At 67.4% G+C, this 57,671-nt stretch carries 50 protein-coding genes and 1 pseudogene (1 of these 51 only partly in view); 41 read left to right on the top strand and 10 right to left on the bottom strand.

Annotated features, from left to right (window positions below; genetic code table 11):
- On the top strand, positions 1-184 hold the 3' end of the coding sequence (locus ACFWPH_RS24575; RefSeq protein ID WP_378754458.1) for an alpha/beta hydrolase. It extends 1,349 nt beyond the left edge of the window; only the last 184 of its 1,533 coding nucleotides appear in the window; the start codon falls outside the window, past its left edge; it ends in the stop codon at positions 182-184.
- Positions 185-511: 327 nt separating this feature from the next.
- Here the strand turns inward: ACFWPH_RS24575 and ACFWPH_RS24570 are convergent, their stop codons facing one another.
- Both ACFWPH_RS24570 and ACFWPH_RS24565 read right to left on the bottom strand, forming a co-directional pair.
- A complete protein-coding gene (locus ACFWPH_RS24570) occupies positions 512-1,525 on the bottom strand; it encodes a pseudouridine synthase (protein WP_378754457.1) in 1,014 nt (337 codons plus the stop codon).
- Positions 1,526-1,576: 51 nt separating this feature from the next.
- The gene (locus ACFWPH_RS24565) at positions 1,577-2,278 is read right to left on the bottom strand and encodes a siderophore-interacting protein (RefSeq protein ID WP_378754456.1); all 702 of its coding nucleotides are present in this window, start codon (positions 2,276-2,278) and stop codon (positions 1,577-1,579) included.
- A gap of 321 nt (positions 2,279-2,599) precedes the next feature.
- Between ACFWPH_RS24565 and ACFWPH_RS24560 the strand changes: the two genes are divergently transcribed.
- From ACFWPH_RS24560 to ACFWPH_RS24540, 5 genes are all read left to right on the top strand, one after another.
- Entirely contained in the window at positions 2,600-3,652 is a 1,053-nt protein-coding gene (locus ACFWPH_RS24560; protein ID WP_378754455.1) for an AMP-binding protein, read from the top strand.
- 516 nt (positions 3,653-4,168) lie between these two features.
- Complete coding sequence (locus ACFWPH_RS24555; protein ID WP_378754454.1) at positions 4,169-5,461, top strand: SidA/IucD/PvdA family monooxygenase; 1,293 nt, start codon at positions 4,169-4,171, stop codon at positions 5,459-5,461.
- A 63-nt stretch (positions 5,462-5,524) separates the two neighbouring features.
- Positions 5,525-6,466, top strand: a complete 942-nt coding sequence (locus ACFWPH_RS24550) for a methionyl-tRNA formyltransferase (RefSeq protein WP_378754453.1) — start codon at positions 5,525-5,527, stop codon at positions 6,464-6,466.
- Positions 6,467-6,536: 70 nt separating this feature from the next.
- Entirely contained in the window at positions 6,537-11,069 is a 4,533-nt protein-coding gene (locus ACFWPH_RS24545; RefSeq protein WP_378754452.1) for an amino acid adenylation domain-containing protein, read from the top strand.
- Positions 11,070-11,211: 142 nt separating this feature from the next.
- On the top strand, positions 11,212-11,511 hold the full coding sequence (locus ACFWPH_RS24540; protein ID WP_378754451.1) for a hypothetical protein: 300 nt from the start codon (positions 11,212-11,214) through the stop codon (positions 11,509-11,511).
- A 31-nt stretch (positions 11,512-11,542) separates the two neighbouring features.
- Here ACFWPH_RS24540 and ACFWPH_RS24535 read toward each other — a convergent pair whose 3' ends face one another.
- Positions 11,543-13,561 carry a M13 family metallopeptidase gene (locus tag ACFWPH_RS24535; RefSeq protein WP_378754450.1) on the bottom strand — a complete coding sequence of 673 codons (2,019 nt, stop codon included), beginning with the start codon at positions 13,559-13,561 and terminating at the stop codon, positions 11,543-11,545.
- Positions 13,562-13,909: 348 nt separating this feature from the next.
- Here ACFWPH_RS24535 and rplN point away from each other — a divergent pair, with 348 nt between their 5' ends.
- Genes rplN through ACFWPH_RS24515 form a run of 4 tightly spaced genes read left to right on the top strand, consistent with a single transcriptional unit; the run spans position 13,910 to position 15,351 of the window.
- On the top strand, positions 13,910-14,278 hold the full coding sequence (rplN, locus tag ACFWPH_RS24530; protein WP_033244618.1) for a 50S ribosomal protein L14: 369 nt from the start codon (positions 13,910-13,912) through the stop codon (positions 14,276-14,278).
- Between the two features lies 1 nt (position 14,279).
- Positions 14,280-14,597 (top strand): 50S ribosomal protein L24, encoded by a 318-nt coding sequence (gene rplX, locus ACFWPH_RS24525; protein ID WP_033244256.1) that lies wholly within the window; start codon positions 14,280-14,282, stop codon positions 14,595-14,597.
- A 1-nt stretch (position 14,598) separates the two neighbouring features.
- Positions 14,599-15,162: a 50S ribosomal protein L5 gene (gene rplE / locus ACFWPH_RS24520; RefSeq protein ID WP_062977126.1), complete on the top strand. Its 564-nt coding sequence runs from the start codon at positions 14,599-14,601 to the stop codon at positions 15,160-15,162.
- Positions 15,163-15,165: 3 nt separating this feature from the next.
- Positions 15,166-15,351, top strand: coding sequence for a type Z 30S ribosomal protein S14 (locus tag ACFWPH_RS24515; protein ID WP_014349101.1), 186 nt, complete (start codon positions 15,166-15,168; stop codon positions 15,349-15,351).
- Positions 15,352-15,701: 350 nt separating this feature from the next.
- Here ACFWPH_RS24515 and ACFWPH_RS24510 read toward each other — a convergent pair whose 3' ends face one another.
- Both ACFWPH_RS24510 and ACFWPH_RS24505 read right to left on the bottom strand, forming a co-directional pair.
- The gene (locus ACFWPH_RS24510) at positions 15,702-16,298 is read right to left on the bottom strand and encodes a TetR/AcrR family transcriptional regulator (protein ID WP_378754449.1); all 597 of its coding nucleotides are present in this window, start codon (positions 16,296-16,298) and stop codon (positions 15,702-15,704) included.
- Positions 16,285-17,151, bottom strand: coding sequence for an alpha/beta fold hydrolase (locus tag ACFWPH_RS24505; protein ID WP_378754448.1), 867 nt, complete (start codon positions 17,149-17,151; stop codon positions 16,285-16,287). Before ACFWPH_RS24505 ends, ACFWPH_RS24510 begins: the two co-directional genes overlap by 14 nt.
- A 232-nt stretch (positions 17,152-17,383) precedes the next feature.
- Between ACFWPH_RS24505 and ACFWPH_RS24500 the strand changes: the two genes are divergently transcribed.
- Positions 17,384-17,794, top strand: coding sequence for a hypothetical protein (locus ACFWPH_RS24500; protein ID WP_378754447.1), 411 nt, complete (start codon positions 17,384-17,386; stop codon positions 17,792-17,794).
- Between the two features lie 184 nt (positions 17,795-17,978).
- Positions 17,979-18,314, top strand: coding sequence for a hypothetical protein (locus ACFWPH_RS24495; protein ID WP_378754446.1), 336 nt, complete (start codon positions 17,979-17,981; stop codon positions 18,312-18,314).
- A gap of 63 nt (positions 18,315-18,377) precedes the next feature.
- Here the strand turns inward: ACFWPH_RS24495 and ACFWPH_RS24490 are convergent, their stop codons facing one another.
- Both ACFWPH_RS24490 and ACFWPH_RS24485 read right to left on the bottom strand, forming a co-directional pair.
- Complete coding sequence (locus tag ACFWPH_RS24490) at positions 18,378-19,013, bottom strand: MBL fold metallo-hydrolase (protein WP_378754497.1); 636 nt, start codon at positions 19,011-19,013, stop codon at positions 18,378-18,380.
- Between the two features lie 111 nt (positions 19,014-19,124).
- Complete coding sequence (locus ACFWPH_RS24485; RefSeq protein ID WP_378754445.1) at positions 19,125-20,255, bottom strand: alkaline phosphatase family protein; 1,131 nt, start codon at positions 20,253-20,255, stop codon at positions 19,125-19,127.
- 138 nt (positions 20,256-20,393) lie between these two features.
- Between ACFWPH_RS24485 and ACFWPH_RS24480 the strand changes: the two are divergent.
- Both ACFWPH_RS24480 and ACFWPH_RS24475 read left to right on the top strand, forming a co-directional pair.
- Positions 20,394-21,800: pseudogene (locus tag ACFWPH_RS24480) on the top strand (MFS transporter); the annotation flags it as partial.
- Positions 21,801-21,842: 42 nt separating this feature from the next.
- Positions 21,843-22,919: a collagen binding domain-containing protein gene (locus ACFWPH_RS24475; protein WP_378754496.1), complete on the top strand. Its 1,077-nt coding sequence runs from the start codon at positions 21,843-21,845 to the stop codon at positions 22,917-22,919.
- A gap of 73 nt (positions 22,920-22,992) precedes the next feature.
- On the opposite strand, the gene ACFWPH_RS24470 is transcribed toward ACFWPH_RS24475, so the two are convergent.
- Complete coding sequence (locus ACFWPH_RS24470) at positions 22,993-23,379, bottom strand: hypothetical protein (RefSeq protein ID WP_378754444.1); 387 nt, start codon at positions 23,377-23,379, stop codon at positions 22,993-22,995.
- A gap of 255 nt (positions 23,380-23,634) precedes the next feature.
- On the opposite strand from ACFWPH_RS24470, the gene rpsH reads away from it, so the two are divergent.
- The 10 genes from rpsH (at position 23,635) to ACFWPH_RS24420 (ending at position 30,113) form a co-directional block, all read left to right on the top strand.
- The gene (gene rpsH / locus ACFWPH_RS24465; protein WP_062977139.1) at positions 23,635-24,033 is read left to right on the top strand and encodes a 30S ribosomal protein S8; all 399 of its coding nucleotides are present in this window, start codon (positions 23,635-23,637) and stop codon (positions 24,031-24,033) included.
- A 13-nt stretch (positions 24,034-24,046) separates the two neighbouring features.
- Positions 24,047-24,583: a 50S ribosomal protein L6 gene (gene rplF / locus ACFWPH_RS24460; protein ID WP_378754443.1), complete on the top strand. Its 537-nt coding sequence runs from the start codon at positions 24,047-24,049 to the stop codon at positions 24,581-24,583.
- Positions 24,584-24,585: 2 nt separating this feature from the next.
- Entirely contained in the window at positions 24,586-24,993 is a 408-nt protein-coding gene (rplR, locus tag ACFWPH_RS24455; RefSeq protein ID WP_280422192.1) for a 50S ribosomal protein L18, read from the top strand.
- A gap of 46 nt (positions 24,994-25,039) precedes the next feature.
- A complete protein-coding gene (gene rpsE, locus ACFWPH_RS24450) occupies positions 25,040-25,681 on the top strand; it encodes a 30S ribosomal protein S5 (protein ID WP_280414579.1) in 642 nt (213 codons plus the stop codon).
- Between the two features lies 1 nt (position 25,682).
- A complete protein-coding gene (gene rpmD / locus ACFWPH_RS24445) occupies positions 25,683-25,862 on the top strand; it encodes a 50S ribosomal protein L30 (RefSeq protein ID WP_378754442.1) in 180 nt (59 codons plus the stop codon).
- Position 25,863: 1 nt separating this feature from the next.
- Complete coding sequence (gene rplO / locus ACFWPH_RS24440) at positions 25,864-26,307, top strand: 50S ribosomal protein L15 (RefSeq protein ID WP_378754441.1); 444 nt, start codon at positions 25,864-25,866, stop codon at positions 26,305-26,307.
- Positions 26,308-26,542: 235 nt separating this feature from the next.
- The gene (gene secY / locus ACFWPH_RS24435; protein ID WP_378754440.1) at positions 26,543-27,868 is read left to right on the top strand and encodes a preprotein translocase subunit SecY; all 1,326 of its coding nucleotides are present in this window, start codon (positions 26,543-26,545) and stop codon (positions 27,866-27,868) included.
- Positions 27,865-28,425 (top strand): adenylate kinase, encoded by a 561-nt coding sequence (locus ACFWPH_RS24430; RefSeq protein ID WP_062977151.1) that lies wholly within the window; start codon positions 27,865-27,867, stop codon positions 28,423-28,425. The genes secY and ACFWPH_RS24430 overlap by 4 nt, the downstream gene beginning before the upstream one ends.
- A 44-nt stretch (positions 28,426-28,469) precedes the next feature.
- Entirely contained in the window at positions 28,470-29,279 is an 810-nt protein-coding gene (map, locus tag ACFWPH_RS24425) for a type I methionyl aminopeptidase (RefSeq protein WP_378754439.1), read from the top strand.
- A 342-nt stretch (positions 29,280-29,621) separates the two neighbouring features.
- Positions 29,622-30,113: a hypothetical protein gene (locus ACFWPH_RS24420; protein WP_378754438.1), complete on the top strand. Its 492-nt coding sequence runs from the start codon at positions 29,622-29,624 to the stop codon at positions 30,111-30,113.
- A gap of 83 nt (positions 30,114-30,196) precedes the next feature.
- Here ACFWPH_RS24420 and dtd read toward each other — a convergent pair whose 3' ends face one another.
- Positions 30,197-30,640, bottom strand: a complete 444-nt coding sequence (gene dtd / locus ACFWPH_RS24415; RefSeq protein ID WP_378754437.1) for a D-aminoacyl-tRNA deacylase — start codon at positions 30,638-30,640, stop codon at positions 30,197-30,199.
- A gap of 134 nt (positions 30,641-30,774) precedes the next feature.
- On the opposite strand from dtd, the gene ACFWPH_RS24410 reads away from it, so the two are divergent.
- The 8 genes from ACFWPH_RS24410 to ACFWPH_RS24375 all read left to right on the top strand — a co-directional run bounded on the left by ACFWPH_RS24410 (position 30,775) and on the right by ACFWPH_RS24375 (position 51,020).
- On the top strand, positions 30,775-31,104 hold the full coding sequence (locus tag ACFWPH_RS24410; RefSeq protein ID WP_378754436.1) for a hypothetical protein: 330 nt from the start codon (positions 30,775-30,777) through the stop codon (positions 31,102-31,104).
- A gap of 30 nt (positions 31,105-31,134) precedes the next feature.
- The gene (locus ACFWPH_RS24405; protein WP_378754435.1) at positions 31,135-31,632 is read left to right on the top strand and encodes a YbaB/EbfC family nucleoid-associated protein; all 498 of its coding nucleotides are present in this window, start codon (positions 31,135-31,137) and stop codon (positions 31,630-31,632) included.
- A 15-nt stretch (positions 31,633-31,647) separates the two neighbouring features.
- On the top strand, positions 31,648-45,513 hold the full coding sequence (locus tag ACFWPH_RS24400) for a hypothetical protein (RefSeq protein ID WP_378754434.1): 13,866 nt from the start codon (positions 31,648-31,650) through the stop codon (positions 45,511-45,513).
- Between the two features lie 133 nt (positions 45,514-45,646).
- Entirely contained in the window at positions 45,647-46,138 is a 492-nt protein-coding gene (locus ACFWPH_RS24395; protein ID WP_378754433.1) for a DUF6301 family protein, read from the top strand.
- Positions 46,135-46,575 carry a hypothetical protein gene (locus ACFWPH_RS24390; protein ID WP_378754432.1) on the top strand — a complete coding sequence of 147 codons (441 nt, stop codon included), beginning with the start codon at positions 46,135-46,137 and terminating at the stop codon, positions 46,573-46,575. The genes ACFWPH_RS24395 and ACFWPH_RS24390 overlap by 4 nt, the downstream gene beginning before the upstream one ends.
- Positions 46,576-46,585: 10 nt before the next feature.
- Positions 46,586-48,148 (top strand): hypothetical protein, encoded by a 1,563-nt coding sequence (locus ACFWPH_RS24385; RefSeq protein ID WP_378754431.1) that lies wholly within the window; start codon positions 46,586-46,588, stop codon positions 48,146-48,148.
- A gap of 278 nt (positions 48,149-48,426) precedes the next feature.
- Complete coding sequence (locus tag ACFWPH_RS24380) at positions 48,427-50,229, top strand: hypothetical protein (protein WP_378754430.1); 1,803 nt, start codon at positions 48,427-48,429, stop codon at positions 50,227-50,229.
- Positions 50,226-51,020 carry an ESX secretion-associated protein EspG gene (locus tag ACFWPH_RS24375; protein WP_378754429.1) on the top strand — a complete coding sequence of 265 codons (795 nt, stop codon included), beginning with the start codon at positions 50,226-50,228 and terminating at the stop codon, positions 51,018-51,020. The genes ACFWPH_RS24380 and ACFWPH_RS24375 overlap by 4 nt, the downstream gene beginning before the upstream one ends.
- Before the next feature lie 9 nt (positions 51,021-51,029).
- Here ACFWPH_RS24375 and ACFWPH_RS24370 read toward each other — a convergent pair whose 3' ends face one another.
- Positions 51,030-51,377 (bottom strand): toxin-antitoxin system YwqK family antitoxin, encoded by a 348-nt coding sequence (locus ACFWPH_RS24370; RefSeq protein WP_378754428.1) that lies wholly within the window; start codon positions 51,375-51,377, stop codon positions 51,030-51,032.
- Between the two features lie 693 nt (positions 51,378-52,070).
- Between ACFWPH_RS24370 and ACFWPH_RS24365 the strand changes: the two genes are divergently transcribed.
- The 9 genes from ACFWPH_RS24365 (at position 52,071) to ACFWPH_RS24325 (ending at position 57,528) form a co-directional block, all read left to right on the top strand.
- A complete protein-coding gene (locus ACFWPH_RS24365; protein ID WP_378754427.1) occupies positions 52,071-52,424 on the top strand; it encodes a hypothetical protein in 354 nt (117 codons plus the stop codon).
- Positions 52,425-52,451: 27 nt separating this feature from the next.
- Positions 52,452-52,751: a YbaB/EbfC family nucleoid-associated protein gene (locus tag ACFWPH_RS24360; RefSeq protein ID WP_378754426.1), complete on the top strand. Its 300-nt coding sequence runs from the start codon at positions 52,452-52,454 to the stop codon at positions 52,749-52,751.
- Between the two features lie 99 nt (positions 52,752-52,850).
- On the top strand, positions 52,851-53,168 hold the full coding sequence (locus ACFWPH_RS24355) for a type VII secretion target (protein ID WP_280414564.1): 318 nt from the start codon (positions 52,851-52,853) through the stop codon (positions 53,166-53,168).
- The gene (locus ACFWPH_RS24350) at positions 53,165-54,595 is read left to right on the top strand and encodes a hypothetical protein (protein WP_378754425.1); all 1,431 of its coding nucleotides are present in this window, start codon (positions 53,165-53,167) and stop codon (positions 54,593-54,595) included. The genes ACFWPH_RS24355 and ACFWPH_RS24350 overlap by 4 nt, the downstream gene beginning before the upstream one ends.
- A gap of 35 nt (positions 54,596-54,630) precedes the next feature.
- The gene (locus ACFWPH_RS24345) at positions 54,631-54,963 is read left to right on the top strand and encodes a PE domain-containing protein (protein ID WP_280414562.1); all 333 of its coding nucleotides are present in this window, start codon (positions 54,631-54,633) and stop codon (positions 54,961-54,963) included.
- Between the two features lie 41 nt (positions 54,964-55,004).
- Positions 55,005-56,003, top strand: coding sequence for a PPE domain-containing protein (locus ACFWPH_RS24340; RefSeq protein ID WP_378754424.1), 999 nt, complete (start codon positions 55,005-55,007; stop codon positions 56,001-56,003).
- Positions 56,000-56,791: an ESX secretion-associated protein EspG gene (locus ACFWPH_RS24335; protein WP_378754423.1), complete on the top strand. Its 792-nt coding sequence runs from the start codon at positions 56,000-56,002 to the stop codon at positions 56,789-56,791. The genes ACFWPH_RS24340 and ACFWPH_RS24335 overlap by 4 nt, the downstream gene beginning before the upstream one ends.
- A gap of 76 nt (positions 56,792-56,867) precedes the next feature.
- Positions 56,868-57,176: a WXG100 family type VII secretion target gene (locus ACFWPH_RS24330; protein ID WP_062977187.1), complete on the top strand. Its 309-nt coding sequence runs from the start codon at positions 56,868-56,870 to the stop codon at positions 57,174-57,176.
- Between the two features lie 52 nt (positions 57,177-57,228).
- A complete protein-coding gene (locus tag ACFWPH_RS24325; RefSeq protein ID WP_280463517.1) occupies positions 57,229-57,528 on the top strand; it encodes a type VII secretion protein EsxR in 300 nt (99 codons plus the stop codon).
- The last annotated feature ends 143 nt before the right edge of the window (positions 57,529-57,671 follow it).

The raw sequence follows: 57,671 nt of genomic DNA, 5'->3' as shown, positions 1-57,671 counted from the left end.
GGCGGTGCAGCTGCACCGCCATCTCAGCGGGTCACGGCTGGTAACGCTGCGCGATGTCCGCATCCACCTCACGTTCCGGCCCGGGCTCAGCAGCTGTGTGAACAATGCGATCAACGGCTATCTGGGTACCGGGGGGCTGCCGGCCACGGATATCACCTGCACCCCGAATCAGCCGGTTCGATGACCTGAGACCGGATCACCGGGGCGGCCCGAGTCGACCTGCGGCGTGGCCCGAACCCGGAGTGACGCCGGATCGGCCCACGCCGCGACGTAGACCCCATGGCGCGAGCAGGCGAGCCTCCGAAGTGACAGCCAACCTTTGGAAAATTCCACGGGTCCGCAGCGATCGCGGACTCCCGCCGCCGGACAGCACGACGGCAGAGACAACCCGGCAGTGGCCGGTCGACGCGGCTATCGGGAGGATGCCCGCTGTTCATCCGACCGCGGGCGATACACCTGCCGTTCGTTTTGCCGCCGCCGGCCCTGGAGTGGCCTCGGGGCCGCAGCGACTTCAGGTCCGTCGACCGAAGTGGCCCGGTGCCGGCCCACCGGGAGGCCGATGGGCCGGTTCGGCGGACTCGGCAAGGGCGGGCGGTCCGGTGGCCCACCCGTCGGGGTCGGTCCACGCCTGTAGTGATCGCGTGGTTTCGAATCGCCGGGGCTCACCGGTGCGTGGATCGGTGAACTCCAGGGTCGCGGCCAGTAGCTGGAGGGGGCGGCGGTAGTCATCGAGCTGTTTATCGGTGATCACCGGGTAGAAATCGTCGCCGAGAATGGGGATACCCAGCGAATTCATATGCAGGCGCAGCTGATGGGTACGCCCGGTCGCTGGATGCAGCCGGTAGCGGCCGAGCTCACCGCGAGATTCGACGAGTTCGATTCGGGTGCGCGCATTCGGTGGGCCCGGGACCTCCTGGGCCGCCAGGATGTGTTTCTCCTTGATGATCCGGCTCGTCAACTCGACCGGGAAGTCCAGTCCGGGCCGGATTCCGGCCACCGCCTCGTATTCCTTGCGGACGTGTTGCCGCTGGAACATCGTCTGGTAGGCGCCGCGGGCTGCCGGATCGATCACGAACAGCACCAGCCCGGCGGTCGCGCGGTCGAGCCGGTGCGCGGGAATCAGGTCGGGCAGGTCGAGTTCGCGGCGCAGCTTGACCAGGGCGGTCTGCAGGATATGGCTGCCGCGGGGGATGGTGGCCAGGAAATGGGGTTTATCGGCGACCAGGATGGTGTCGTCGCGGTAGACGATCGGGATATCGAACGGGACCGGGTGTTCGGCAGGGAGGTCGCGATGGAACCAGACCGCACCGCCGGGGACATACGGGGAGTCGAGGCCGAGCGGGCCGTCCAGGTCGACGATTTCGCCGGCCCGCAACATTTCGTCGATCCGTGCCGGTTCGACGCGGGGCAATCGGTGGATCAGATGTTCGCGCAGGCTCGGCCAGTCACCGTCTTCGGGGAGCCGTAGCCGGGCCGGGTCCAGTCCATACCGCTTCGGCAGCGGGGGCTGCTGCCTTCGTCGCATCGTCGCAGCATAGTCGGCGCGACCTGGGTGGCTGCGACGCGGACCGGTGGGCTACTTCCAGTAGCCCTGCGCTTTGATCTGGCTTTTCGGCAGCGTGGCGCGCAAGGTTTTCACCACGGCGCGGGTGGTGGCGGTATCGCAGGCGACCCAGGCGAACGCATCCTGGCCGACGGTGAGTCCCTCGGCCGCCTCGCGGATGGCGCGGCCGTCGTCGATGCGCTGGAGCCAGGTCACGGTGTGGTGCGGTTTGTTGCGCACGGGCAGGGTGGGGTCCGTGTCGTACTGCCATTCCAGCCACACCCGCGCCGGGGTGTCGCCGATGGCTTCGAGCAGGGTGTTCACCGCGGGTAGTGAGGCGCTGTCACCGAAGATCACGTATTCGCCCGGGGCGACGGCGGGCAGCTCGAAGTTCGAGCCCAGTACGGAAGTTTCGATGACCTCGCCGACCTGCGCTCGCTCGGCCCAGGCGCCGGCCGGGCCGTTGTGGACGGCGAATTCGATGTAGAAGTGGTCGGTCTCGGGATCCTGGTCGATCAGGGTGTAGCCGCGGTGGTGGAGTTTGTCGGTTTCGGCGTCCGGGATCCACAACCGGATGAACTGGGTGGGGTGGACCGGATGGTCGTTCAGCAGACCGCCGGCGGTGAAGCCGATGCGGATGTATTTGTCGGTGATCCGCTCGGTGGAGGTGACCGTCAGCCGGTAGTCGTCGGCCCGCCACACCTTCATGATTACGCCATTACTGCCTCTGCCCATGCAGGTTAGCTTAACCTAACTTCTTGGGTGCGTCGGGCTTGTCGAGGCTCCTTGCCGGCTTGTGGGTACGTCCACCCGCGTGAATCCGAGGGATCCTGTTCGCGTGACATGGGCCGGGCTGTTAGCTTAGCCTAAGCGAATTGTGAGATGAAAATGCGGAATGTCAGTATGGAGAATGCCGCTCTCGCAATGTAAGGTAAGCCTAAGTGCAATATGGTGTCAGGGTTCGGTGGTGACCGTGCCGAGCAGTGAAGCGGGAGCGGTGGTGAACGATCCGGTGGCGATCGGTACCCGGGCGCTGTCCGCGTCAGGAGGTGACTGATGACCGTCGTCGACGATATTCGGGGAATCGATTCGCTCGTTGCCGCGAGCCCGACAGCCGGTGAACGGGAACGCATCCTCGGTGAATGGGCCACCGGTGTCGAACCGTATGACCTGTCGCCGCTGGTCACCGTGATCCGGCACGGACATATGGTGCCCGGTACGCGGGTTGCGGCCCGCTACGACGGCGAGGTGGTGAGTTACGGCGAACTGTTCGGCCGGCTCGACGGGATCGACGCAGTACGCGGTTCGTCCGCGCTGCCCTCTCCCACCGGACTCGCCGCGCTGCTCGCCGAATTCGTCACCGCCTCCCGGGTCGGTGCCGGCCGTTTCGGTTGCGCCGGACTGCTGCTCGGCGCCGATGCGCTGGCGGTGGCCGTTGCCGACCGTCGCGGTGTCGCCGCCGACCGCCGTCTGCGCCGAGTGGATCCCGCGATGCGGCCCGCCGACGTCCGGCTGCTGGCGCTGCCGTGGGGCGATCCGCAGAACACTGCCGACCTGCTGGCGGCCTGGTCCTCGGGTGCGACTGTCGTGGTGCCGACCGAAACCCAGCGCCGCGACCCGGCCGCGCTGGCCGCGCTGGTCGAGACCCACGCGGTATCGCAGATAGTCGCCGAGGCCGAACTCCCGATCCGTCTCGCCGAGTCCGGGGTGGACCGGTTGCCGACCGTGGCGCGCTGGGATCTGGTCGGCACCGGGGGTGGTTCGGCGCTGCCGGAAGCTGTGCGCCGGTTGTCGCCGGATGCGGTGGCAACTGTCGCGTATCACGCCTCCGCCTACCTGGGTGCGGTCGCACGCGGACCGCTGGCGGCGACCGCCTGGACCCGTCCGGTACCCGGCGCGAAAGTGCTGCTGCTGGACGAAGGCCGGTTGGTCCCGCCGGGTGTTGTCGGTGATGTTCACATCGGCGGCCGCGCGCTGGGCGCCGAATTCGCCGGCGGTCTCGAACGCGAGCGGTTCGTCGGCGATCCCTATGAACCCGGTGCGCGCCTTTTCCGGACGGGTCACCGGGGTTGGTGGACCTCCGAGGGTCGGTTGATCATCGAATCCTGAGTGCCGCGGACCGTGCTGAACGGTGTGAGCGCGGTTGTCTGTGATCGGGGGGTGGCTGTATGTCGTCGGATGCCGCCGCCTGAGTGGTGTGTGGGCGCCCGGACGGTCTGTGATGGTTGCGTTGCGTGGCCGCGCTGATGGCTGCAGGTGGCATGTGCACTACCTGGAACCGGTTGTCTGCCGGGGTGAACCGCTCGCAGTCTCGGCTGGGTGGGGCGAGCCGCGCGCTCCGGGGTCGCGTCCGTGCGGAGCTGCGGATCCGGGTCGTCTCCGTGGCCGGCCGGGTCCAATGGGCCGGGTCTGGAATCGTGCCGATCTGTTCGGTATTTGCGCTGTTCACAGGCTATTCGGCTGAGGAACCGCGTTGTTTTCCGATCGGGCCGAAGGTTTCACGACCCGACCTGATGTAAGGTAAGCCTATGCGAACTCGGGTGGTTCGGACTGTCTCGTGCGGCAGGCGCCACCGCGTACAACGAGGCGCGACGCCATCGGGCTGTCGGGAAAGTGGGAGAACCAGTGGACAGACTTCTGGTGGTCGGTGCGGGTCCCAAGGCCATGGCGGTCGCCGCCAAGGCGTATGTGCTGCGCGAACTGGGTCTGCCGGCACCGCAGGTCACCGTGGTGGAACCCGATGCGGTGGGTGGGAATTGGCTGGCGACCGGCGGGTGGACCGACGGCCGGCACCGGTTGGGGACCAGCCCGGAAAAAGATATCGGCTTCCCGTATCACTCGACCTGGGCGCGCGGCCACAATCACGCCGTCAATCAGGCGATGATGGCCTTCGGGTGGACGGCCTTCCTGGTCGATCGCGGCACCTACGCGGAATGGGTGGATCGCGGGCGGCCGAGTCCGGAACACTCTCTGTGGGCGAAATACCTGCAGTGGGTGGCACGTAAGTCCGGTGTGGAAGTCGTGCGCGGCCGGGTGCGCACCATTCGTGCCGAGGGGGCCGGCTGGCGAGTCACCGTCGAAGCGGTGGACGGGGAAACCGCCGAGATCGACGCGCAGCGGTTGATGGTCACCGGTCCGGGCGACAGTAGGCGAGCGCTGGCCGAGCATCCGAAGCTGTTGAGTATCGCCGACTTCTGGGATCTGGCCGGTCGGCGAAAACTGCCGCCGTCCTCCCGGGCCGCGGTGATCGGTGGCGGCGAGACGGCAGGCTCGGCCATGGACGAACTGGTCCGCCACGATGTGCTGACGGTGTCGGTGATATCGCCCGCGGCCACCATCTACACCCGGGGTGAAAGTTATTTCGAGAACTCGCTGTTCAGTGATCCCGCCAAATGGCGGGCACTGAGCGTCGCCGAACGCCGGGATGTGGTGCGGCGGACCGACCGGGGTGTGTTCTCGGTGCGGGTGCAGGAAACGCTGCTCGCGGACAACCGAGTGCATCATCTGCAGGGCCGGGTGGTCCGGGTGGGCGATCAGGGCGACGGGGTGGCGCTGACCTTGCGTAACGAATCCCGGCCCGATCAGACGCATGCTTTCGATCTGGTGGTCGACGCGATCGGCGGTCAGCCGCTGTGGTTCCTGGACCTGTTCGACGACGAGGTCGCGGATCTGTTCGAACTGGCGGTGGGTGGCCCGGTCACGCAGGCCCGGATCGAGGCCGTGATGGGGTTCGATCTGGCGGTCGAGGGTTTACCGGCGAAGTTGTACCTGCCGAATATGGCCGGTCTCGCGCAGGGGCCGGGGTTCCCGAATCTCAGTTGCCTGGGCGAACTTTCCGACCGGATCTTGGCGAGTGTGCCGGCATCCGCGGGCGCGGCGGTGCGCTCGGAGCTGCCGGAACACGTCCCGGCACACTGACGGCCCAGCCCTAGGCTAGGCTTGCCTTACTTTTGCCCAGCAACATATAGATGAGGTTCGTTGATGCGTATCGTGTCGTTCGGGTTCCAGACCTGGGGCCGAAAGACTCTGCAGGCGCTGATCGATTCCGAGCACGAGGTGGTGCTCGCGGTCACCCACCCCGCCAGCGAGGATTCCTACAAGGGGATCTGGTCGGATTCGGTGGAGGAACTGGCCCGCGAACACGGTATCCCGGTCCATCTCACCGAACGGGCCGATACCGAGACGATCGACCTGGTCAAACGTGCCGAACCCGATGTGATCGTGGTGAACAGCTGGTACACCTGGATGCCGCCGGAGCTGTACACCATGCCCACCCACGGCACCCTCAACCTGCACGATTCGCTGCTGCCGAAATTCACCGGTTTCTCCCCGGTGCTGTGGGCCCTGATCAGCGGAGCCGACGAATTCGGCCTCACCGTGCACCGCATGGACGAACAGCTCGACACCGGCGATATCCTCGTGCAGCATTCGCTGCCCATCGGTCCTGATGCCACCGGCACCGAGCTGGTCCTCGCCGGAATGGAACTCATCCCCGGCGCGGTGCGCGAAGCACTGGAAGCCCTCGCCTCCGGTACGGCGCAGTGGCGCCCGCAGGACAAAGCTGCCCGCACCTATTTCCACAAGCGTTCCGACCGGGACAGCCGGATGGACTGGAATTGGCAGGCCGCGGACCTGGAACGTTTCGTGCGGGCCCTGTCGGCGCCCTACCCCCGCGCGTTCAGTCACTATCGCGGCGAGCGGATCGAGATCCTGGAATCCAGTGTGTCGGCGGCCCGCTATGGCGGCACCCCGGGCCGGGTCATCGTGCAGGAGGACGGCGGAGTCGTGGTGTGCGGTCCGGACGCCTACCGCGGTGACAACCACGGCCTGCTGATCACTCGAGTCCGTACGAGCGACGGAACCGAGTACAGCGGTGCCGAATTCTTCCGTCGCGGCGGATATCTGACCGATACGCCGGAATAGTGCCCGCCCGGCCGGTGCCTGCGCACCGGCCGGAGCAGCCGTTCGAACGAGTACAGGGCCGGAGAGAATCATGTCGATCATCGCCAATGACGCGAACCGTGCGGCCCGGCCGGACGAAGGCGACCGGACCCCGCCGAACCGGTACCCGCTCTCGTCCGGCCAGCGGCGCGCCTGGTTCCTGCAGACCCGCGACCCCGGCGACACCGCGCTCAACCTGCCCGTCGTCTACCGGTTGCACGGATCACTGGACAGCGAACGGCTTCGCGCGGCCGTCCGGACCGTCACCGACCGGCACGAGATCCTGCGCACCACTTACGGACTGGACTCGAACGGCGAACCGTATCAACAGGTACGCACCGACCTGTCCGTGCAATGGCAGGAACACGATCTATCCGATCTGGCAGCCGAACCCGCGCGCCGCCGGGCCGAGGTGTTCACCCGGCGGGCGCTGGCCCGGCCCTTCGACCCGGTCGCGGAGACACCACTACGGGTGACGCTGATCCGGCTTGCCGCGAGCGAATACCTGCTGTTGCTGGTGGTGCATACGATCGCGTGGGACGACGAATCGGCCTCCGTATTCGCTGCCGACCTGTCTGCCGTGTACAACGGCACAGCCCTTGCGGCACAACCGGTACGGTTCGTCGAACAGTCCGTCGAGGCGGCCGGGGACGCCGCGGAAATCCTGTCGGCCCGTGTGCCCACCGCAGAACGCCCCGCAGGCGATACCGCGCCGCCGGACGGTCCGGAGTACTGGCGACAGGCCCTGACTCCGCTGCCCGAGGCACTGGAACTGCCCGGTCGGCCGGCGCCGCGCGAGGCCGGGACGGCAACGGTCGAAACTACGTCGCGACCGCTGCCGGCTACCCTGCTCGACTTGGTTCGAAAGGCCGCCGCCGGGTCGGGGACCGGCGAAACCACAGTGCTACTCGCGGCTTTCGCCGCACTCGTCCACCGCTATACCGGCGCCGGTGATTTCCTGGTGGCCATGCCGGCCGATACCCGCGGACCGCAAGCGGCCGGGGCGATCGGCTATTTCGGCAACACTGTGCTGATCCGCGCGACCCCCGGGCCCGAACAGAGCTTCGCCGAATTCCACACCGGCCTCGCCGCCACGGTGGCCGATGGCCACGCGCACAGCCATATCGGTATCGACGAGGTGGTCCACGCGATCAACCCGGACCGCACGGGCGCGCGGGACGGGCTGGAACAGCTGGCGCGGATCGGATTCGGTGTCCGCGAGCCGATCGCCGTACCGGAACTGGCGGGAGTGCGCGCGACGCTGGAGACGTCCGGTTCACCGGATGCGCGGGTGCCGCTGCGGATCACCGTGGTACTCGACCGGGACCGGCCGCGGCTGGTTGCGGATCATCGGTCCGGGCAACTGGACAGGGCACTCGTCGAGCAACTACTCGGTCACTATGTTCAGCTGCTGGACAGCGCGCTGCACGATCCGGCCGCCCGGCTCGGTGAACTCGATCTGTTCGGTGACCGCGACCGGGCCGCGCTGCTCGCGCGATCGCACGGTGTGCTGGTGCCCGAGGCTCCGGCAACGCTGGTCGCGCTGGTGGAAGAGCGTGTTGCCGGCGCGGGGGACTCCACCGCCGTGGTGGCGCCCGGGGCGGCGGGCGGCGCCGATCTGGAACTGAGCTACCGCGACCTCAACAGCCGGGCAAACCGGCTGGCCCGCGGACTGGTCACACAGGGCGTCGGCCCCGACGATCTCGTCGCCCTGCGGATCGCGAATTCCGCCGAGTTCGTGGTCGCGGTGCTGGGGGTGCTGAAGGCAGGCGCCGCGTACCTGCCGATCGATCCGTCCTACCCCGATCAGCGGATCGACTTCCTGGACCGGGATGCGCGGCCACGGCTGGTACTCGGCCGCGCCGAACTGGCGGCCGCCGAGGAGAGCGCGGCCGGTCTGCCCGGACACGACCTCTCCGATTCCGAACGGGTGCGGCCACTGCGACCCGGCAACCTCGCCTACGTCATCTACACCTCCGGTTCCACGGGAACACCGAAGGGTGTCGGTGTCGCACACGCGGCGATCGCCGACCACCTGCGTGGTTTCGGCGCCGAATGGGATATGACGGCACAGGATCGGCTGCTGCAATCGTCGTCGGTCAGTTTCGACGCCTCCCTGCTCGATATCTTCGTCACGCTCTCGCTCGGCGCCTGCCTCGTGATCCCGAAACCCGACGCACTGCGCGATATTCCGTATATATCGGAAATCATCGGCCGTTACGGGGTGACCGTGCTGCATATGGTGCCCTCGCTGCTCAGTACCTTCCTTATGCTGCCGGAGGTGACCGAATGGCGTGCGCTGCGCCGGGTCCCGGTGGGTGGCGAGGCGCTGCTCGGTGAGGTGGCCGATCGCTTCGCCGGGGTTTTCGACGCGGAACTGCGCAACCACTACGGCCCGACCGAGGCCGTCGTATCGGCCACCCATCTGACCGTGCGCGGGCCGCAGGGTACCGGGATGGTCCCTGTCGGTGTGCCCAACCGGAATGTGTACGTCTACTTGCTGGACAGCCGTTTACAGCTGGTTCCCGACGGGGTCCTCGGCGAAATCTACCTCGGTGGTGCCCAGCTGGCCCGCGGCTATCTACACCGCCCCGGCCTGACCGCCGAACGGTTCGTCGCCGACCCTTTCCTGGCCGGGCAGCGGCTGTACCGGACCGGTGATCTGGCGCGGCGCAACAGTCGCGGTGAGATCGAATTCGCCGGACGCGCCGACGAACAGGTCAAGGTTCGCGGGCACCGGATCGAATCCGGTGAGGTGCAGGCGGCGCTGGCCGCGCATCCCGGGGTCGGGGCCTGTGCGGTGGTCGCGTTCCAGGAGCAGGTCACCGGAACGGCGCTGGCCGCCTACCTGGTGCCCGCCGCGGGAACCCTGGATGTTGCCGAAGTCCGTGCGTTCGCCGCGAAATCGCTACCGGACTATATGCTGCCCACCGCATGGGCGGTGCTCGCGGAAATTCCCCTCACCGAACACGGCAAGCTCGACAAGCGGGCCCTGCCCGAGCCGCGCCGGTTCGAAACCGGACAGCGACGTCCGCCGAGTACCCCCACCGAGGTCCGGCTGGCCGGGTTGTTCGCCACACTCTTCGGTTACGCGGATCTCGGCGCCGACGATTCGTTCTTCGAACTCGGTGGGCATTCGCTGCTGGCGAACCGGCTGATGCTGCTGATCCGGGAGGAATTCGGCGTCGAGATCGATGTGCGCGCGCCGTTCGACACCCCGACGGTCGCGGGGCTGGCGGCGCTCGTCGACGCGACACCGGTCACCGCGACGGGCCGGCCCGAACTGGATCGCCGGCCGCGGCCCGAACTAATCCCGCCGTCCTACAACCAGAAGGCCGTTCTCGGCGGTGGCGATATCGGACCGGTCGAGCTGATGGCCCATTTGGACGGTCCGCTGGACCGGGATGCGCTCACGGCCGCCGTGCACGATGTATTCGAACGGTACGAGATCCTGCGGACGGTCCCCGCCGTCGTGGACGACGAGTGGTATCAAGCGGTTCGCCCCGATCCGTATCCCGATACCGCGGTGCTCGAGATCGCCGGGGAAGGGCGGTCTGCGGTCCGGCTCGATCGCGCGGCGGGGCCACTGCTGCACTTCCGGCTCTGCGTTATGGGTACGGACCGGTATGTGCTGGAGCTGACGGCCGACCGGTTCGTGGCCGACGAATGGTCGCTGCGGATCGTGCTCGACGATCTGGCCACGGCATACCGGAGCCGCGCCGCAAAAGGTACGGCGCCACGATGGCCGGGGCCGGCCGTCGATTACGCCGACTACGCCCTGTGGCAGTCGAATGTCGTCGAATCGGCGGGGCCGCAACTGGAGCAGTTGCGGGCGGGGCTGCGCGGATTACCCGAACCGTCGGCCGGGACGGAGAGCGGGCAGGCCGGCGAGCCCGCACGGTCGGCAGAATTCACGGTGCCCAGTGCACTGCGCCGCCGGTTGCGTGCCCACGCAGAGACGGTCGGTGCCTCCGAGTACATGCTCTATCAGGCGGTGGTCGCCGCTCTGCTGCACGCGCTCGGGGCGGGGGCCGATATCGCACTCGGGGCGCCGCTGTCCGGGCGGGCCGACCGCGTCGTATCCGAAGTGGTCGGGCCGCTGTCCGCGGCCGTGGTGCTACGCCACGACCTGTCGGGCGACCCGACTCTGCGAACCGTTCTGGACCGCGCCCGCGGTGCCGCGTTCGGGGTGTACGGCGGCCACGACATGCTGATCGACGCAATCGCACCGGCTGTATGCCCGGGACGCTCACCGTACGACTTGTGCCGGGCCGTCGTGGATTTCGGCGAACGCTGCTCGCCACAGCAGATCTGGCTGGGTGACGCGGTAGCCGCCCGGATCACCGCCGCCGCGCCCGGCATCGCGCACCCGCTTGTCTTCTTGTTCGGCTCCGCGGGCGACGGAGGACTGCATGTCACGCTGCGCGCCGAAGTCGCGCGGCACGACCAGCAGACCACCGAACTGCTCGCGCAGTACCTCGAAGACCTGCTCACGACCTTCGTCGAATCGCCCGATATCCCGGTATCCGAGGCAGTCGCGCTCGACGCGGCGCGGGACCTGTGGGCGGCAGACGGCGCGGCATGACTCTCGAACCTTCCGGATCCTGAGATGGCACTGCCATCGGCGTGATCCCGGCCCCCGGCAACCGGCGCCGGCGAACGCGGAATCGGTGCAAGCCACACCGCTGCGAACTCTGACCAGCGGACTATGCGTCGGAGAACTGGCGGTGACCGCCCACTCCGGTAGCGAACCGGGGGTTATGGGCGTCTCGATGCCGCCGGTGTCGAGCTCGATCGGGGTGGCGCCTTTCTCGGGGGCGTGCTCGTTCGAGCTGATCGTGCGCTGGCGCAACCTCGATACCGGGGCCACCGGTGAAGAGCGGTCCGACGAGGTCGTCGGCTGGATCGGTTGCGATGTCTTCGACTGCCGGGCGTGGAATATCTCCACCGGGCGAGGCCGGGTCGCTGTCGAGGTTGCCTCGAACCTGCCGCATTCGGCCGGTCACGCGGAGATCTTCGTCCCCTGAGCGGGGAGCGCGATTGCTCCCCGCGTAGAGCTCACAGTTCGACGCGCTGATCCTCCGGTAGGAACAGGGCGTCGGTTTCGACCACACCGAACGTGCGGTAGAACTCGGCGATATTGCGCACCACCTGATTCACCCGGAACTCGTCGGGGGCATGCGTATCACCGTGGAGCAACCGCTCGGTGTACTCCGGTGTCGACTTCGAACGCCAGATCCGGGCATACGACAGGAACATGGTGTGGTAGTCGGGCGGCGATATACCCGCCCGCTCCTCGGCCAGCCGGAAGGCGGTCAGTGCGATCTGCAGACCGCGCAGATCGGCGAGGTTTTCACCGACGGTCAGTTCACCGTTGACATGCTGGTCCGGTGCGAGTCCCTCCGGCACCAGTGCGTTGTACTGGTCGACGAGTTGTTTCGACTTGGCGTCGAAGGCAGTGCGATCGGCCGGGGTCCACCAATCCCGCTGGTTACCGTCGCCGTCGAACTTCGAACCCTGATCATCGAAACCGTGCCCGATCTCGTGCCCGATCACCGCGCCCACTCCGCCGTAGTTGACCGCGGGCACAGCATCCTTGTCGAAGAACGGCGGCTGCAGGAATGCGGCGGGGAAGACGATTTCGTTCGCGGTGGGGGAGTAGTAGGCGTTCACCGTCTGCGGTGAGGCACTCCATTCGGATTTGTCCACCGGTTCCCCGAGCCGATCGAACGCCCGCTTCACCTCGAAATCATTGATGGCACGCAGGGATTCGATCAACTTCCCGCGAGTGACCGTCAACTTCGAATAGTCCACCCATTTGTCCGGGTACCCGAGCTTGAGGCCGATCTTCTCCAGTTTCTCGATCGACGCCTGCCGGGTCTCCGGTGACATCCAGGTCGAATTCGTGAAGTTGTCCCGATAGGCGGCCATCAGGTCATCGACCATGACCTGCACCCGCTCCTTGGCCTCCGGCGGGAAGTACTGCTCCACATACAGCTTGCCGAGCTGTTCGCCGAGGTTGCTGTCCACCGTGCCGACCGCGGACTTCCACAACTCGGGCCGCTGCTGCAGACCGGACATGAGCCGGCCGTTGAAATCGAAGTTGGCGTCCGACAGTTCCTTGGGCAGGAACCGCGCGTAGGTCTGCAGAACCGACAGTTTGAGGTATTCGCGCCACACCGCGATATCGGTGGCGGCCCAGATCTTGCCGGCCTCGGTGACGAACGACGGCTGATTCACCACCAGCTTCGCGAACAGGTCGCGGGGGCGGTCGGTGATCCCGGCCAGCCAGGGCTCCCAGTCGTACTCGGGCGCCAGCCCGGTGGCTTCCGCCCAGGTCATCAGGTTGTAGGTGGCCTCGGTATCGCGATTGCGCACGTTGTCCCAGTGGGCGGCGGCGATCCGGGTCTCCAGGTCGATCTGCCGGGCGGCGATCGCCCCGGGATCGGGGAGTCCCGCGCCCTTGGCGAGGCGTTCCAGGTACGTGCGGTAACCGGCGAGTTCCTCGGCGAACTGGGGATCGCGATAGTACTGCTCGTCCAGGCCGATCCCGGACTGGCCGATCGAGGCGATATAGGCCGAGGAGTTCTTCCGGTCGATACTCACCCCGATACCGATCAGCCCGCCGATCGGCAGCCGCCCCATCACTTCCGCGAGAGCGGGTTTGTCCTTCGCGGCATCGATCTCGGCGAACATCGAATCCAGCGGCGTCAACCCGAGCTGTTCGATTTCGTCGAGGTTCATCCGGGCGTCGTACAGGTCGCGGATCTGCTGGGCTTCGCTGCCCGGCTCCGGATCGCTGATGCCTTCGACGATCTCCCGCAGCTGTGCCTGGGTGCGCTCCGCGGCCTCGCTGAACGCGCCGTAGGAGGTCTTGTCCGGCGGCAGCTGATATTCACGCAGCCATTTGCCGTTGACGTGCCGGTACAGATCGTCCTGCGGCCGGATCGCCGGATCGGAGCCGTCCATGTCCACACTGACCAGCCGCACCGGCTCGTCCTCGGAACAGGAGGCCAGCCACGCGGCCGCGGGCACCAGCCCCAGGGCCACCAGGAACGAACGGCGATCGAGCGCCACCCGACGATCCGAAGACTTCAACAGAACTCTCTCCCCGATGCGGGACCCGCACCTCACTAGGCGAACCGGCCTCATGAGGCTACCGGCGCCCCACCCCGCCGTCGCGCCGGGCAACACCGCCGCCGGAGACCCTGTCACTACACACCCCCGATTTCCCCCCGAACTGCGGGTTCGCTATCCTTGACCGGTTGCCTGCGGGCCCTGAGCCCGCGATTCGGCCGCGAACCCCCGGTGGTTGATCGCGTAGATCAGATGAAACCGCTGGTAGGCGTGCGTTCGGGTGGTAACAGACCATGCCCGTCGGGTCGGCAATCCGGCGTGCTTTACGTCCAGGTCGAGGAGGCTGAAGTGATTCAGCAGGAGTCGCGGCTGCGCGTCGCCGACAACACGGGTGCCAAGGAGATTCTCTGCATCCGCGTTCTCGGTGGTTCGTCGCGCCGCTATGCCGGTATCGGCGATGTCATCGTCGCCACTGTGAAAGACGCGATCCCCGGCGGCAACGTCAAACGGGGTGACGTCGTGAAGGCCGTCGTGGTGCGCACCACCAAGGAACGGCGCCGTCCGGATGGTTCCTACATCCGTTTCGACGAGAACGCCGCCGTGCTCATCAAGCCGGACAACGACCCGCGCGGTACCCGCATCTTCGGCCCGGTCGGCCGCGAGCTGCGCGACAAGAAGTTCATGAAGATCGTTTCGCTGGCCCCGGAGGTGCTCTGACATGAAGGTGCACAAGGGCGATACCGTGCTCGTCGTCTCGGGTAAGGACAAGGGCGCCAAGGGCAAGGTCATCCAGGCCTTCCCGCAGCAGAACCGGATCCTGGTCGAGGGCGTGAACCGGATCAAGAAGCATGTCGCGAATTCCGCGAACCTGCGCGGCGCGTCGTCGGGCGGCATCGTTACCCAGGAGGCGCCCATTCACGTGTCCAACGTGATGGTCGTCGACTCCGACGGTAACCCGACCCGGATCGGCTACCGCACCGACGAAGAAACCGGCAAGCGGGTTCGGATCTCCCGTAAGAACGGGAAGGACATCTGATATGACCACCACTGAGAAGATCCAGCCGCGGCTGAAGGTGCGCTACCGCGAGGAAATCAAGGACGCGCTGAACGGCGAGTTCGAGTACGCCAACGTCATGCAGATCCCGGGCGTGGTCAAGGTCGTCGTGAACATGGGTGTCGGCGACGCCGCCCGCGACGCCAAGCTGATCAACGGCGCGATCGAGGATCTTGCCTTGATCACCGGCCAGAAGCCGCAGATCCGCAAGGCCACCAAGTCCATCGCGCAGTTCAAACTGCGTGAGGGTATGCCGATCGGCGCCAAGGTCACCCTGCGCGGCGACCGGATGTGGGAGTTCCTGGACCGCCTGGTCTCGATCGCCCTGCCCCGTATCCGCGACTTCCGCGGCCTGTCGCCCAAGCAGTTCGACGGCAACGGCAACTACACGTTCGGCCTGAGCGAGCAGTCGATGTTCCACGAGATCGATGTGGACAAGATCGATCGTCCGCGCGGTATGGACATCACCGTTGTTACCACCGCGACCAACAACGAAGAAGGCCGTGCTCTGCTGAAGCACCTCGGCTTCCCGTTCAAGGAGAACTGAGACATGGCCAAGAAAGCACTGGTCAACAAGGCCAACCGCAAGCCGAAGTTCGCCGTTCGCGCCTACACCCGCTGCCAGCGCTGCGGCCGGCCGCACGCGGTGTACCGCAAGTTCGGCCTGTGCCGTGTATGCCTGCGCGAAATGGCGCACCGCGGCGAGCTGCCGGGCGTGCACAAGAGCTCCTGGTGAGCTGACCCCGGCGGGTTCAGCCCGACCGGGATCCACACCATAGAAAAGGACCCGAGCCACGGCTCGGGTCCTTTTCGTGCTTCCACGGACTGTGATCGTGAAAGCGTGCGAGCGCCCGGCAGTTCTTTGCCGAATTCCGTCAGGTGGTGCCGAGTATTCCCTATGACGATGCGGTGGCCGAGCAGCATGCCGACCTCTTGACGCATGTCCGGAAGCCGGAATGCCGCGTGGCGCCCACGATCTCGTCATCGCTGCCACTGCGCGGGCTACCGGCCGTACGGTGGTGACATGTGATCGGCGTGCTCGATTCGGTGACCTTCCCGGCGTCGACGTCCGGGTGGTCGACTGACTCATCGAAGTAGGCCGCTGACGAGCAGGAGTAGCGACTGCTGAGCCTCGGTACGAGCGGTGTCCTTGTCGTCGGCGTGGGCGACGATCAGGCCGGCCTCGGAGACGGCGCTCAGGATGAGTTGCGCGAGGGTGGGGACGGCGGTGACGGTGACCAGGCCGGTCTCGCGGGCGCGTTCCAGTTCGGCGGTGATGAGGCCGAGGCCGTGGCGGGCTTCGAGTTCACGCCATGCCTGCCAGCCGAGGACCGCGGGGGCGTCGAACAGGGCGATGCGGATCATCTCCGGGCGCTGGCAGATCTCCAGGAAGGTGTTCAGGCCGGCGGCCATGGCGGTGAGGATGTCCTCGGCCGGGGCGGCGCGCAGCGCATTCTCGATTTCGGTGGTGATCTCGGTTTCCAACTGTTCCAGTACCGCCAGGAACAGGCCGCGTTTATCGCCGTAGTGGTGGTGCAGCGCGCCGCGGGTTACTCCGGCCTCGGTCACCAGTTGCTCCGCGGAGGTAGCCGCGAAACCGCGCTCGGTGAACAGGCGGCGGCCTGCTTGTTCGAGCGCGGCGCGGGTGGTGCGGGAGCGGTCCTCCTGGCTACGGCGTGGCATGCAGCCGAGTGAACTCCAGAATTCGTCCGGCGAGCAACTCGGGCTGATCCTCGGGGATCAGCGTGTAGGAGTCGCCGATCAGGTCGAGGGTGGCGTCGGGCAGGTCGCGGACGAGGCGTTCGGCGTAGGAGACCGGGAACAACCGGTCCTCGCGGGCCCAGACGACGAGTACCGGCACCGTTACGGAATCGAATCGGGTGGCGGCATCGAGGGTGTAGCGGCGCCGCGCGTGTCGGAGGAAGCGGCGTAGATCGGCGCGGATGGCGGCCGATTCGCGGCTGGGATGCAGATAGGAATCGACGGTCGCGGGTGGTATCGGGCGTTTGCTCAACCAGCCCAGGGCGATCGGCAGGCGCTGCAGGAAACGCAAGCGCAGCAGTTCGGTCATGAGCCGGGCGGATCCCGGTATGCGGGCCAGCTGCGGTAGCAGGGTGAACGGATGCGGCAGGAAGCTCTCGTAGGAATCGACCGCGGCGAGGACGACTCGGCCGATCCGTTCTGGGCGGTGGGTCAGCAATATCTGGGTGATGGCGCCGCCGGTGTCGTTGGCGACGATCGTGACATCGCGCAGGTCCAGATACTCCAGGAAGTCGGCGATGAGGCCGGCGACGCCGAGTGGGGTGAGGTCGGCGTCCGGTACCGGGATCGAATGGGCTCCGAGCGGCCAGTCCGGGACGAGGCAGCGGTATCCGGCCGCCGCGACCGGCGGGACGATATGCCGCCAAAGGCCGGAGTTGACGAGGAATCCGTGGACGAAAACGATCGGTGGCCCGCTGCCGGTATCGCTGTACCGGATCGCTGCGGCGGGCAGGTGGGCGATATCGGTGCGGCCGAGTTCGTTGGTGTGCGGCATATTTCCTCCCGGGTCGGTTCCACATCGATAGTTACATACATACGGCATGTATGTCTATGGTCGAAATGCGGATCGGCATGCCGCGCATCTGGGACTGCGGTACACCTGACCGTGTACGCCGGACGGGATGCGGTCGCTGCCCGGTAGCTGCCATGGAGGGGCCGGCTCCTTCCCGGTGCCGGAAATGTCCCGGTTGTCCCGGTGCGGAAACGGCCCCCTAGTATCGGCGGCTGTGAGGCATATCGGGCGGCCACCGAACCTGGTGCGGGTTGCCGTTCTGATCTTCGCCTTCGGGGTCCTGGCGCTCGGACTCCACGACGGCCGGAACCCGGAAAACACGCCGTCCGAAACGGTTTCGTTCGTTCATTCGGTGATCGCCACCGACGAGCAGGCCGGTCCCGCCCTCTCGGAGTCCGCGGACTCGGGCGGACAGATCGTGCACTGTCCCTATCACTGTCTGCGTGCCCCGCTGGTTCGCCCGCGGGCGGGCTATCTCTGGTCCGCGGCGCTGTCGATCGTCGGCTTGCTGCTCGGTGGTATCTGCTGCCGTGTGTGTTTCGCCCGGCCCCGCGCTGCCAGCCGAACTGTCGCCGGGGCGGCGGGTGCGGAGTTGTTGCTACGTCTCTGCGTCTGCCGGCGCTGACTCGCTGGTGGTGGGCGCGGCCGTCTGCCACGCAGCCGGAGGTAATCGCCGAAGAGAAGGGGCGGCCATTGCTTCCTGTCGTCCGGAGCGGTCCCGGGCGCCTCATTCGGGCGGGCGGTAATGCCGTCGACCCGAATCCGTCAGTGCAACATCCTTTTGCACTATCAATCAGGAGATATTTTTCGTGAGAACCCGCACACCTCTGCTCGCTCTCGCCGTCCCGATCGGCTGTCTGGTCTTCGGGACCGGTACCGCCTCGGCGGTGACGACGGAACAGGCGCCGAATACGGTCACGGTGAACTTCACCGACACGGAGGCGCGCATGATCGAGGCGCTGAATCTGGGCCCGGTCCTGGGTGCGCTGCCGCCGAACTTCACGCCGGAGGCGAAACAGCGTCTCGGGGAGAATCTGGCCGAATACGCCGGTCGCGCCGCCCGGACCCCGGGGTCGACGCTGTCGGTGATCATCGATCAGCCGGTGGGCGCGCCGCCCGGTGTGGGCGTCACCGTAATCCCGTGATGTGGTGAGTAGGGGCACCGCTCGGTCCGGGTGGGCCGAGCGGTGCCCGCGGGCGGAGCGTGGTCACGAGAGCGCGGCCCGGGCCTCGTCGAGATGGGATTGCCAGGCGTCGCGGTCCACGTGGTGGTAACCGGGGGTTCCCGCGACGAAAGCGCTCGACACCACCATGTCCGGTTGCACGGTGGCGAGTGTGTCCAGGGCTGCGAGCAGGCCGTCTTTATCGCTGTATCCCGGGATGTATCCCACGCGCCAGCCCTCGCGATAGCGCAGCAGGGTATCGCCGGTGAACAAATAGCGGCGGCCGTCGTGGCCGGGGACCAGGTAGCAGGTGCTGCCCGGCGTATGTCCCGGCGTGGGAATCACTTCCACATTCGCATCGTCCACGCCTCGTTCGGATACCGCGATATCGATCGGCGCGTGGGTTCCGATTTCGGCGACTTCGGCGGCCGGGGCGTACAGGCGGCTGCCGAAGCGGGCGGCCACAGCGCGTAGCATCGGCCCGGCTTCGTCCTGGTGGCTCAGGTACTGGCGGGCGACGCCGCCGAGTTGTTCGAGCCGGTCGAAGTCCTGGTCGTTACCGGGGGAGTAGAACAGGATGTTCGGTCCGGAAGGTGGGGTCCACAGGTAGGAGTGGGTTCGCGGCCCGCCGGGGACGACGAACTCGCGGGTTTCCCAGAGATCGGGCGTCACCTGTTGCATTGTCGGTTCGGTGGGGTCGGTTTCCCGGATTGTTTCGGTTCGCATGACCTGACGGTAAAACCTGAACAAAAGTTCAGGTCAAGCGGTGAAAAGTCATGGGTTCAGGTGAATTCAGCGTGAGGCTATGAACGGAACCAGCTGCTCGTCGGATGTCCAGGCACCATGATGGCCGACCATCGCCGATTCCAGCGGTTCGGATTCCGGCCGCACAAGTACCGCGCCGCCCTCGGCCACTGCCAGCAGATCTCCGATCCGCTGCTCGATCACCGGGCCGGGCGGTGTGTGACCGAACCAGCGCTCGTCCAGGGCTTGCTCGCGCGTCACGACGCGTGCGTGGCCGGCCAGTTCGCCGGTCCATCGCTCGACGGTGTCGGACAGTGCGGCCGGGTCGCGGAGGTAGATATGGCGTACGCGTGCCTCAGCGGCGATCAACCGCACGCCGTCGTGCAGGCCCGGCCGGGTATCCAGGTCGATGACGGTATCGGCGTGGACCATTCCGTGGTCGCCGGTGACCAGCAGTGTGCAGGTATCCGGGAGGTCGGTGAGCAGATCGGCCGCGAAGGCATCGATATCGCGTAGAACCGAGAGCGCCGCCGGGGATTCGGGACCGTACAGATGGCCGTTGCCATCCAGGTCGGGGAAGTATGCGTAGGCGAAACGTGAACCCGTACCGGAGTGATCGGCGACTGCCAGGATTCCGGCGCGTACCTCGTCCAGTGTGGTCGCCGGGTGCAGTGTCCCGGTGGCCCGGAACGATGCGCGGGTGAGGCCGGAGGTCCGCTGATACGCCGGAATCACATAGTGCACGTCGACCCCGTGGGAGGCGAGATCCTCGAGTCGGCTGGTGTCGGGCTGAACCGATTCGGGCGGGTGCGATTCGCGGGCGTCGTCGCCGGTCGCGCCGTCGAGCCGCCAGCGCAGCGAATTGAACAGCCGGACGCCGTCCGGGCCGGGCACGGCGAAGCTGTAGCCGATGATGCCGTGCGTCGCGCACGGGGCGCCCAGCGCCAGGCTGGTCAGGCTGGTCGAGGTGGTCGCCGGGAAACCGGCGGTGAGTGTGGTGGCGGTATGTGCCGCCAGCGTGGGAGCGAGGTCCCGGTGCCGGGCGAGTAGTTCCGCGCCCAGGCCGTCGATCAGCAGCACCACCACGTCGCGGTTGGGTGCGATTCCCAAGGGGTTGGGGTCATCCATTCCGAACGAGGCGGCCACGGACGGCAGGACATCGGCGAGTGAATGCGGCATCGCCTCATATCGTGCCGTATTCGACGCGATGGGGGATCCGATCGACGGGCGATGGGGTGTCCGAATTGGTTAGATTGCATCATGCATGTTATGTGTATTATGCACATCGACTGAACTTTTCTTGCGAGGAGCAAGCTCGTGACCAAAACCGAACCCGCAGTCCGCCCCGGGGCGGTGCTTGCGGTGCTCGCCTTCGCTGGGATCGTGGCGTCACTGACGCAGACCCTGGTGATGCCGTTACTCGGGCAGCTGCCGGAGATTCTGAGCACCGACCCGTCGAATGCGGCCTGGGTGGTGACCGCGAGCCTGCTGGCCAGCGCGGTGACGACCCCGGTCGCCGGTCGGCTGGGCGACCTCTACGGCAAACGCCTGGTCCTGGTGGGCTCGGTTGTTCCGCTCGTGATCGGCTCGGTGCTGTGCGCCCTGTCCACGTCGCTGTGGCCGATGCTCGCCGGCCGCGCTCTGCAAGGGATGGCTGTGGGCCTGATTCCGGTCGGTATCGCAGCCCTGCGTGATCTGCTGCCGCCGGCGAAGCTCGGCTCCGGTATCGCCCTGATCAGTTCCTCCCTCGGCGTCGGTGGTGCGCTCGGTATGCCGCTGGCCGCGGCGGTCGTCGAATACAGCAGCTGGCAGTACCTGTTCTGGGGTATCGGCGCGCTCGGCGCGATCGCGGGCCTGCTGATCTTCCTGGTGATCCCGGCGACCCCGCCGCGTGCCGAACGCGGCCGCTTCGATGCGCTGGGCGCGCTCGGTCTCGGCGCCGCGCTGATCTGTCTGCTGCTCGCCGTCTCCAAGGGGGCGAGCTGGGGCTGGACCAGTGTCACCACGATCTCGCTGTTCGTCGCCGCGGTGGTGGTACTGCTGCTGTGGGGCCTGTGGGAACTGCGCTCACGCGATCCGCTGGTCGATCTGCGGGTGACCGCACGCCCGCGCGTACTGCTGACCAACGCCGCCTCGATCGTGATCGGCATGGCCATGTTCGCGCAGGCACTGATCTTCCCGCAGCTGCTGCAGCTGCCGGAAGCTACCGGCTACGGCCTGGGCCAGTCGATGGTCGCGATGGGCCTGTGGATGGCGCCCGGCGGTCTGACCATGATGCTCACCTCGCCGCTGAGTGCGAAGCTGTCCGCGCTCGCCGGCCCGAAGATCACGCTGATTCTCGGCTCGGTCATCATCGCGGTCGGCTACGGATCGACGGTCCTGATGATGGGCGAGGCGTGGGGGCTGATGCTCGGCGGCATCATCATCAGCCTGGGTGTCGGTTTCGCCTACGGCGCCATGCCCGCGCTGATCATGAGCTCGGTGCCGATCACCGAGACCTCGGCCGCCAACAGCTTCAACACCCTGATGCGTTCGATCGGCACCTCGGTGGCCTCGGCCGCCATCGGTGCGGTCCTGGCGCAGATGAGCGTCAGCTTCGCCGGCGGGGTCAGCGTCCCGACGGAGAACGGTTTCCGGACCGGCATCCTGATCGGCTGCGGTGTCGCCGTGGCGGCCGCATTGGTCGCGCTGACCATTCCGACGGCCAAGCGCGCCGCAGCCGCCGCGGTCGCGCAGTCCGGCCTGGCGAAGACCGAAGCGCATGCAGTGGCCGAAGCGGTTCCGGCGGCGCCCGCGGGGCTCTCGGTAGAGGCGGAACAGGTGGTCGACGGCGCCGCGGCGGTCACTTCGGTGGACAGGGATGCTGCTGCCGCATCGGGCCCGCGGCATGCCGCCCCCGAAACCGCGGCGGTCACCGCTGAAACCGCGGCGACCGCCCCCGAAACGGCGGCGGTCGCTCCCGCGCACCGCAATGGCGCGAGCGAATCGACCCCGCAGCCGTCGGGCAGTGGGTCGGTGCTGTTCGGCCGGGTATCCGATACCCGTGGCGGTGTGGTGGCGGGTGCGACCCTCACCTTGATCTCACCCGCCGGGCAGCAATTGGGCCGCGCCCGGACCGGGGCGGACGGGTTCTACGAACTGGCCGCTCCGGCGCCGGGGTCATATGTGCTGATCGCCTCCGCCGAAGGGCGGCGGCCGGATGCGTCGACCGCGGTTCTCGGCAGCAACCCGGTGTCCTACGACGTCACGCTCAGCGCGCTGACCGGCCTGGAAGGTTCGGTCCTGCGTATCGGTGACGGTGCCCCCGTATCCGCCGCGATGATCACCGCTCTGGACCTGCGCGGTGAGGTCATGGCGGCCGGCGAATCCGATCACACCGGAAGGTTCGAGCTCACCGGTCTGCCGGAGGGCGAGTTCACCATCGCGGTGAGCGCGTTCGGCTACCATCCGACCGCTGTATCGGCCCAGGTGACCGGGCGGGACACCGCCCGCCTCGAGGTGCTGCTGCGCCCCGGCGTGCGGGTCGCGGGTGTCGTCAACGGCGGCGGACGTCCGCTGGCCGGGGCGCTGGTCACCCTGGCCGATTCGCTGGGCAATGTGATCGAGAGCCGCACCACGGACGCGGACGGTACCTATGCGTTCGGCAATCTCGCCGAAGGCAGCTACACCGTGGTCGCCAGCGGCTACGCGCCGGCCAGCGCGCAGGTGCGAGTGGGCGAGCACGATGTCGAGGGCTTCGATATGGAATTGCGCGCCGCCGGCGCAGGCGAACCTGCCGAGCCGGTCGAGCCGGAAGCCGGGCAGTTCGACGATCTGCCGGAGGTACACAAGAGCTCCTGGTGAGCCGCCTGTGCAAGAGAGTGCGCCGGGGCCTCTGAAGCAACCGCTTCAGAGGCCCCGTTGCGTGAGAATCCGGCTAGCTGTCGCCGCCCTTGTCATCGTCGGCTCGGCTGATCAGGTCAACGATCTGCTGCTGTCCCGCCGCCAGTATGTCGAACTTGCTGCGTATTTCCAGGGTCAACGTGTCCACCCTGCCGTTCAGCTGCCCGAGTTCGCCTCGGATCTCGGTGATATCGCCGCGGATATCGGCGATATCAGCCCGTGTCGCATTGTGCAGGCGCATGTTCTGTTCGCGGAATTCGCGTAGTTCGATCCGCAATTCCGAGGTATCGCGGTCCGCCCCGCCCGCAAGGACGCGCGCCGCGGCGGCATCCTTCTCGCTGCGCTGCAGCCGATGCTTGAGATCTCCCACCTCACCTTCGAGGGCGGTGACCCGCTCCTCGAGGTTCCCCTTCTCTGTCATAACGGTCAGAGTACCTGGTCAGAACGCGATTACGGGGGGCTGATTTTGTCGTATTCGAGCCAGCTCCTACACTAGACCGGTTGCCAGGGCATATCTGTGTCCGTGGGCGGCCCCGCGTGGGCCCCCGGGCGATACGAACTCATCCGGCGGTGACTGCCGTCCGGACCAGCCGAATTGCTGTAGGCCCACGGCCTGCGCCCGCGTGGCGCGGGTGTTGTATGGGAACCGCAGCGAGAAAGGTGTCGAGGTCGAACTATGACCATGACCGATCCGATCGCAGACTTCCTGACACGTCTGCGCAACGCCAACTCGGCGTACCACGATCAGGTGAAGGCTCCGCATTCGAAGCTCAAGGCGAATATCGCCGAGATCCTGAAGCGTGAGGGCTATATCGCCGATTACCGCACCGAGGACGCGACCGTGGGCAAGGCCCTCGTCGTCGACCTCAAGTACGGCCCCAGCCGGGAGCGCAGCCTGCAGGGCCTGCGCCGCGTCTCGAAGCCGGGTCTGCGCGTGTACGCGAAATCCACCAACCTGCCCAAGGTTCTGGGCGGCCTCGGCGTGGCGATCATCTCCACGTCGACCGGCCTGCTCACCGACCGTCAGGCGGCTCAGCAGGGAGTAGGCGGGGAAGTCCTCGCCTACGTCTGGTAAGGGAGGTACGGACATGTCGCGTATCGGCAAAGATCCCGTCGTCGTCCCCTCGGGTGTCGAGGTGACCATCAACGGCCAGGACATCGCCGTCAAGGGCCCGAAGGGTCAGCTCTCGCTGACCGTTTCCGAGCCGATCACCGTCGCGCAGGAGGACGGCCGACTGGTGTTCTCCCGCCCCGACGACGAACGCCGCAACCGTTCGCTGCACGGCCTGACCCGGACACTGGTCGACAATATGGTCACCGGTGTCACCAAGGGCTACGAGAAGAAGATGGAAATCTTCGGCGTCGGCTACCGCGTGCAGCAGAAGGGCAGCAACCTCGAGTTCGCCCTCGGTTACAGCCATCCGGTGCCGATCGAGGCGCCCGACGGCATCACCTTCGCGGTGGAATCGCCCACCAAATTCTCCGTATCCGGGATCGACAAGCAGAAGGTCGGCCAGATTTCGGCGGTTATCCACGGCCTGCGCAAGCCCGACCCGTACAAGGGCAAGGGTATCCGCTACGCCGGCGAGGTCGTTCGCCGCAAGGTCGGAAAGACGGGTAAGTGATCATGGCGCAAACCGAGAACCAGAAGTCCAAGCGCATTCCGCTGGGCAAGGATGTTTCGACCCGCCGTCGGCTGTCCAAGACGCGGCGGCACTTCCGCCTGCGCAAGAAGATCGAGGGCACCAGCGTTCGGCCGCGGCTGATCGTGCACCGCTCCTCGCGGCATCTGCATGTGCAGCTCATCGACGATTCGGCCGGTCGCACCCTGGCCTCGGCCTCGACCATCGAAGCCGATGTGCGGGCGCTGGACGGCGACAAGACCGCCAAGGGCAAGAAGGTCGGCGAACTGATCGCCGAGCGTGCCAAGGCTGCCGGTGTGGAGGCCGTGGTCTTCGACCGCGGTGGCCACGACTACCACGGCCGGATCGCGGCGCTCGCCGACGCCGCCCGGGAAGGCGGGTTGAAGTTCTGATGATCAACACCACTGCACATACCAGCGTGAACGGAAGGAACGTCTGATGCCGGGACGTCAACGGCGTGACGGCGGAAACGGACCCGCCGGACAGAACCCCAACGCCCCCGAGGGCGGCCGCGACAATCGCCGGGGCGGCGACCGCCGCGGTGACCGTCGCAACGATGCGGCCGAGAAGAATCAGCTCGAGCGCGTCGTAGCGATCAACCGTGTCTCCAAGGTCGTCAAGGGTGGCCGGCGCTTCAGCTTCACCGCCCTGGTCATCGTGGGCGACGGCAACGGCCTGGTCGGTGTCGGATACGGCAAGGCCAAGGAAGTTCCCGCGGCCATCCAGAAGGGTGTCGAGGAAGCGCGTAAGGGCTTCTTCCGCGTCCCGATGATCGGCTCCACCATCACCCACCCGGTGCAGGGCGAAGCGGCGGCCGGTGTGGTCATGCTGCGTCCGGCCTCCCCGGGTACCGGTGTCATCGCCGGTGGCGCCGCGCGTGCCGTGCTGGAATGCGCGGGCATCCACGACATCCTGGCCAAGTCGCTCGGTAGCGACAACGCGATCAACGTCGTCCACGCGACCGTCGCCGCACTCAAGATGCTGCAGCGGCCGGAAGAGGTCGCGGCGCGCCGCGGTCTGCCGATCGAGGACGTCGCTCCCGCGGGCATGCTGCGTGCCCGTGCCGGACAAGGAGTCTGATATGGCAGATCTCAAGGTGACCCAGGTCAAGAGCTCGATCGGCGCCAAGCAGAATCAGCGGGAAAGCCTGCGGACCCTCGGTCTGCGGGGTATCCGTAAAACGGTGATCCGGGAGGACAACCCGCAGAACCGTGGTCTGATCAATGTCGTGCGCCACCTCGTAACTGTTGAGGAGGTCTGACATGACCATCAAACTGCATCATCTGCGCCCGGCCCCGGGCTCCAAGACCGATAAGACCCGGGTGGGTCGCGGTGAGGGCTCCAAGGGCAAGACCGCCGGCCGCGGTACCAAGGGCACCAAGGCGCGCAAGAACGTGCCTGTCGCATTCGAGGGTGGGCAGATGCCGCTCCAGATGCGGTTGCCGAAGCTGCGCGGCTTCACCAACCCGTTCCGGGTGGAGTACCAGGTTGTGAATGTGGGTGCCATTGCCGAGCTGTTCCCCGAGGGCGGCACCGTCGGCAAGGACGAGCTGGTCGCCAAGGGCGCAGTGCGCAAGAACCAGCTGGTGAAGGTGCTCGGTGAGGGAGAGATCTCCGTCGCCGTGCAGGTCAGTGCGGACAAGTTCTCCGGCTCCGCCAAGGAGAAGATTTCCGCCGCCGGTGGTACCGCCACCGAACTGGGCTGACGTTCGCCATTCGACGCGCGGCTTCGCGTCGGCCCCGGAGGCGGTAGCTTGCGTGACCACGTAGGGGTAGCGAAGCCGCTATTCAATGCAGCGGCGCCGGACGAGTGCAGGCTCGTCCGGCGTCACTGTTAGAGTTCAAGTGGTTCTGCCAAGACCCGTCATGGGTTCGGCGATTTCCGAGTCGGGACACGCTGAAATTTCCATGGCCTGACCATGTCGTTCGCCAGGAGGATCTGTGCTTTCCGCCTTCGTTACGGCCTTCCGGACCTCGGACTTGCGGCGGAAGATTCTCTTCACGCTGGGGCTGGTCGCGCTGTACCGCGCCGGTGCCGCGCTGCCCTCGCCGGGCGTCGACTACAGGGCGGTCCAGGAGTGTATCGACCTGGTTTCCGGTGGTGAATCCGCCGGGATCTACCAGCTCATCAACCTTTTCTCGGGTGGTGCGCTACTCCAGCTGTCGGTGTTCGCGATCGGCATCATGCCGTACATCACAGCGAGCATCATCGTCCAGCTGCTCACCGTGGTCATCCCACGGTTCGAGGAACTGCGCAAAGAAGGCCAGGCCGGCCAGACCAAGATGACGCAGTACACCCGCTATCTGTCGATCGCGCTGGCGGTTCTGCAGGCCACGGGTCTCGTCGCGCTGGCCGCGCGCGGACAGCTGCTCCAGGGCTGTCAGCAAGATATTCTCGCCGACACCAGCATCTTCGGCATGATCATCATCGTTCTGGTGATGACCGCGGGCGCCGCCCTGGTGATGTGGTTCGGCGAGCAGATCACCGAACGTGGTGTCGGCAACGGTATGTCGCTGCTGATCTTCGCGGGTATCGCCGCCCGTATCCCCACCGAGGGCAAGAACATTCTCGACAGCCGCGGCAATATCGTGTTCGCGCTGGTGTGTGTGGCTGCGTTCGCCATCATCGTGGCGGTCATCTTCGTCGAGCAGGGTCAGCGCCGGATTCCGGTCCAGTACGCGAAGCGCGTGGTGGGCCGGAAGATGTACGGCGGTTCGTCGACCTATCTGCCGCTGAAGGTGAACCAGGCCGGTGTCATCCCGGTCATCTTCGCGTCCTCGCTGCTGTATCTGCCGAACCTGATCGCCCAGCTCACCGGGTCCAACACCGCCGAGGACCCCAGCTGGTGGCAGGAGATCATCCAGAAGTACCTGGTGAATCCCAGCAACCCGGTGTACATCGCGATCTACTTCGGCCTTATTGTCTTCTTCACCTACTTCTACGTCGCGATCACCTTCAACCCGGAGGAACGCGCAGACGAAATGAAGAAGTTCGGCGGCTTCATCCCGGGCTACCGCCCCGGTAAGCCGACGGCCGACCATCTCACCTATGTGCTGAGCCGCATCACCCTGCCCGGCTCCATCTATCTCGGCCTGGTCGCCGTCCTGCCGAACGTGTTCCTCGATATGGGCTCCTCGTCCGGCGGGGTACAGAATCTGCCGTTCGGTGGTACCGCCGTACTCATCATGGTGAGTGTCGGCCTGGACACCGTGAAGCAGATCGAAAGCCAACTCATGAATCGCAATTACGAAGGGTTCCTCAAGTGAGAGTCGTACTACTCGGGCCGCCGGGAGCGGGCAAGGGCACTCAAGCCGTGCTGCTATCGGAAAAGCTGGGCGTACCGCATATCTCCACCGGGGACCTCTTCCGCGCGAATATCAGCGAGCAGACACCGCTGGGCCTCGAGGCCCAGCGCTATATGGACGCCGGCGAACTGGTGCCCAGTGACGTGACCAACCGGATGGTCCGGTCCCGGGTCGGCGAACCCGATGCGGCGCGGGGTTTCGTCCTCGACGGATACCCGCGCACGGTCGACCAGGCCGATGCGCTGGCGAAGATCCTCGATGAACTGGGTAGCGGGCTCGACGCGGTGCTGTGCTTCGTGGTGTCCGAGGACACCGTGGTCGAGCGGATGCTTTCGCGGGGTCGCTCCGACGACAACGAGGAAACCATCCGGACCCGGCTGCGTGTCTACCGCGACGAGACCGAACCGCTGCTGAAGTACTACGACGGCCTGGTCGTCTCGGTGGACGGTATCGGTGAGGTCGACGAGGTCAACGCGCGCGCCCTGGAGGCACTGGGCCGTAATGCCACGACCGGTTAGCTCGGTTTCCGGGTGGGGAGCCGATCCTTCGACGAGGGAGAGTCGTGGTCTTCGGTCGTAAGAACAAGAAGGTCGTACCCTTCCGCACCGCGGGTGAGCTCGACGCCATGGCGGCGGCCGGCGCGATCGTGGGCCGCGCGCTGGTGGCGGTCCGCGCCGCCGCCGCGCCCGGGGTCTCCACGCTCGAACTGGACCGGGTCGCCGAACAGGTGATCCGGGATGCCGGTGCGGTCCCGTCTTTCAAGGGCTACCACGGCTTCCCGGCGTCGATCTGTGCGTCGGTGAACGATCGGGTGGTGCACGGTATCCCGGGCGAGGCGGAAGTGCTGGCGCCGGGCGATCTGGTCTCCATCGATTGCGGCGCGATCCTCGACGGCTGGCACGGTGATTCGGCCTGGACGTTCGGTGTCGGCGAGGTATCGGAAGCCGATCGGATGCTGAGCGAGGCCACCGAGAAGTCGATGGTCGCGGGGATCGCGGCCATGGTGCCGGAGAACCGGCTCACCGATATCTCGCATGCGATCGAGCTGGGGACGCGGGCCGCGGAAGCCGAACACGGCCGGTCCTACGGAATCGTCGACGGTTACGGCGGGCACGGTATCGGCCGCGAAATGCATCTCGACCCGTTCCTGCCGAACGAGGGGCAGCCGGGTAAGGGGCCGCGGCTGGTGGTCGGTTCGGTGCTCGCGATCGAACCGATGCTGACCCTGGGCACATCGGATACGAAGGTGCTCGACGACGACTGGACCGTGGTGACCACCGACGGTTCGCGTGCCGCGCACTGGGAGCACACGGTCGCGGTGACCGAGGACGGCCCCCGGATCCTGACTCTGCGCCCATCCGACTCCGAGTAGGAACAGGGGCCGGTGCCGGCGGATCGGCCGATCGCATCGCGTGGCGTTCGGTCGGCAGCCGGATTCGGTTGGCGCAGAGCGGCACAGGAGGTATTCCGCGGCAGTCGGGGTCGATCGGCCGATCTACGGAATCCAGGTACCGCAACTCAGCGGCGCCATCGGGATCTGCCACGTAGTCGCAGCTGCCGGTGCATCCACCGCGTGGTTTTCGGTGTGCCGGTGCGTGCCGTCGGAAATGTCCGTTCCGCGGTAAATGTCGTGTGCGCGGGAGCGGCGCGGGCGCACTAGCGTGGGGCCCCGTGCGTCTGGAGGAGACGTACGAAACAGATCGGGGTGTTTTTCGTGCTCTACGCAAATCTGCTCACCGGATTATCCGCGCCCGCGGACGGCAGCGTTCTCGCCACGGGCGGCGAGCTGTTGGCTCGCAGCCGCGGTGGCGGTGGCGGGGACGGGGGTGATATCCACTGGGGCTGGGTGATCACCTTCATCGTTCTGGTGATCGTGGCGATCGCCGTCATCGCCTGGTGGAAAGCACGGCAGCTGCAGCAGTCGGCGGCGCCGAGGCCGCAGGATGTCCACCCGCCGGCACCGCCCGGCGGGTTCGCGCAGCAGGCCGGATCTTCTCAGCCGTACGGTGCGCCGCCCGCGCCCTACGGGGTCCCGATGGGGCAGCCGGGTGGAATACCGCAGCAGCCTGGTGGCGTTCCGCCGCAGCAATACGGCAGTGTGCCGCAGCAGTATGGCAGTGTGCCACAGCAGTACGGCGGCGTTCCGCCGCAACCGTACCCGCAGAACCCGCAATCCGGGGGCTACGGGACTCCGCCCGGCCGTTGAGAAATTGGTCTGTCACGGCGCCGGTGCGGCGTGACAGACCGTCTTCTCATCGATTCGGTAGTTGCGATACATATGGCCCGGAATCAGAGCTCCAGCATGACCGTCACCGGGCCGTCGTTGGTGAGTTCCACCTGCATATCCGCCCCGAAGCGCCCCTGGGTAACCGGTGCGCCGAGACCGCGCAGAGCTTCCGCGAAGGTATCCACCAGCGGTTCGGCCACCGGTCCCGGGGCCGCCGCGGACCAGGAGGGGCGCCGGCCCTTGCGGGTGTCGGCATACAGGGTGAACTGGCTGACGACCAGGATCGGCGCGCCCAGGTCGGCGGCGCTGCGTTCGCGATCGAGAATGCGCAGGCGCCAGGTCTTTTCGGCCAATGCGCGGGCCGTGTCCTCGGTATCGGCGTGTGTCACACCGACCAGTGCGACAATTCCGTGGGGCAGATTGTCTTCGGCCGGGTCGATGCGAGCGACGACCTCGCCGCCGACCGATACCCGAGCCGATGTCACTCGTTGCAGTAGTGCGCGCACGCCATCGATCATGCCGGGTGCCGATCGCAGGCCGTTAATCTCGACGTCATGTCTCGTTCGTTCTCGACTGCCATCGTCGGACCGAATACACTCGTGGTGCGGAGGAACCGCGCCCACCGGGAGGAGTGGACGCCATGGGCGAGGGACAGAATGTCGAGTACGACGAAGACGCCTTCCGGGGCGCCGCGGCGAAAACCGGTGCTGTGCGGGACAAGATCCAAGGGGTAGTCGATACCCTGCAAACCTCCATCGCATCCCGCGGGGCACCCTGGGGCACCGATTCGCTCGGTGATACCTTCGCCAACGGCCAGAACGGAAACCCCGGATATACCACTGCCCGAGATAATTTGATCGAAGGCGCGGAAAACGTGGCGGGGACATTCGACAGTTTCCACGACGGTCAGGTCGAGAGCGCTGATCTGTTGCGCGATATGGAAGACGGCAATCGCGACGGCCTCCGCTGATCGAACGACGGTAGGGGCGCGGAGGCGACGATGACCAACGAACGAGCCAAGGCCGATCTCGCGGCGATTCTGGACGGCGTGCAGGAACAGATGCGCACCATTGCCGACCTCCAGCAGCGACGCGCCGAACTCACCGCCACCGCGAGTGCCCGCGGTAAGAAGGTCAAGGTCACCGTGAACGCCGACAACAAGGTGATCGACGTCAAATTCTCCTCGGATATCGACGAATTGACCTACTCCGAGATCGCCAAAGCGGTGATCGAGGCGGCGCAGCGGGCCTGCACCGAGGTGGCCCGGGAGACGGCCGGTCTGATGGCCCCGCTGGACAGCCAACGCGCCGGGATGCCGAAACTGTCCGACCTCGTCGAAGGTCTGGCGGGAGTCGAGATTCCGGGTCCGGTGGAGGCCCCCCTCACACGGCCGAACAACCTTGATACCCCGACGATTTCCGACGGTAGTGCGGCGCCGGATACCGCAGGCCCACAGTCGCGTGGACGGGGTGGCTCGGTCACCGATTCCAGCTGGTGAGCAGGGTAATTCGAGATGATCGACCTGCCGGGATGGGCGCAGAGTCTTTCCCTCATCGCCGGCGTGGAGTGGCCCACCGGAAACGAAGACGAAATGTGGGGGCTGGGCGAGGATTGGCGTACGGCTGCCGCCGCGCTCGAAGATATCGTCCCCGACATCATCGATGCGAAGAACGCGTCGATGGAGGCGTATCCGCAGGGTGACGGCGTCGAAGAAATGATCAAGGCTTTCGACAGCCTGATCTCGGGCGACGGGTCCGATAAGGATCAATCCCTGCCCAAATTGGCCGAATATTTTCAGAACATCGGTGATTCCGCCTACAACACCGGCACCGAGATCGAATACACCAAGCTGATGTACATTTCGTCGCTGGCCTTGCTGGCGGCGGAACTCGCGGCGGCAATGATCTGGCCGCCCACCGCGCCACTGGTGCAGGGGGCAGCGATTGCCTTGACCAGGGTGGCCGTCCGGATTCTCGGACAGCGGGTGGTTCAGGCCATCGCCCGGGCCCTGACCAAGCTGATCGCCAACCGGGTCGTGAACTTCCTGCTGCGGCATGTCGCGATCGACACGATCATAGGCACGATGCAGGAACTGGCCATCCAGCAGTACCAGGTGGATGCCGGGCACCGGGAGGAGATCAACTGGGATCAGGTGGCGGTCACCGCGGTGAGTTCGGCCGCGGGCGGTGCCGCTGCCGGGCCGTTCGCGGATATGCTCGGCCGCCGCCTGGACAACATGCTGGGGGGCGTGGACGCAGGCGGCGTCCCGCTGCCGCTGACCATGCCCCAGCAGTACCTCAAAGCGGGAATCACCGGGGCCGGCGCGGGCCTTGTCGGTGCCGTCGCGGGGCTGGGAGCCGCGATTCCCGCACAGATCGTGGCAAGTGCCACGGGGGAGAACGCGGTGAGCTGGGGGGAGGCCGCGAGTCAGGCCTACTCCTCGCTACCCGGTCAGTTCAGTCCGCTGATGTTCAGTGCCGGGGCCTCCAACGGGATGCTCACCGGACTGGGCAAATTCGGTGCGAACCATGCCTACAGTTCCCTCGGGATCGGCATGTTCAACCCGGATCATCAGTCGTTCATGTCTCAGTTCAACGACGTGGTCACCGGTCCGGGGCCGGGAATCGGTGGTCTCCCACCGGGCGCGGGGGTGCCCGGCGCCGGGGACGGAGCCGGGGGGAGTTCGGAAGCGGCGCGGACTTCCGGCGGAGCCGGGGCGTCGGATGGGCGATCGACGACAGCGGCTGCTGCCGGACCTCGCGGCGATTCTGCCCCGGTTGCCGATGGATCCTCGGCACCGGGACCCGAGGCGCACAACAGCGCAGGTGACCGAGCCTCTGCCGAGAGCAACGATTCCGGCGGGTCCGGGCCTGTCAGGACATCGGAAACCGGTGGAGACGGCGACGTTCCGGCCGCGGGTGACCGGACCGCGGAGACATCGCAGCCGGCCCGGCCGGCGGCCGAAACTCCCAGCGGGGCCCGAGAATCCACCGGTACCGAGATCGGCGGGGACGAATCCCGCGCGGGCCTGCCGGCGGAACAGCCGGAAAGCCGGCCGCAGCAGACCGAGGAACCCGGTATCGCCGCCGGACGGCAGGACGCCCCGGCGGACGACAGCCCGGTCGCGCCACGCGCCGAGGAGTTGCCGTCCGATTCGGGCGACCGCACTACGGAAACCACCGGCACCGGCGCGGATCCGGCCACCGTGACGCCGCTGGTGAACATGCCGGGTCCCGTGTCGAGCCCGACTACGCCGGGAGCGCCATTGGGCGCCGGTGTGCAGACCGGGGCCCAGGCCGGCGTGGGTACACCCGCCGCGGCGGGCGCCAGTACGGCAGCACAGGCTCCGCCGAATTCCTCCGCTGCCCCGGCCGAGACGAGGACCGCCGCTCCGACGACGGGGGAGCCCCGGACCCAGCCGGGGGGAACGGACGCTGCGACCCGTCCGCGGGCCGGTGCGGGTGAGCGTGCGGGGCTTTCGCCTCGTTCGGCCTATCCGGATACCGACGGTGGTCTCCGTGCGGGCCGGACGGAGACCGGACCGCCCGGATCCGAAGATGCTGATCCGCAACAGGTCTCGCCTCGAGACGAGGTTCGGGTCGGCTATCGCGACGGCCGGCTCGATCCCGAAAATATCGTGCCGGTGCCCGTGCCCACAGTCGATACGTCCGGTACGACCGCCGACCGGGGTACCGGACCCCGTGACACATCCCAGCCCGCGGAATCTCGTGGCCCGCGATCCGCGGGCGAGCAGCGTACGCCCGCCCGCGACGAGGGCAGTGCACCCGGCCGCGACGAAAGCAATCTGCGTGACGATCCGGTTCGGAGTCCGGACGAGTCCGGCGTATCGCCCGACCCGCGTAATCGCGGGGAATGCGCGCGTCTGACGCTCGAAGAGATCCAGAGCGAAACCGGCAGCGACCGGATCAGACCACCCCGGGACCCGGTCGGTCCCGGTGGTATGACCCGTTCCGAGTTGGAAGCGGCCGCCGGCGGGAGACTGTACGACTTCCCGGGCGTGGGCGAGGACCTGCCGCGACACCAGGGCGTGGCCGACGAACTGCTGCGGATGGCCGCGCAGATGAACCCCGCCGATATCGCCGAAGGGCGCGGTCCACGGGCTCTGGTCGTCGACGAATACGCAACTCCGGTGGATGAGCACGGAGTCGGCGCGCACGCCTATTCGCTCACGGTGCGGATGGACCCGGAGACCGGGGAATACCGGATCGAAGTGTCGGATCCGGCCGCGGGGCAGCGCAAGGGCTTTCCGCCGGATACTCCGGTCGACCTCCGATCGGTTTCGGCGATCCTGTTCGACGGCGCGGGCAATGCGATTCGCCCGGGCCCGGCCGATGTGCGTATCCGCCCTACCAACGAACGCTATCTGCACGCCGGCGACCAGGACTACGGAGACAGCCATCGTCCGCGCGAAACCCCGGACGAATTCGCGGCCCGGACGCGTGCCGAACGAGCGGATATTCATGCCCGATTGGAAACCAACCGGGCAGAGTATCTCCGCGGACGTGCCGACAGCCTCGACGCGACCGGCCGGACGGACGATGCGGCCGCCTACCGTGATCACGCCGACCAGGCCGAATCGAGCGCGGACCGGCACCGGGACGAGGCCGACGGTTACTGGGAGGCTGCCGGCGGGCGGCCGGCGGGGGATACCGGGCACCGTTACCCGTTCGCCGACTCGACGTTGCCTGCCGATGACTCCGGTCCCGGGATCGGGCGACGGTCGCCGGATGAGATGTTCCCCGGCGAAGACGGGGAGCTACACGCCGAGGGGGACCCGCCGGAGACGTTCCGGAGTGCGGACGGTCTGCTGCACAAGCCCGGTGACCCCGGGGGCACCTACCGTGACGAGTCCGACGGTTTGCTCCATGTACCGGGCGATCCGGAGGGCACCTACCGCGATGACGACCCGCCGCACAAAATGCACCGGCCGGGTGACCCGCCGGACACCTCCCGGGACCAGCGCAACGACCTGCACGGCCCGGACGGGTTATATGTCCAGCAGAGCACGACGAGCGGATACAAGTTCGAAGCGGACAAAGGACCGTGGACTCCCCACCGGATCGACGAGACGAACACCCCGGCCGAACGACGGCAAGCCTGGGAGGAGGCGCTGCAGGCCCGTGATGCGGTGATCCGCGATCGAAACACGGCACGAGAAGCCGTCCGGGACCATGCGGAAGAGTTCCTGAGGCTGGCACAGCAATACGGGATCGATATCCCTCAGCGATCCGATGGGAAACCGGGTAATCGATATCAATCCGCTGACGACGTCATCAATCTCTCGAAGAGCCGGCTCCAGACCGAGATCGACCGGATGCTCGCGGAAACCGAACGCCGCGCACCGGAGGAGCGGTCGGAGCGGGAGGATTTCCTCGACGAACTCCAGCAACTGTCGGCGGATTTCCACGATCTGACGCCGGATCTGGTCAAGGCCTCGAAGGATATGGGCGAAGCCGCGGCGATCGCGTACGCCGTCGATACCGTCGAACGGCCCGGTGCGATCCTGCTCGTCCCGTTCGAGGGCGCTTTCGACGGGAGAGACGTAGTCGATGTCGCGGCCCTGGTGCCGGGAACCAACGGGCGGCCGCCGAAACTGATCGTGGTCGAAGCCAAAGGTGGTTCGAGCTGGGAGCTCAAAGCAGCGGATGTGTACGACCCACAGACCCGTGCGATCGAACGGGCACAGCAGGGCTCTCCCGAATATCTGCGCAGAACCCTGAATCTCGATCAGAATCTGCAGCGACTTCTCACCGAAACGCCGGATGAGATGCGGGCTCGCGGTATCGATCCGAAAAGCCCTGCAGGCGAGGCACTCATCGATGCCCGCAAAGAGCTTCTCGCAGCACACCGCGATGGCACCCTCGAGATCGAATACCACCTGGTGCACGCCAATGACAAGGGTGCAATACGGGTCGCCGAGTTCGACCTGAATCCCACGCATCCACCCGGTCGGGCGCGAGTCGAGATGGACCGAATCGGCGGAATCGATCGGGATACCCGAATCGGTAGCAGGCCCGACGATCCGTCGGCCGAATCGGGGCCCGACCGGGACAGGACCGAGTCCGAACCCGAGACGCGGGCGGAGCCGCCGGGCGAAGGCGGCCCGGAGGCAGGCTCCGGTGCGCGGCGACCCGATTCCACGGCACCCCTCGACGATGCCCTGGCCGATGCCATCGCCCGCCGCGACGAACTATCCGGCCGGATAGCCGAAATCGCCCGCGGCCTGCGCGTCGAGGTGGACTCGGGCGCCTGGGAGCCGGACCGGATCGCGGCGACGATCCGCGACCTCGCGGGCCGCGACCTCGACGCCGCGGACAGCCGCCGGGTGGACGACCTCGCCGAACTCATGCCCCGGCTGGTTCGGGCCGAGGACCAGGCACGGCTGTTCGCCGACCGCGTCGAATACGACCGCTTGCTGAACGAGCGGCAGGCCCTCACCCGGGAACGGGAATTCCTGCGCGCGAAACTCACCGATCGCGCGCGCAACCTCGGCCTGGAGGAGCCCAGCACTTGGGCCGAGCAGGATCCGGATGCGCGCGAGGAAGCGATTCTCGGGCTCGAGGTCCAGACCCGCGTCGATACCGTCCATCACCCGGGTGGTCTGGACGAGGCCCCCCGCAGCGACCGCCACCCGGTCGGTGGTGGAGAGCAGGAATACCGGCGGACGCTGCTGGAGAAGCTGATCGCCGACAGTGAACGATTCGACGATCTCGCCGCCACACTTCGCGAGATCGACGAGCGCATCGCGGGTATGGAGCGGGCCCCGGAAGGGCTGGGCCGCCCGCAACCGGAGGATGTCGTCGCGGAGCTGGAGCGGCTGGCGCGGGATCGCGCCGCCGAATTGCACCGGATCAAGCCACGACGGTCCATGCGCGACGATCTGGCCGGGCGACTGGACGTGGGGGACCCGGAGCAGACGCTGACTCCGGACCGGCTGGACGATACTCTGGCCGCCGCGCAGGACCGGGCTGAACGGGCACACACCGAAGGCCGTCTCTCCGTGGACGATCTCGCGGCCACACTCCGCGATCTCGAGGGGTTGGCGGATGCCGCACGCGATGTGAATGCCGCACACAACCGCATCGGCCGGATACAGGACGATATGGCCCGCGTCGCGGGTGCGTGGCGGGCACTCGCCGAAGCCGAGGGTGGCCGGATGGTGACCGACCGGGTGGGCCTGGTCGAGGGTGACGCCCCCCGCGTCATCGTGTACGGCCCGCGTCCGGACCCAGCAGATCCACGGGGAGAGCACGACGCGGCATTGGCCGACGCGCTGCGCCGCGATCCGGCCGCAGCGCTTGCCATGGTGCGTCCCGAAACAACGGTCGAATACCGGCGAGTACTGGCCGGCCGTACCGGCGACCGGCGGGTGGAGGAAATGGATCCGCCGGAGGTGGAGCATTTGAGCACCGGCTGGGTTGCCGGCCGCCGGCTCGATATCACCACCTGGCGTGACAGCCACGGCACCGTGCACACCGTGGATCCGAGCCGCCCCAGCTGGCGAACCGGGCGCGACGACAACCCGCCTCCGGATGAGTTCACCCCCAAAGATCCGCCCGACGGAGTCAGCGGGTGGGCGATGACCGACGTCGTCAACGACATCACGCTCCCGGCCGATGAGGTCCCCGCGGGCAAGATTCCGGAAAGCACCCTGCCGGTCAACGCCCCGCAGGCGCCGCAACAGTACGACACCTCCGGCGTCGATCCGAAGGATATCTTCACCCAGCACTGGGGTGCCGATTCCTACAACATCGTGCGTTTGCTGCTGATGGCGGCGCTGGTGCCGAAACACCCGGCGGTCAAGAGCTGGATCCAGCGGCATCCCGAGATCGGCCGGTGGGTGCAGGAGCGCCCCTGGCTGCAGAAACTGCCGCCCTTCGGAACCGTTTTCCGCGACTACGAATGGTTCGCGCCACCGGAACGCGATGTCCAGCCGCTGCACCGCGGCTGGGAGGTGACCGACCACACGCCGCCGCCGGCCGGCGCCGAGATACCCGACGGATTGCGCCGCCGATGGGAGCGCGATATCGAGGCCTGGCGCGAAGTCCAGCAATGGGCCGATGGCGAATACGACCGTTTCCGCAGCGACGACAGCGATATCGACCGTATCGCCGAGGGGCTCGATCGGCATCGGCGGTCCGAGCAGCAAGCAGCGGCCCGGGAGGTCATCGACACGGTCCGCGAGCGGTTGGTCCGCGAACTCGGCGGAATCGATCCGAACGGTGACGTGCCCGCACAATTGGCGCGTATCGAAACCGCGATCGACCGGGTGGCCGGCGAGCTGGCGGACCGGTTCGTTTCCGCGGACTCCGGCGCGATCCGCGATACCGTCGAGCAGATCCGGGAAATGCTGCTGGGTGTGGTCGATCCCGCCGAGATCGTGCCGGGCGCCGATCCGGACGAGATCGTGCGCCCGGTCGACCCCGATGCCATCGTCGACCGCCTGGCCCCGCATATGCGAGTCGAGGTCCCCGAGTTCTCCCGGGACGACCTGCTCCGCATAAAGAACCATCTGATGCGCGACGAACACCGGGTCCGGGACTACACCGACCCCGCAGCGGGTTTCGTGATGCGGCCGATGGATCAGCTCGCCGATGTCGCGGAGGCATGGAACCGGCTGCAGGCGGGTGTGCCGGTACCGCAGGATTTCGTGCTGCTGCGCGATGCGTTGATCGAAGCCCAGTACCTGACCGACCATCCGCTGGCCACCTGGAAACAAGCCAACGCCCATGCGATCCGGCTCGGTTATCACTGGGACGCAGACCGTCCGCCGCTGACCGATTGGCGTGCCGGCCGGCCCTACGCCCCGGAACCGGTGCAACAGCAACCGCTGCTTCCACCGGAGCCGGGGCCGGCGCCGCCGCGTTCGCCGGACGGTCCGGACTCCACCCCGGGGCCGCCCCCCGCCGTGGGCTCGGCAGGTGACGGCACACCACCGGATCCGCCAGGACCCGCCGGACCGCCTTTGTCACCGGACCCGGAAGAGCCCGAAAGACCTCCCGGGACCGCAGGCGACGAATCCGCGCTGGGCAGCGAGCGGCCCGAGTCGCGTCCCGTCGGCGATCTGGACGATCCGGACGGCCCGGACGCGGCTTGGTTCGACCGGATGGAGCTGGAGCAAGCCGAATGGGCGGCCCGGATGGCGGCCGACCATGCCGACTGGTACCGGGAAATGGCGGCCGCACATCCGGGCGACAATCTGCTCCGGTTCCATGCCGAACAGGCGCAATGGCTGGCGAAGATGGAGCGGGAACGGGTCGATTGGCTGCGCCGCGTGCACGCGGATCGAGCCGCGTGGCGGGCGGAGTGGCGGGCCACGCAGCTACGCCGCCTGGCGGACGCCGATCCGGAGAATTGGGCCGCGGGTCAGCGGGCCGAGCTGGCGGAATGGTCCGCGCGGATGGCTGCGGAGCGTGCCGAATGGTTGCACCGGATGTTGGGTCCCGGGGACGGCGAGACCCCGCCGGACACACCACAACCGCCGGCGCCACCGGAAGACCCCGATGGGTCACCACACGGCCCCGGTACGCCGCCGCAACGTCCGCCCGCATCGTCCGGCGCCCAGGCGCCGCCCCGAACCGATGAAGCGCCCGCTCATGAGCCGGCCCCGGCACAGGGCGTCCAGAGCCCGCCGGAGGAGGGGGAGCAGTCAGGTAGCGGTGCGGGATCGGACGGGCCACCACCGGGCGGACCGCCCCGGCCCGCGGATCAACCCGGCGACAGCGGTCCTTTCACCGGCGATCCGCTGCGTGATCTCGCGGCATTCCTGCGTGCCGAGGCAGACCGGCCCGCTCAACTCGATGCGCGAACGCCCACAGGCGACGATGTCGAGCGGATGCGCCGCTTCGCTGCCGCGCTCGGGCTCGAAGCGGTGTTCGGTGAATTGCGAGATCCCGCTGCCGCGCTCGCCGAACTGGCCGAAATCGCCCGCGCGCGCGGCTTTCTCGATGATGTGGAAAACGCTCCACGGATGCGTTACCCCGCCGATTTCGCCGAGCTCACCGCGACCGAGCGGTACGGCGACGAGGAGTACTGGCACAACGAGGCCGACCCCGAAACCGCTCGAGAGATCCGCGAGGAACTTCGGCGTGCCGGGCTGCCGGTAGAAGAGCCTGCGCGCAACGCACTGCCCGCGGAAGAGGCGGTTCCCCTCATCGGGGCCGAGGCGAGGGACGGCGAGTCGATGCGACCCCCGTCCGAGGGGGCGCCGGAGTATCCCGCCGCCGGTGCACCGGAGCCGGCGCAGGCGATGCCGCGGGTGGAATCCGCTCAGGAGACGGTCGCGGTGCTCGCCCGTGCTTTCGGGCTGGACGCTGCCGCACTGACACCGGAGAACCTGGGCGCGACCATATCGGAGTTGCGCTATCGCGTTCTGCTGCGGGCGGCGGCGGTCGAGGCATTGGCCGCGGCGAATCAGCGGGTACTCGCCGAACCCGATCCCGGCGCGCGGTCCCAGCTCGAGTCGGCCCGCGCTGCCTGGGCCCGGCGACTCGGGATCGATCCGGCGGCACTGTCCCGGGATCCGGACACTGTGGCGGCCGAAGCGCGCGCTCGCACGCACCGGATGGCCGGCGATATCGCTGCGCTCGCGGATGCGGCTCACGCAGCCGGCCGGGCGGGCGAGGCAGTGACCGCGGCGGCACCCGGCGATACCCGCCGATATTCCGTCGAGATCGAGGGGGAACGTATCGGGGCGCGACTGGTCGCCGCCGAGGACGGATCCTGGCGTGTCGAGGAAGCCGAACAGTTGCCGGCGCCGGTACCGGGAGCGGAGCCCGGCCCCGCGCCGGGGCCGAGGTCACTGTTGCGGCGGGTCTGGGAGTGGTTGCGCGATACCGCCTTCCTGGGACAGACGCCGAAGTACCCGTCGGGTTCCGGTATCGACAGTGCCGGTCAATCGATGCTCAGCGATATGGCGGGTGTGCCGCTGCGGCAGGAAAAGGACCCCTCGCCTGCGCCGGGCGACGAGTACGAGGTTCTCGGTACCAAGTTCAACCCCGTACGGATCGTCAAAGAGGCCGTCGAGCTGTTCCGCAGGCGAGAGGTCCTTCCGTTACTGCGTCGGCTGACCTCACGGGTCGCCGACCGCAGTGGCGAATACGATCCGCCACCGACCGAGGACGGTGAGCAATACCGGTACTGGCTCGACGAGGCCGATCCGGATCTCGTGCGGGCCGAACTCGGTGTCGAACTCGATGATCTGCGGCGGCAGGCCGCGATCGAGGCAGGGGACGGCGGTGAGCGGGCGGTACCGATCGAGGCCGGTACAGACCGGCCGGAGCCCGACCGACAAGCCGATCGGCTCCCACGCAGTGCCGGGGAAATCGGCGAATGGATTGCCGAACTGTCCGATACGGTGGCTCAGCGGGACAGCCTGCTCGATGAGCTGCGGGCCGCTGCACAGGATCTGGGCGCCGAACTCGGAGCACCGACGGCGGACGCTGTGCGCCTGCTCCGTGACCACCTGGTATATCAGCAGGCCCGGCGGATCGGTGCGCTGACCGGCCTGGCCGAAGCGGCCCGGCGGTACAACGCGGAGCACGCCGATATCCCGTACAGCGACAGTGTGTCCTTCTTCGATACCGACCCGCTGGGCCGGTTCCTGCGCGAGGTCGTCGTCGCCCAGGGCGGTGATCCGCGGCTCCTCGACTGGCGTGGAGTCAACAACGGCGGTGAACCGAGCCGCGAGTGGGGCGATCTCTACGACTCCGATCAGCCGGGTCGCGACGACGGGCGCCGCAGCTTCCTGGAACGGGCGTTGCGCAGAGACCAGATCAGGGACGAGCGGGCCGTCTGGGCGCAGATCCTCGGGGATATCGACCTGGACAGGCTCGACGCCGACAATCTGGCCGCCACGTTGACCGCCGAGCTGGCCCGTATCCAGGCGGCCGCCGAGAAACTCACGGAATTCGCCGAACGCGCCGGCGAATTCCTGCGGGCCGACGCCGAAACAGCCGAGCTGACCGGACTGATCGGCGATATGGCCGCACAGGAGTGGGTCCTGGCGCAGGGCGGCGCAATGCTCGATGAACCGGCCGGTCTCGCTCTGGTACCCGGATCCGCTGCGGACGGGCCTATGCGGTTGGTGGTGTTCGACGCTCGGCTGGAACACGATCGGATACTTGCCGGCGCGTTGGCGCGCTATCCGGATCTCGCGTCTGCGGTGGGCGACGGCACGGTGGAAGTGGCGTACAAGATCATCGATATACGCCCCGGACAGTCCCTGCCCGAAGGTGGTGCCGGACCGGAGCGGATCACCGTCGTCGACGCGGGGACACCACGGGTCCGGCATTTCGCCGGTGTGGTCGAGGGCCGGCAACTGGAAGTCACCGTGATCGACGACGGCTCGGGCTGGCGGCTGATTCCGGACGAAACCGCCACAGCCGCAGGCATTCCGGACCGCGCGGCCCGCCCCGAACTTCCGGCCGATCCGGAGAATACTGCTGCGGCAGCAGAATCGGCGCGTCGTCTGGGCCTGTCGGCAGAGGAGCTGGCCGATCCGCAAAAGCTCGACACGAAACTCGATATCCTGCGCGCCGAAAACGAGATCCGCGCCGCGCGTATCGAATCGATCATCGACTACGCCCGGACCGCCTGGGATATCGACACCTACCACGATATCGAGCAGGCCCGCGAAAACCTGCTCCACCGGATCGCTCCGGAATCGACGGGACCGGTGACGGCACGGCAGGTTGCCGAAACCCTCGCCCATCCCGATACCCCGGCCGCCCGCCGTAGCCAGCAGATCGACGACCTCATCGGATACGCGAAAGAGCTCGCCGCGCTGGATCCGGCCGCGGTCGATACCGCGACAGCGCGGCTGCTGCGCCGCCTCGACGCACTCGTCGGGACAGTGCAGGTACACACGGTCGACCAGCTCGGCGAAACGATACGCAACTTGGCACCACGACAAGGTGACAACGAACGGCTGGCCGCGGCACTCACCGAATACCTCGGCGCATTGGGCGACATCGATATCTTCGACCGCCGCATCCACGGCGCGGACGCCGCCGACCCGCGGGTGGGAGTCAGCGAACTCCCGATACACGACAAAGCGGTGCGCCATCTGCTGGATCTCATCGCCGATATCGGCGCGCTGGCCGGTGCCCCGGAGAACCTCGGCGTACTCGACATGGGCACAGCCCTGCCGCCCTCTGCCGAACGTGGGGCCGACAGTGACTTCGCCCGCACCATCGGAGTCGAACTACCCATCGCCGACCTGAATCGCTGGGACGACGTTCTGGCCCGCCACCGCCGCGGCGAGATCGGTGACGACGATCCCGAACTGGCGGACGTCCGTGCGCAACTGAGCCGCTGGAACGAGGTCTACGAGAAATACCGTGACGGCAAACTGGATAAAGACGAACGACTGACTCCCGGCCGGCTCGCTCGCATCCAGGCGGAACTACGCGCCGAGGTCGTGCAACGGTCCGCCGATATCGCGGCGGTCGCGGAATTGATCGAGCGGGCCGGCCTGGAAGGGCGGGTCGAGGAACGTGCCGAGGCCGCAGCAGCCCGGGACGAGCGGACCGCGGCGGCACACGGACTGCCACTGCGTGACGCGGCGCCGACCAGCCACGAGGCGGTGGATCGAGAAGTCGAATATCTGCTGGATCGGACACTGCCGGTCGACGAGCAGCAGCGTTGGCACGAACGCGTCGAGCGGTTCGAACGTGCGGCGCGACGCGTGATCGATCTGTCCGCCGACCCTGCTCGCGGCGGCGAGGAGAACCCGCAAGCGGACTCGGAAACCCATGCGGAGCCGCCGCCGGACCTCGGCGAATCCGGGTCCGCAGGTGAGCCGGCCGCGCGGAGCGACCGCGGTGATACCCCACCGCCGGACAACGGCTCCGAACTGGAGCCGGGGGTCGACGGCCCGGTGCCACCGCTGCGGGGTTCGTCACTACGCTCGCACATTCCGCATCCGCCGCACGACTACGAAGCAGAAATGCCGCCTGCTTACCGGTACGAACGGAAACCGTGGCCTGTTCCGCCGATTGCGGCACCGCAGCCGCCTGCCCCGCCGGAGCCGCCTGCCCCGCCGCAGCCGCCGGTTCCGCCGGTCCCGCCGGAGCCGCCCGTGCCGCCGGTTCCGCCGGAGCCGCCCGTGCCGCCGCAGCCGCCGGAGCCGCCTGTGCCGCCGGTTCCGCCGGAGCCGCCTGTGCTGCCCGCGCCGCCGCAGCCGCCTGTGCCGCCGCAGCCGCCTGTGCCGCCGGTTCCGCCCGTGCCGCCGGTTCCGCCGGTTCCGCCGGAGCCGCCGGAGCCGCCTGTGCCGCCTGTGCCGCCGGTTCCGCCCGTGCCGCCTGTGCTGCCCGCGCCGCCGCAGCCGCCTGTGCCGCCGGTTCCGCCGGTTCCGCCGGTTCCGCCGGTTCCGCCGGTTCCGCCGGTTCCGCCGGAGCCGCCTGTGCCGCCTGTGCCGCCGGTTCCGCCCGTGCCGCCGGTTCCGCCGCAGCCGCCGGAGCCGCCTGTGCCGTCGGTTCCGCCAGGGTCACCTGTTCCTTCAGGGCCGCCGGTACCGCCTGTTTCACCGCAGTCTCCGGTGCCGGAGCAGCCTGGCCGGCCACAGCCCATGCCTCCGGTGCCGCAGCATCCTCCGCAACCTGAGGCGCCCTTGGCCGGGCGGCTCGATGCGCCCGGTACCCCGGCTCTTCCGCCCCCGGACACCCCACCTCACGGATATCCGGAGCCGCTATCGCCCTACCCCGCCGCGCCGCCCGGTGCCGCCGCGGATCCGCCGGCGAACAGGTTCCCGGGGCCGTCGTGGCCGCCGGACAGTCCCGGCGCCCCCGGGCCTGGATCGCATCGATCGCCGGTCCCAGAGGGCGCCGGTGGGAGCATGCTTCCACCACCAGTCTTCCCTCCACCGGTGCCGCCCGGCTCCGGGGCGCAGCAGCCGGGACGCCGGCAGGACCGTCTCGGTCCGAACGGAAGGGGACACGGCGGAAGCGGTCACCCCGGCGGGGCCGCCGACAGTGCAGCTTTGGTTGTGCGGCCGTTCTCCGGGCCGGGTGTACCGGCCGAATTCGATCCGGAAACCGGGGCTTTGCGTGCCGGCCACGGTCTAGCGGGTTACCGGAGCGGGGTGTACGGCGAGCTCGGTGGAGTGCCTGTCGTGTTCTACCGCGGACATGACGGGCGGCTGGGGCTGCGCGTCGGTGATCGCAGCCTTGTGCTCGACGGGTCGGCCCAGGTGGAGTGGGGGCAGGTTGCGTGGCGGACCATTCGTTTCGCGGTTACGGTCGGCGGCGAAACATCGACAGAGTTGACGTACCGCGCATTACCCCCCGAGATGGATCTCGGCGCGTATATCCGCGATGTGCTCATGGACGGCGAGCTTCGCGAAAGGGTGTTCACGTGATTCGCGGCCACCTCGATGGCCCTGGTGCCGAGCGTCGCCGCGCGCCGATTCGGCGGATCGAGGAAATTCACCGTGCCTGGCATCGGCATATGATCCGGTCGGGGCAGCCGACAACGAACCGCAGGGAGGTCTCATGACGGAGTGGCGTACCTTGACCAACCCCGAACTCGTCGAGCTGGTGCGGAAGCTGCGCGCGCTCGACTGGTCGTGGCGGCTGGCGGACGCGGAGCAGGTGGCGGCCCAGCTCGGGTGGCAGATCGAACGCATCAGGCCGGTCGCGGTCGTCCTCGATACCGGACTCGGCCCGGGCAGTGGCCGGATTCGCGGCCGGGACGGTGTGGCTACCGAGATCGAGGCCAGGGTGACGTCTTACACCACAGACGACGCGGCGGGCCGCGATCGCACCCGTACCGCCTTCGCCGAGATGACGGCGGCGTTGAGTGCAGAATTCGGAGCACCCACCACACGGGTGCCGGGCGTGAATCCGCGGGTGCGCTGGGCCGGCCCGGCAACGACAACCGTGTTACGCGATTCCGGGGTCTCGGTAGCGCTGCACTTGGTGACCAATGAGGTGCTCGCACGCGAAGACCTGATCGAAGAGCTGGAGCAACAGGGGCTGCCGTGAGCGAATGGCCGGAATTCGCCGCGGGATTGGCCGAGCAGCTGGCCGGTCTGCCTGGCGGCGCGATACTGACGATAGTCGAAGCCGAAGGTTCGAGGTATGCACAGTTCCGGCAGTTCGACGACCTGCTGTATGCCGAACTCGTCGGTGACGAATGGCTCGCCCCGGAGAAGCGCGCCGGTGATTCGGGTGCCCGGCTGCTGGCCGAGGCCGGATGGCAACGTCCCGACAGGTATCACACCGACAACTGGTGGATCGAGTACCCCTGGCCGTTGACACCGCAGCGGTACCGGGATCTGGTGTCCATTGTGTTGATCGGATTGCGTCGAGTTTTCGAGATCGCCGAGCCGGCCGACCTCGTCTACAACGCCTGGAATACCGAGGATGGGGATCGTGATCTGGTGTTGCCCGGACTCGGTCTCCGTCGGGTCTCGAAGTGAGGTGCGGGAAATGAGCAGATCAGACGAGGTGCGGCCGGAATCCGAGGGTTCATCGCGCCCCGCAGGATCATCCGGGGCGCCCGGCGATCGGCCGCTCCCGGGGCCGGGCACTGCGCCGGGAGCGGCCGATCCCGGCTCGACAGCCCCCGCAGACGAACCCGACCTGGGCTTCACGCTGGGTGCGTCCCCGAATGTCGCTGAGCAGGCCAGGGCCCTTATGCACCAGGTCGCCCGGAAACTGGCTGCCGACGGCCCGGCCGGCTGGCAGCGGCTGGACGCGGTGTTCGCGGCCACCGTGGTCGCGAGTACCGGAACCGCCCTCTATACCGATGAAAACCAGCAGCTCGTAGCGCGCACGACCCCGTCACCGGAGGTCATGACACTGGTCCGTGACCATCGGCGTATGTCGTCCGGATTCGGCGACGGACCCTGGTGGCGCCTGCTCTTCACACTCACCGGCGAAGGCCGCATCGAGGTCGACTACGACTTCGGTGCCGAACCGTTCCCGGACGACCAGCTCTTCGCTCCCGAGGCGTACCGCGCCGACCTCGAGGCGTACCCGCGCGAAAAGCTGCCGGTCTGGCTGGCTGCCCATATCCGGCACGCAGGTCGGCAGCTTCGCCCGCCGGAGGCGGCCGCCGGCGCGGCCGGTGAAGCGGGTATCGGCACAGCGGCAGATGGCAGTTTGCTTCCGCCGCTACCGGTGATGACGGCGCGCTGGGCGGTGCTTTCCGCGGCATTCGTCGCGGCTCGCTCGCAGTGGGGTCCGCGCTTGATGCCGGCGATGCGCTGGTTCGAAGGCGCAAAGCGCAGCGGTTGTTCGCTCTACACACTGCCCGGTGGCCGCGCGGTGCTTTCCGGCGGGCGGTGGGACGCGCCCGAACTGGACGCCGCCTACAACCGGGGCGAATCCCTGCCCGAACTGTATCGGGGCGCGCCCTTTTGGGTTGCCGACCCGGTACTCAACCACCGTGCGAACAGAGGCCTGCTGACCTTTTGCTACTGGTGGGACGACGGCCGATGGTATCGCGGCGATTCACCGGACCCCGGCGATTGCGCCGAGGCTCTTCCCGGCCTGTGGACCACCGATACCGTCGCCCGGATAGTGACCGGTCTGCTCGGCGAGCAACCCACCGAGCGGCAGCGCGCAGGGGTCGGCACCCTGATCGCCGCGGCGGAGGCAGGGGAGGTGACACGCGGCGCGCTGGTGGAAGTTTTCGGCACGGAGGGGCCTTTCGACCTCGAAAACGCGTACTACCAAATGTTGTTGGGTGGGGTGACAGCCCCCGAGCCGATGGCCGCCATCGATGCCGTCGACCGGGTCGCCCGGTACTTGACCGACAGTGGGGCCGATACCGCCGCGTACCGCGTGGACGATCTGCGTGCCGACCGGATATCCGCAGGATGGATGGTGTACGTACCGCTGGACCCGGGGGAGATCGCGATCGGGCGGGCGATCTTCTATGTGGCGGATGACGGAGTGCTGGAACGTTCGTCGTCCTCGGTCGCCCCGTCGCAGTATCTCCCGGATTTCGAACGGCGCTTCCGTGAACGGAATCATGCCCTCATGTAGGCGCAGGCCGGAAGAGCGGACCGGGCAGTGGGTTTGCGGCGCATCGAAATGTCGATGTCTGTTCAGAAACAGGTCGGGCGGGCGTAGCAGCCCGGCGGTACGCTCGGAAGAGGTCCGTGCTGCGTTCGGGGTGTCGAGTTGTGAGGAGGCGCGCATGGTGTGGAACACCGGAATTGCCGTAACGGCATATCGGGTCCACGACCGCGGGCCGCTTTTCCCGATGCCGGGCGCAAGAGGCCTACGTACTGTCGAGTTTCGAGTTCGCAGGAGCGCGTGCTATGGCACCTGAACCCGCCAACCCATGGTCGGGCCTGTCGTCCCAGGCCGAAAGTGGAGCGCTGGAACTCCAGTCCGGAGTGGTCGAGGACCTGGCCGGGAAGTGTAACGAGGTGCTCGGCCGGGTGCTGGCTGTGCGCGGCAAAGTGGAGCTCGTCGATTCGCTGGCGCCACCCAGCAATCTGGGATCGAGTGAGGCGCTGGCCGAGCGATTCAATCAGAAAGGCCGGGAACTACGCGAAATCCTCGACGATCACGAAACCATCCTCAACGATATGATGGATACGTTCATCGCCGCGGGAAAAGCCTATTCGGATACCGACGACGACTCCGCGCTCGATATCGACCGGGTGGATACACCGGGCTCGCTGAGTGATCGGCCGGGTCCGAGGCTGGAGGAAACCACCAATGTGCCCGGGTTTGTCTATCCGGGGCTGACGGAAGACGGCGGCGGTATGCCGGGAAGCCTGCGCGACCCGGCCGACGGTGTGGAGTTCGAATCCCCGCAGGTGCACGGTGAAGATCCGCATTCTCTCTCCTTCGAACGCTACGAGTCGATGCAGGAGTCGTTCGGAAACACCGGTGATTTCACCTTTGTGAAGATCGCGCAGGCCGCCGCCGATTGGCGATGGCTGGCTGGGCAGTTGAACGAGAAGTTCGACGATCTGGTCAACAAGATGATCTCGACGCAGAATTCGTGGCGTAGTCCCGGCGTCGAAGGCGGAGCCGAGGCGGCTCGGGGAGCCGTCACAGCCTATGGCGCGGACACCGACAAACTGGTCGCCAATATGAACTTGATCGGCGACAACCTGGAGTACACGTCACAGTGGCTGTCGGCGACCTGGTACGAAATGGGCCAATGGGATACTCCCAGCCTCGACGAGGGAGAGACCACGACCAGCGCGTCCTATGTGCAGAAGGAGAAGGAAGCGCGGCGCCAGGCGGCCATCAGGGCGATGGAGGAGGCATACCTCCCTGGACTGGAGCTCACCGACGCCAAGATCGCGATACTTCCCGATCCGGTTCCGCCCACCAAACCAGGTCAGAACGGTGGAAACAACGGGGGGAACAACAACGGCGGTAACGGCGGCGGTGGCACCGGCGGTGGCGGTGGTGGTGGCGGCGGACAGAATCAGCAACAGCAACAGCAGGCTGCGCTCGACCAGATCGGACAGCAACGTCAGGAGCTGCTGGCCGCACAGCGGGAGCTCGAAACCCAGGCCCAGCAACAGCAGGCCGCACTCCAGCAACAGCAGCAGGCGCTCCAGCAGCAGTCGAGCACTCAACCCCTGATGCAGGCGGCGCAGCAGGGGCTGCAGCAACTCGGGCAGATGGGTCAGCAATTGTCCACCGCGGCTCAGCAGGCCCTGCAACAGGCGGGTATCACCGGGCTTCCGGGGATGCCTGCATTACAGGACGCGGTGAAGAACTACCAGTCCGCTCTCCAGAAGGCAGGCAAGCTCCCCGCCGGCCTCGGCGGCGGAGCCGGTGGGAGTAGTCCTGCGGCGCCGGGGGGTATGAAGGCACCACCGGCACCTAATGTGGAGAAAGCGGCGAAGCTCTTCCCGCGGGCCTCTGTCGCGACAGGTGTGGCGAGCGGGCAGTTCACGGGCGTCGCAGCGGCGTCGACGGGACAGAGCGCGCCCATGGGCGGGATGCCGATGGGCGGTGGCGGTGCCGGCGGCGGCGCGCAGGGCGCACAGCAGAAGGATCACAAGCGTGCCGATTATCTGGATTCCACCGAATGGCTGGAGGAGGGACTCGGCGATCCGGCGATCGTTGCCAAACCGGTGGTCGAACAGTGAGTCGTACGTGGACGTTCACGGATATCGAATTCGTTGCGGCCTGGGAATCGACGAAAGAGGGGTACCTTCCCGAACCTTTCGTATTCACCAGCGAGCCCGGCCGCCATCATGATCACCGCCGCGCGCGGATCGAGGCGGCCGAGCGAGTCAGGTCGCGCTGCGGTCCGGAACTGGCGGAAATCCTGGCGACCATGGCGCAACCGGATATCCGAATCGTGGTACGCGGGTTCGATGGTCACGATCTGCAGAATCCCGAACGCTCCGTCAGGATTCTGGCCGCGCGCAAGGGCGATAACGCACATATGGTGATCCAGAAGCCGGGACGAACACTGTGGCACGCCGAAGGATTCACCATGTCCGAGCACGGTGTGATAGGTCTGGCCGATGCGGTGGTCGCCGCCCTACCCGAGGTCGGCGCGGGGCGGCACCCGGATTTCACATTTGCCGGCGGCGCCGGAGGGGAGCGAACGGATCGGCCTGGCACAGGCCCGACCGTGCTGTATCGTGGCGACGAACCGGCTGTGATGGGCGAATCGTTCGGTGCCGCACCGGCCGATCTGACCGGGACGATAACGGTTGCGCAAGGATTCTCTCGACTCGGTCCGCGTGGAATCCGGCGGCGCAGTCTCGGCTGGCGTGATATCACCGGCGACGGCCGCTACCTGATCGTCTCGGGAAATCCGGCGACCGTGCTGGCGGTGGACCGCAAACGTATGGTGGGTGTGCTCAACCGCCAGATCGCGGATGTCGTGCGGGCGATCAAGGACGAGCGGACCAGTCTGGGAAATTGACCTGTATCCTCACGGGCTCGGCGCCTGCAGTCCGAGGTGGGCCCAGTCTCGGACGGCCACGGATGCGCCGTGGTTGTCGTAGAGGATCGCGGTGGCCGGTCGGCCGTCCGGATGCCAGCGGCGCAGAACTCCGCACGGTCTGCCCCGATAGTTCTCACCTTCGGACTTCAACCGGCCGTCCGGCCACCATTCGCGGGTGCTGCCGTGGGGGAGGCCGTCGACGTAGAACTCCTGGGACAGCAGCTGTCCTGGTACGAGTTCCTCTACCACCTCACCGGTGAACGGTTCGCCGCCGTACTCGAGCCGTAGATCGTCGCCGATCGAGGTGGCGTCCGAGTTCAGGTCGATACGCCTCATTGCGGATCTTCCGTCCGTTCGTACACGTAGATCAGGTTATCGGGCCCGAGCGGCGAATCCGGCGATCCGTGGTCGGCGCGGCGGATATGTGTACATGCGCCGCTCTCGCGTCGACCTGGGTAATCGCGTTGCGGCGCGGAAAAGACTTCCGGCATGGCCGGATCGACAGGCACACTGTTAACAGAAGTGGCGCCGGTCGGGAAAACCCGGTCGAGCGATATGGGGTGACGCACCGCCGTGGGGAGCGCAGAAGGTCAGGAGGGTTCTGTGGGGATGCGATTTCCGTCCGTGAGGCAGCGCATATCGCCGAGTGGCCGCGATCGGGCTGTGCTGCGGTGCGGCATGCCGACGCGGGCCGTATCGGCCGGGTCGTTGTTCAGTTGTGGGGTCCGGGGGTGGGAGTCCCGGGATTGGACTGCGCCAGCGTATATCCGGGCGTGGCGGCCGGGTGTGAGACATATTCCCAGTGGTGGCAACCAGTTTCCGGAACGTCTCGTTATCCGAGTATGCACGGATATCCGCCACTTGCCATACTGGTTGGTAACCCCCGGTTCACCTGCGCGATCCATACTTCTCGTGACCGCGGTCCGGGAGCGGTTCACGCTCGGGCTCGGCAGCGACCGCGCCGGTGGACGAAGTTCCGGGGGCGCCGGGGCCTCGGCCCCGCGCCACCATCGAGACAGGAGGAGGACGATGAGCGCGGACAGTCCGGGGGGCCTCGAGTTCCCCACCGAGTTCACCGCCCATTCGCTCACCGGTTCGATCCGGATCCGGACCACTGAAACGGGTTTGCCCGTAGCGGTATCCGTCGAGCCCGGTGAACTCCGCCGCGACCCCGATGCACTGGCCGGCGAGCTGTTGCGGCTGTGCAAACAGTCCGCGGCCCGCGCCGGCCTCGAGCGCCGTAAACAGCTGCAGGAAGCGGGTTTCACCAGCGAAATGCTGAAGTTGGCGGGTCTGCCCACCGAGGAGCAGGTCGCCCGCCAGGAGTTGGTGCAGGAGCAGGACTACGAGACCGAACCGGAGAGCTGGCTTCGTTCTGTCTAGGTCCGGAAGGGATTTCGAGGGGATGTCATGGTCGAAACGATGGACGAACTCATCGCCCGGGTGCAGCAGCAGGTCTATCGGCTGACCGATCTGCAGGAAGCGATGGGCGCGATCGTGGTCGGCGAGACCTCACCGGACGGTTCGGTGACGGTGGAAGTGGACGGAAACGCGGCCCCCGTCGGGCTGCACTTCACCGCTGGGATCAACAAACTGAGCCCCGGCGAGTTCGAGAAAACGCTGGTCGAGACCGCGCGGGCGGCCGCCGCCCGGGCGATCGCCGAGAAGGCCGCCCTGATCGACACCTTCAATTCGGAAAGCACGAGGTAGTCACCGACTGTTAACCGGTCGGCGGTCCCGGCCGGAGGTGCCCGCTGGGTACCGTTGACGACGAAACATTGTGGGATGTTTCGGGATTGGACACAAGACATGAACAACGTGCATGTTGTACCGGATGCGGTTCGCCTATACGGCAGCGAATCCGCGGCCATGGCCGCCGGAATCGCCACCACCGCCGGCGTCGATCAGGCGGCGACGGTCGGGTTCGCGGTACCGGCGTTCGGGCTCATCGGCCAGGAATTCCTGATCGCATTTGCCTACGCGCAGGCCAACCATCTGTCCTCGGTCGCCGAACTCGCCGCGGTGCACGCCGGTACGGCGCTCACCGCCCATCAGGCCGCTGCGAACTACGAACTCACCGACGCGGGTAATGCGGCGAATATCGGCGCGGTGAATCCCGGATCATGAGCAATCCAGGAGCGGCCCCGCTCCCGGGCGCCCAGCCGCCGGCCGGCGCGGATCCCCTGGACCCGACCATCCTGGAGCTGCTTCGGGGCAGCGCGCTGGGGCCCATGCTCGACATGCCGGTGAACGACATCCTCGACAGCATGGGTCTGCCGAATCTGCCGGAGCTGCCGGCGTTCGGTCACCTGCCCGGGCTACCGGAGCTGCCGCCGTTGCCGATGCTCGATCTGAGCGCGCTCATGCGACCGCTCACCGATCTGGCGGCGGCCTTCGGTTCCGGGCAGTTGGGCGCGCCGGCACCGGCTCCTGCGCAGGCATCCGCCGCGGGCGATCCGGCCGCCGCACCGGCCCCGCCGCCGGGTGTGGATCCGACGCAGCTGCTGTCGCAGGTGTCGACAGTGATGCAGACGGTGATGCAGGTCGGTACCTCCGCGTTGCAGACCGCGATGAGCCTGTGGCAGGGGATGGGGGCCATGGAGGCCGCGGAGAAGGCGGGTCAGGCGCAGACCGATGCCGCGAAGCTCGAGGCTCAGAGCACCGGGGAGAAACTGCATCTCGCCAAGGGGGCGACCAGTGTCGCGATCGGTCGTGGGGAAATGGCCGTGGTGATCGGTGCGTTCTCCGCGAAACTGGCGCTCGCGCCGCTCTACGCGACGTCCGGTGGCGGTGCGGCCTACCTGGTGGCGTCGGCGATCGAGGCGGCGACCGAAGCGCTGGCCATCACCGTCAAAACCAAGACCGAGCTCGGCGTCGAAGGTGCCGCACTGACGCAGACCGGCGAGAAGGTGAAGATCACCAACGCGCCGACCGGGGTCGATCCGAGCCAGCAGATGAGCCAGCTCATGCAGATGATCGGTATGGTCACGCCGCTGATCAGCTCCGCGAGCCAGGCCGCGCAGGCGCTCGGCAAATTGGCGCCCGCGAATACCGCGCTGTCCGCACCGAAACCACTGGGCGGTGAGCCCGGCAACGGCGAGCCCGGTGCACCGGATACCGATAAGCCCGGTAGCCCGGGTGCCCTGGGGGCCGGTGGGGGTCTCGGTGCCGGTGGTGCGGTGGGCGCCGCACCCGCTCCACTCGGTGCGTTCCCCGGTTCCAAGGTGGCGGCGCCCGGCCCGCTGGGTCCTGTCGGAGCGCTCGGTGCCACGTCGCCGGGGTCGGTCGCGGGTATGTCGTCCGCGGCAGCTCCCGCGGGAACGAGTTCGTCCGGCGGCAACAGCCCCGGCTACATGCCGATGGGCGGTGCGGGTATGGGCGCCGCGGGGATGGCGCGCGACGGCGAATCGGTTACCGACGGTTCGGCGCGCGGCGCGGTCTCGGCCGAACACGGTGACGAAGTGGTCGGGCCGATCGAAGGTATCGCGGTGCCGGTGGTCGGTGCCGCGGAATCGACCTCGGAACCCCCGCCGGACAAGGAACTCACGCTCTGACGCGAGCCGGCAACCAGGACACATAGGAGGGTCTCATGGAGAACGAGATGGGTGAGGTGTACGACGGCGTCCGATTCGACCCGGCCGCGGCCGGGAAGGCGTCGTCGGGCCTGGATGCGCTGGCCGATCGGCTCGCCGCCGATCTGGCGGCCGTCCAGGACGCGCTGACCGTGGTTCCGGCGGGTTCGGACGAGGTGTCGGGCCGGGCGTCGCAGACCCACAACGATGTGGCGGCGTCCTATCTGACCAGTGCCCAGGCCGGTGTGCAGGAAATGCGCAAACTGGCGGCCACGTTGCGGCTCAGCACGACCCGGTTCGACGGTATGGAAACCGATAACGCCGCCGACCTCGGCGGGCCCAAGGCCTGACGGCTCCCACAGTGCCGATGAGCGAAGGATATTTCCCAGCGATGATCGAACCACCACGCCCCGGCTTCACCGGTGTGGTGTGGCCCGCGCGTCCGGCCGACCGGCTGGCCCGCGAGCTCACCACCGGTGCGGGCTCGGTGCCGATGGCCGAGGCCGTGCAGGCCTGGACACGTCTGGCCGCGTCCTTGGGTGCGGCGGTGGTGGAGTACGAGAAGGCCGTCGTCGAAATTCGTGGCGCATGGGGATCCGGTCGCAGTAGCGAAGTATTGCAGCGTATTTCCACACTGCGGGATTGGCTGGTGGAAGCGGCGGGCGCCGCCGCGGCCAACGCGGCGCGGTTCCAGGCGCAGGTAGCCGCCTACGAAGTGGCGCGGCTGGCGATGCCGCATACCGCCGATATCGAACAGATCCAGCAGGTCCAGCGCATGCTGGAATCGGTCGGCGGAATGGCCGGTGCGCCGATCAAAGCCGTGGCCGCCGAGACGGACAAGGATTCCGACGTCGCGAAGGCCGTGGCCTCCCGGGTCATGGAGAACTACGAGAAGGCCACCGAACCCCTCGCGCTGCCCTGGCAGCAGACCACACCGCCGGTGGTGGCACCGGAGACCGCACTGGCCGCCGAGCATGCCGCGGCCGCGGCGACCCCCGCACCCGCCCCGGCCCCAGGGGGCCGGGGTGGTATGCCGCTGGGATCGATAGGCATCGGATCCGTCCCGATCCCGGCCGCCGTACCGCGGGTGCCCACCGCCTACAGCGCGCCGCTCTATGCGCAATCGGCGACCACGCCGGAAACGACCCCGCAAACGACCCCGGTCACCAGTGCCGGAGCCTCGTCCCAGGCGGCCCCGCTGGCACCTGGCGCGACCGCCGGTGCCGGCGGATCGGCTCAGGACACATCCCGCTTCCCACGCGCCGGACTCCCCGGTGACGAGAGTGATCACCTCGGTGCCGAAAACGAACTGCGGGCCGCGCCCGCGGTACTCGGCGGTGTCGAACCGGCGGCTCCCGCGCCGGGAACCCGGGCCGGAGGTACGTCGTGACGACCCTGACCAACGATGCCCTGCTCGCGGTCGCCGAGCGCCTGGGTGTGCAGACCCTGCCCCTGGTACTCGCTGTCGGACCGCAGCAGGACTCCTACGAAGAGTGGCAGGCGGCCCGCGAGCGCGCCGTTGTCGAGCTCACCGCGGCGGGCGTCTTCGATACCGAAGGCGATGTCGACCCCGAGACCGGGCAGGCATTGTTCGTGCTGGCGCAACCGGATCGCGAGCTGGTGGCCCGCGGCTTCGCCGAGGACCGCACCCTGCGACTGTGCCTGGCCCGCCGCGGCGAACAGCATGCCCTGGCGGTACGCGACGGGAACAGTTTCGAGATCGCGACGATCTGGTGCGACGGTTCGGCGGAGGCGCTGGCCCGCCCACTGCTGACCGCGCTGGGCCCGGCCGAGGCGGCCGAGGTCGCGGGTTTCAGTGCACCGGCCGACGAACTGGCCGGCCGGCTCGATACCGCCGAAACCACCGGTGATTTCGCCGATGCCATCTATGCCCTGGGGGTGGGGGACCGCGATGCCACGGTGCTCGCCGCGGCGTTCGCCTCCTGCCGGGGTTTCACCGAAATCGTGGCCTACAGCCATGAGGACGGACTCAGCACGCGCGCACCGGGCGCGGTCGCGGTCTACGACACCGATCGCGGCCGGCTCGCGGCCGCGCCCACGGTCTCGCCGGATCGACAGATCTGGTCGACGGTCACAACGGGTAGCGACCATCGGGTGACGCAGGCAATCGCCACGTTGCTCGAGGGCCTGCCCGGGGGGAGGTGGCTGACACCGTAATTCCCCAGGTGACAACCCACCGGCGCGAGATCCCGCGATCTCGGCGGAAATTCAACCTCAGGAAAGGAACACCGTAATGTCAACTCAGGGTGTTGATCTCGACCTCGAGCTGGTCAAGAAGGCGACCGGCGAAATGTACCAGGCGATCGAAAATCTGCGGCTGTCGGTGAAAGCCGTCGATTCGGCCAGCGATGCGGCCCGTGCGGGTTGGAAGGGTGATGCGAACGCCTCGTTCGTCACCACCTCGCAGGCGTGGAGCGACGAGTCCGACCGCCTGAATCAGAAGCTGGACGAGCTGACCCAGGCCACCGAGGATGCCACCCAGACGATCCTGGGCATGGACGAGGATGCCTTCATCCCCGGCGGCGGCTACACCAGCCTGTAGATCCTGCCTCGCGGCACTCACCTATCTGCTCGACTGAGAAGGAATTGGGAACATGAGCGATATTTTGTACGACCGCCCCACTATGGAGGCGCTGTTCGACTCGCTGAAGACTGAGGGCAGCAAGATCCAGGGCGAGATCGAGGCCCTGAGCACCGCCAAGGACAACTTCCTGCAGGCCATGGCCAGCCAGGGCGCCCAGGAGGGTTTCACCGCCGCCCACGCGTCGGTGAACACCGAACTCGAGGACACCCTGCACAAGCTGGACCAGCTCGCCATCGCGGTCGAGAACGCGCTGCAGCGCGCGCTGGAGACCGATAAGAAGATCGGCGACGGGTTCGCCGCCTTCGGCTGACCGGAACAGCCTTTTCGGCGTACGGACGGCACCGGCCGGTTGGATCGGATGAGGATCCAACCGGCCGCTTCCGTACCGACGTGTGGGTCAACGCGCGGCGAACGAGCCCCCGAGGTAAGTTACTTCCCCCCCTGGCGTTACCA

It is taken from the genome of Nocardia sp. NPDC058499, assembly GCF_042719915.1.
Taxonomy (GTDB): domain Bacteria; phylum Actinomycetota; class Actinomycetes; order Mycobacteriales; family Mycobacteriaceae; genus Nocardia.
This window is presented reverse-complemented; position numbering and strand designations above follow the sequence as displayed.

Excerpts from the sequence above, each read along its gene's own strand:
- ACFWPH_RS24570 (WP_378754457.1), bottom strand. The coding sequence starts at position 1,525 with ATGCGACGAAGGCAGCAGCCCCCGCTGCCGAAGCGGTATGGACTGGAC.
- ACFWPH_RS24565 (WP_378754456.1), bottom strand. The coding sequence starts at position 2,278 with ATGGGCAGAGGCAGTAATGGCGTAATCATGAAGGTGTGGCGGGCCGAC.
- ACFWPH_RS24560 (WP_378754455.1), top strand. The coding sequence starts at position 2,600 with ATGACCGTCGTCGACGATATTCGGGGAATCGATTCGCTCGTTGCCGCG.
- ACFWPH_RS24550 (WP_378754453.1), top strand. The coding sequence starts at position 5,525 with ATGCGTATCGTGTCGTTCGGGTTCCAGACCTGGGGCCGAAAGACTCTG.
- ACFWPH_RS24545 (WP_378754452.1), top strand. The coding sequence starts at position 6,537 with ATGTCGATCATCGCCAATGACGCGAACCGTGCGGCCCGGCCGGACGAA.
- rplX (WP_033244256.1), top strand. The coding sequence starts at position 14,280 with ATGAAGGTGCACAAGGGCGATACCGTGCTCGTCGTCTCGGGTAAGGAC.
- rplE (WP_062977126.1), top strand. The coding sequence starts at position 14,599 with ATGACCACCACTGAGAAGATCCAGCCGCGGCTGAAGGTGCGCTACCGC.
- ACFWPH_RS24515 (WP_014349101.1), top strand. The coding sequence starts at position 15,166 with ATGGCCAAGAAAGCACTGGTCAACAAGGCCAACCGCAAGCCGAAGTTC.
- ACFWPH_RS24510 (WP_378754449.1), bottom strand. The coding sequence starts at position 16,298 with ATGCCACGCCGTAGCCAGGAGGACCGCTCCCGCACCACCCGCGCCGCG.
- ACFWPH_RS24505 (WP_378754448.1), bottom strand. The coding sequence starts at position 17,151 with ATGCCGCACACCAACGAACTCGGCCGCACCGATATCGCCCACCTGCCC.
- ACFWPH_RS24490 (WP_378754497.1), bottom strand. The coding sequence starts at position 19,013 with ATGCAACAGGTGACGCCCGATCTCTGGGAAACCCGCGAGTTCGTCGTC.
- ACFWPH_RS24485 (WP_378754445.1), bottom strand. The coding sequence starts at position 20,255 with ATGCCGCATTCACTCGCCGATGTCCTGCCGTCCGTGGCCGCCTCGTTC.
- ACFWPH_RS24470 (WP_378754444.1), bottom strand. The coding sequence starts at position 23,379 with ATGACAGAGAAGGGGAACCTCGAGGAGCGGGTCACCGCCCTCGAAGGT.
- rpsH (WP_062977139.1), top strand. The coding sequence starts at position 23,635 with ATGACCATGACCGATCCGATCGCAGACTTCCTGACACGTCTGCGCAAC.
- rplF (WP_378754443.1), top strand. The coding sequence starts at position 24,047 with ATGTCGCGTATCGGCAAAGATCCCGTCGTCGTCCCCTCGGGTGTCGAG.
- rplR (WP_280422192.1), top strand. The coding sequence starts at position 24,586 with ATGGCGCAAACCGAGAACCAGAAGTCCAAGCGCATTCCGCTGGGCAAG.
- rpsE (WP_280414579.1), top strand. The coding sequence starts at position 25,040 with ATGCCGGGACGTCAACGGCGTGACGGCGGAAACGGACCCGCCGGACAG.
- rpmD (WP_378754442.1), top strand. The coding sequence starts at position 25,683 with ATGGCAGATCTCAAGGTGACCCAGGTCAAGAGCTCGATCGGCGCCAAG.
- rplO (WP_378754441.1), top strand. The coding sequence starts at position 25,864 with ATGACCATCAAACTGCATCATCTGCGCCCGGCCCCGGGCTCCAAGACC.
- ACFWPH_RS24410 (WP_378754436.1), top strand. The coding sequence starts at position 30,775 with ATGGGCGAGGGACAGAATGTCGAGTACGACGAAGACGCCTTCCGGGGC.
- ACFWPH_RS24405 (WP_378754435.1), top strand. The coding sequence starts at position 31,135 with ATGACCAACGAACGAGCCAAGGCCGATCTCGCGGCGATTCTGGACGGC.
- ACFWPH_RS24400 (WP_378754434.1), top strand. The coding sequence starts at position 31,648 with ATGATCGACCTGCCGGGATGGGCGCAGAGTCTTTCCCTCATCGCCGGC.
- ACFWPH_RS24395 (WP_378754433.1), top strand. The coding sequence starts at position 45,647 with ATGACGGAGTGGCGTACCTTGACCAACCCCGAACTCGTCGAGCTGGTG.
- ACFWPH_RS24385 (WP_378754431.1), top strand. The coding sequence starts at position 46,586 with ATGAGCAGATCAGACGAGGTGCGGCCGGAATCCGAGGGTTCATCGCGC.
- ACFWPH_RS24380 (WP_378754430.1), top strand. The coding sequence starts at position 48,427 with ATGGCACCTGAACCCGCCAACCCATGGTCGGGCCTGTCGTCCCAGGCC.
- ACFWPH_RS24370 (WP_378754428.1), bottom strand. The coding sequence starts at position 51,377 with ATGAGGCGTATCGACCTGAACTCGGACGCCACCTCGATCGGCGACGAT.
- ACFWPH_RS24365 (WP_378754427.1), top strand. The coding sequence starts at position 52,071 with ATGAGCGCGGACAGTCCGGGGGGCCTCGAGTTCCCCACCGAGTTCACC.
- ACFWPH_RS24360 (WP_378754426.1), top strand. The coding sequence starts at position 52,452 with ATGGTCGAAACGATGGACGAACTCATCGCCCGGGTGCAGCAGCAGGTC.
- ACFWPH_RS24355 (WP_280414564.1), top strand. The coding sequence starts at position 52,851 with ATGAACAACGTGCATGTTGTACCGGATGCGGTTCGCCTATACGGCAGC.
- ACFWPH_RS24350 (WP_378754425.1), top strand. The coding sequence starts at position 53,165 with ATGAGCAATCCAGGAGCGGCCCCGCTCCCGGGCGCCCAGCCGCCGGCC.
- ACFWPH_RS24345 (WP_280414562.1), top strand. The coding sequence starts at position 54,631 with ATGGAGAACGAGATGGGTGAGGTGTACGACGGCGTCCGATTCGACCCG.
- ACFWPH_RS24340 (WP_378754424.1), top strand. The coding sequence starts at position 55,005 with ATGATCGAACCACCACGCCCCGGCTTCACCGGTGTGGTGTGGCCCGCG.
- ACFWPH_RS24330 (WP_062977187.1), top strand. The coding sequence starts at position 56,868 with ATGTCAACTCAGGGTGTTGATCTCGACCTCGAGCTGGTCAAGAAGGCG.
- ACFWPH_RS24325 (WP_280463517.1), top strand. The coding sequence starts at position 57,229 with ATGAGCGATATTTTGTACGACCGCCCCACTATGGAGGCGCTGTTCGAC.